Annotated in this window: 50 protein-coding genes, 1 tRNA gene and 3 pseudogenes (1 of these 54 only partly in view); 27 read left to right on the top strand and 27 right to left on the bottom strand. The window is 69.5% G+C overall.

What is annotated here, in order from left to right:
• Positions 1-88: 88 nt before the first annotated feature.
• From AB0D31_RS15140 to AB0D31_RS15100, 9 genes and pseudogenes are all read right to left on the bottom strand, one after another.
• Positions 89-499, bottom strand: a complete 411-nt coding sequence (locus tag AB0D31_RS15140; RefSeq protein ID WP_362722149.1) for a hypothetical protein — start codon at positions 497-499, stop codon at positions 89-91.
• The gene (locus AB0D31_RS15135; protein WP_362722146.1) at positions 496-918 is read right to left on the bottom strand and encodes a GIY-YIG nuclease family protein; all 423 of its coding nucleotides are present in this window, start codon (positions 916-918) and stop codon (positions 496-498) included. Before AB0D31_RS15135 ends, AB0D31_RS15140 begins: the two co-directional genes overlap by 4 nt.
• Before the next feature lie 119 nt (positions 919-1,037).
• Positions 1,038-1,327, bottom strand: a pseudogene (locus AB0D31_RS15130) (NUDIX domain-containing protein); the annotation flags it as partial.
• A gap of 101 nt (positions 1,328-1,428) precedes the next feature.
• Positions 1,429-2,289, bottom strand: a complete 861-nt coding sequence (locus tag AB0D31_RS15125) for an abortive infection family protein (RefSeq protein WP_362722143.1) — start codon at positions 2,287-2,289, stop codon at positions 1,429-1,431.
• A gap of 97 nt (positions 2,290-2,386) precedes the next feature.
• Positions 2,387-3,190 (bottom strand): aminoglycoside phosphotransferase, encoded by an 804-nt coding sequence (locus tag AB0D31_RS15120; protein WP_362722176.1) that lies wholly within the window; start codon positions 3,188-3,190, stop codon positions 2,387-2,389.
• A 120-nt stretch (positions 3,191-3,310) separates the two neighbouring features.
• A complete protein-coding gene (locus tag AB0D31_RS15115) occupies positions 3,311-3,523 on the bottom strand; it encodes a hypothetical protein (protein WP_362722140.1) in 213 nt (70 codons plus the stop codon).
• Positions 3,520-4,623, bottom strand: a complete 1,104-nt coding sequence (locus AB0D31_RS15110) for a radical SAM protein (protein ID WP_362722137.1) — start codon at positions 4,621-4,623, stop codon at positions 3,520-3,522. The genes AB0D31_RS15115 and AB0D31_RS15110 overlap by 4 nt, the downstream gene beginning before the upstream one ends.
• 53 nt (positions 4,624-4,676) lie before the next feature.
• The gene (locus tag AB0D31_RS15105; RefSeq protein ID WP_362722134.1) at positions 4,677-5,129 is read right to left on the bottom strand and encodes an ATP-binding protein; all 453 of its coding nucleotides are present in this window, start codon (positions 5,127-5,129) and stop codon (positions 4,677-4,679) included.
• A gap of 8 nt (positions 5,130-5,137) precedes the next feature.
• On the bottom strand, positions 5,138-5,566 hold the full coding sequence (locus AB0D31_RS15100; protein WP_362722131.1) for a hypothetical protein: 429 nt from the start codon (positions 5,564-5,566) through the stop codon (positions 5,138-5,140).
• 156 nt (positions 5,567-5,722) lie between these two features.
• Here AB0D31_RS15100 and AB0D31_RS15095 point away from each other — a divergent pair, with 156 nt between their 5' ends.
• Genes AB0D31_RS15095 through AB0D31_RS15085 form a run of 3 tightly spaced genes read left to right on the top strand, consistent with a single transcriptional unit; the run spans position 5,723 to position 8,248 of the window.
• Positions 5,723-6,847, top strand: coding sequence for a helix-turn-helix domain-containing protein (locus AB0D31_RS15095; protein ID WP_362722128.1), 1,125 nt, complete (start codon positions 5,723-5,725; stop codon positions 6,845-6,847).
• A complete protein-coding gene (locus tag AB0D31_RS15090; protein WP_362722126.1) occupies positions 6,844-7,512 on the top strand; it encodes a YdcF family protein in 669 nt (222 codons plus the stop codon). Before AB0D31_RS15095 ends, AB0D31_RS15090 begins: the two co-directional genes overlap by 4 nt.
• Before the next feature lie 46 nt (positions 7,513-7,558).
• Entirely contained in the window at positions 7,559-8,248 is a 690-nt protein-coding gene (locus tag AB0D31_RS15085) for a WbqC family protein (RefSeq protein WP_362722174.1), read from the top strand.
• Between the two features lie 111 nt (positions 8,249-8,359).
• Here AB0D31_RS15085 and AB0D31_RS15080 read toward each other — a convergent pair.
• Positions 8,360-8,842, bottom strand: a pseudogene (locus AB0D31_RS15080) (mobilization protein); the annotation flags it as partial.
• Between AB0D31_RS15080 and AB0D31_RS15075 the strand changes: the two are divergent.
• Positions 8,810-9,196 (top strand): annotated as a pseudogene (locus AB0D31_RS15075) (LacI family transcriptional regulator); the annotation flags it as partial. The pseudogenes AB0D31_RS15080 and AB0D31_RS15075 overlap by 33 nt on opposite strands.
• A 276-nt stretch (positions 9,197-9,472) precedes the next feature.
• Complete coding sequence (locus AB0D31_RS15070) at positions 9,473-10,351, top strand: DUF4238 domain-containing protein (RefSeq protein WP_362722123.1); 879 nt, start codon at positions 9,473-9,475, stop codon at positions 10,349-10,351.
• Positions 10,352-10,393: 42 nt separating this feature from the next.
• Here AB0D31_RS15070 and AB0D31_RS15065 read toward each other — a convergent pair whose 3' ends face one another.
• The 4 genes from AB0D31_RS15065 to AB0D31_RS15050 form a co-directional block, all read right to left on the bottom strand.
• Positions 10,394-11,227, bottom strand: coding sequence for a hypothetical protein (locus tag AB0D31_RS15065; RefSeq protein ID WP_362722120.1), 834 nt, complete (start codon positions 11,225-11,227; stop codon positions 10,394-10,396).
• Positions 11,228-11,315: 88 nt separating this feature from the next.
• Positions 11,316-12,005, bottom strand: coding sequence for a DUF488 family protein (locus AB0D31_RS15060; RefSeq protein WP_362722117.1), 690 nt, complete (start codon positions 12,003-12,005; stop codon positions 11,316-11,318).
• 243 nt (positions 12,006-12,248) lie between these two features.
• Positions 12,249-12,322, bottom strand: a tRNA-Pro gene (locus AB0D31_RS15055).
• 120 nt (positions 12,323-12,442) lie between these two features.
• On the bottom strand, positions 12,443-13,372 hold the full coding sequence (locus tag AB0D31_RS15050) for a metallophosphoesterase (RefSeq protein ID WP_362722114.1): 930 nt from the start codon (positions 13,370-13,372) through the stop codon (positions 12,443-12,445).
• A 90-nt stretch (positions 13,373-13,462) separates the two neighbouring features.
• Between AB0D31_RS15050 and AB0D31_RS15045 the strand changes: the two genes are divergently transcribed.
• Entirely contained in the window at positions 13,463-13,927 is a 465-nt protein-coding gene (locus AB0D31_RS15045; protein ID WP_362722111.1) for a GatB/YqeY domain-containing protein, read from the top strand.
• Positions 13,928-14,227: 300 nt separating this feature from the next.
• Here AB0D31_RS15045 and AB0D31_RS15040 read toward each other — a convergent pair whose 3' ends face one another.
• Positions 14,228-16,513, bottom strand: coding sequence for a transglycosylase domain-containing protein (locus AB0D31_RS15040; RefSeq protein ID WP_362722109.1), 2,286 nt, complete (start codon positions 16,511-16,513; stop codon positions 14,228-14,230).
• A gap of 450 nt (positions 16,514-16,963) precedes the next feature.
• Between AB0D31_RS15040 and AB0D31_RS15035 the strand changes: the two genes are divergently transcribed.
• A complete protein-coding gene (locus AB0D31_RS15035) occupies positions 16,964-17,341 on the top strand; it encodes a WhiB family transcriptional regulator (RefSeq protein WP_362722106.1) in 378 nt (125 codons plus the stop codon).
• Between the two features lie 200 nt (positions 17,342-17,541).
• On the opposite strand, the gene AB0D31_RS15030 is transcribed toward AB0D31_RS15035, so the two are convergent.
• Entirely contained in the window at positions 17,542-19,089 is a 1,548-nt protein-coding gene (locus tag AB0D31_RS15030; protein ID WP_362722103.1) for an ArsA family ATPase, read from the bottom strand.
• Entirely contained in the window at positions 19,086-20,048 is a 963-nt protein-coding gene (locus AB0D31_RS15025) for an ArsA-related P-loop ATPase (protein ID WP_362722101.1), read from the bottom strand. The genes AB0D31_RS15030 and AB0D31_RS15025 overlap by 4 nt, the downstream gene beginning before the upstream one ends.
• Positions 20,049-20,332: 284 nt before the next feature.
• Here AB0D31_RS15025 and AB0D31_RS15020 point away from each other — a divergent pair, with 284 nt between their 5' ends.
• From AB0D31_RS15020 to AB0D31_RS15005, 4 genes are all read left to right on the top strand, one after another.
• Positions 20,333-20,494, top strand: a complete 162-nt coding sequence (locus AB0D31_RS15020; RefSeq protein WP_010986011.1) for a DUF4177 domain-containing protein — start codon at positions 20,333-20,335, stop codon at positions 20,492-20,494.
• Positions 20,491-20,961 (top strand): RidA family protein, encoded by a 471-nt coding sequence (locus AB0D31_RS15015; protein WP_362722098.1) that lies wholly within the window; start codon positions 20,491-20,493, stop codon positions 20,959-20,961. Before AB0D31_RS15020 ends, AB0D31_RS15015 begins: the two co-directional genes overlap by 4 nt.
• 159 nt (positions 20,962-21,120) lie before the next feature.
• A complete protein-coding gene (locus AB0D31_RS15010; RefSeq protein ID WP_362722095.1) occupies positions 21,121-22,047 on the top strand; it encodes an NUDIX hydrolase in 927 nt (308 codons plus the stop codon).
• 574 nt (positions 22,048-22,621) lie between these two features.
• On the top strand, positions 22,622-23,452 hold the full coding sequence (locus AB0D31_RS15005; RefSeq protein ID WP_362722092.1) for an MBL fold metallo-hydrolase: 831 nt from the start codon (positions 22,622-22,624) through the stop codon (positions 23,450-23,452).
• Between the two features lie 507 nt (positions 23,453-23,959).
• Here the strand turns inward: AB0D31_RS15005 and AB0D31_RS15000 are convergent.
• The gene (locus tag AB0D31_RS15000) at positions 23,960-24,634 is read right to left on the bottom strand and encodes a Crp/Fnr family transcriptional regulator (protein WP_017947815.1); all 675 of its coding nucleotides are present in this window, start codon (positions 24,632-24,634) and stop codon (positions 23,960-23,962) included.
• Between the two features lie 917 nt (positions 24,635-25,551).
• On the opposite strand from AB0D31_RS15000, the gene nth reads away from it, so the two are divergent.
• From nth to AB0D31_RS14980, 4 genes are all read left to right on the top strand, one after another.
• Complete coding sequence (gene nth, locus AB0D31_RS14995; protein WP_362722170.1) at positions 25,552-26,685, top strand: endonuclease III; 1,134 nt, start codon at positions 25,552-25,554, stop codon at positions 26,683-26,685.
• 391 nt (positions 26,686-27,076) lie between these two features.
• Entirely contained in the window at positions 27,077-27,733 is a 657-nt protein-coding gene (locus AB0D31_RS14990; protein WP_362722167.1) for a CoA pyrophosphatase, read from the top strand.
• Positions 27,734-27,746: 13 nt separating this feature from the next.
• Positions 27,747-28,946, top strand: coding sequence for a MarP family serine protease (locus tag AB0D31_RS14985; RefSeq protein WP_362722090.1), 1,200 nt, complete (start codon positions 27,747-27,749; stop codon positions 28,944-28,946).
• Between the two features lie 27 nt (positions 28,947-28,973).
• On the top strand, positions 28,974-30,326 hold the full coding sequence (locus tag AB0D31_RS14980) for a 6-phospho-beta-glucosidase (RefSeq protein WP_362722087.1): 1,353 nt from the start codon (positions 28,974-28,976) through the stop codon (positions 30,324-30,326).
• A gap of 196 nt (positions 30,327-30,522) precedes the next feature.
• On the opposite strand, the gene AB0D31_RS14975 is transcribed toward AB0D31_RS14980, so the two are convergent.
• The 6 genes from AB0D31_RS14975 to AB0D31_RS14950 all read right to left on the bottom strand — a co-directional run bounded on the left by AB0D31_RS14975 (position 30,523) and on the right by AB0D31_RS14950 (position 38,595).
• The gene (locus AB0D31_RS14975; RefSeq protein ID WP_362722084.1) at positions 30,523-30,720 is read right to left on the bottom strand and encodes a hypothetical protein; all 198 of its coding nucleotides are present in this window, start codon (positions 30,718-30,720) and stop codon (positions 30,523-30,525) included.
• 135 nt (positions 30,721-30,855) lie between these two features.
• On the bottom strand, positions 30,856-31,803 hold the full coding sequence (locus AB0D31_RS14970; protein WP_362722081.1) for an alpha/beta hydrolase: 948 nt from the start codon (positions 31,801-31,803) through the stop codon (positions 30,856-30,858).
• Positions 31,800-32,276 (bottom strand): phage holin family protein, encoded by a 477-nt coding sequence (locus AB0D31_RS14965; protein ID WP_362722078.1) that lies wholly within the window; start codon positions 32,274-32,276, stop codon positions 31,800-31,802. The genes AB0D31_RS14970 and AB0D31_RS14965 overlap by 4 nt, the downstream gene beginning before the upstream one ends.
• Before the next feature lie 152 nt (positions 32,277-32,428).
• Positions 32,429-33,823, bottom strand: coding sequence for a Na+/H+ antiporter NhaA (gene nhaA, locus AB0D31_RS14960; RefSeq protein ID WP_362722075.1), 1,395 nt, complete (start codon positions 33,821-33,823; stop codon positions 32,429-32,431).
• A 302-nt stretch (positions 33,824-34,125) separates the two neighbouring features.
• The gene (gene acs / locus AB0D31_RS14955) at positions 34,126-36,081 is read right to left on the bottom strand and encodes an acetate--CoA ligase (RefSeq protein WP_362722072.1); all 1,956 of its coding nucleotides are present in this window, start codon (positions 36,079-36,081) and stop codon (positions 34,126-34,128) included.
• A 195-nt stretch (positions 36,082-36,276) separates the two neighbouring features.
• Positions 36,277-38,595 (bottom strand): SulP family inorganic anion transporter, encoded by a 2,319-nt coding sequence (locus AB0D31_RS14950; protein ID WP_362722069.1) that lies wholly within the window; start codon positions 38,593-38,595, stop codon positions 36,277-36,279.
• 281 nt (positions 38,596-38,876) lie between these two features.
• Between AB0D31_RS14950 and AB0D31_RS14945 the strand changes: the two genes are divergently transcribed.
• Positions 38,877-40,178, top strand: coding sequence for a hypothetical protein (locus AB0D31_RS14945; RefSeq protein WP_362722066.1), 1,302 nt, complete (start codon positions 38,877-38,879; stop codon positions 40,176-40,178).
• Here AB0D31_RS14945 and AB0D31_RS14940 read toward each other — a convergent pair.
• A complete protein-coding gene (locus tag AB0D31_RS14940) occupies positions 40,156-41,154 on the bottom strand; it encodes an ATP-binding protein (RefSeq protein WP_362722063.1) in 999 nt (332 codons plus the stop codon). The two genes, AB0D31_RS14945 and AB0D31_RS14940, sit on opposite strands and share 23 nt — an antisense overlap.
• Positions 41,155-41,256: 102 nt before the next feature.
• Here AB0D31_RS14940 and AB0D31_RS14935 point away from each other — a divergent pair, with 102 nt between their 5' ends.
• Entirely contained in the window at positions 41,257-42,075 is an 819-nt protein-coding gene (locus AB0D31_RS14935; protein ID WP_362722061.1) for an oxidoreductase, read from the top strand.
• Positions 42,076-42,584: 509 nt separating this feature from the next.
• On the opposite strand, the gene AB0D31_RS14930 is transcribed toward AB0D31_RS14935, so the two are convergent.
• On the bottom strand, positions 42,585-43,421 hold the full coding sequence (locus AB0D31_RS14930; protein WP_362722059.1) for an HAD-IB family hydrolase: 837 nt from the start codon (positions 43,419-43,421) through the stop codon (positions 42,585-42,587).
• A 445-nt stretch (positions 43,422-43,866) separates the two neighbouring features.
• On the opposite strand from AB0D31_RS14930, the gene ssd reads away from it, so the two are divergent.
• From ssd to AB0D31_RS14895, 7 genes are all read left to right on the top strand, one after another.
• Positions 43,867-44,982 (top strand): septum site-determining protein Ssd, encoded by a 1,116-nt coding sequence (ssd, locus tag AB0D31_RS14925; protein ID WP_362722056.1) that lies wholly within the window; start codon positions 43,867-43,869, stop codon positions 44,980-44,982.
• Entirely contained in the window at positions 44,979-46,220 is a 1,242-nt protein-coding gene (locus AB0D31_RS14920; protein ID WP_362722053.1) for a TadA family conjugal transfer-associated ATPase, read from the top strand. Before ssd ends, AB0D31_RS14920 begins: the two co-directional genes overlap by 4 nt.
• Positions 46,221-46,231: 11 nt before the next feature.
• Positions 46,232-47,164 carry a type II secretion system F family protein gene (locus AB0D31_RS14915; protein ID WP_362722051.1) on the top strand — a complete coding sequence of 311 codons (933 nt, stop codon included), beginning with the start codon at positions 46,232-46,234 and terminating at the stop codon, positions 47,162-47,164.
• The gene (locus AB0D31_RS14910) at positions 47,161-47,952 is read left to right on the top strand and encodes a type II secretion system F family protein (RefSeq protein WP_362722048.1); all 792 of its coding nucleotides are present in this window, start codon (positions 47,161-47,163) and stop codon (positions 47,950-47,952) included. Before AB0D31_RS14915 ends, AB0D31_RS14910 begins: the two co-directional genes overlap by 4 nt.
• A 177-nt stretch (positions 47,953-48,129) precedes the next feature.
• Positions 48,130-48,411 carry a DUF4244 domain-containing protein gene (locus tag AB0D31_RS14905; protein ID WP_362722045.1) on the top strand — a complete coding sequence of 94 codons (282 nt, stop codon included), beginning with the start codon at positions 48,130-48,132 and terminating at the stop codon, positions 48,409-48,411.
• Positions 48,398-48,775 carry a TadE family type IV pilus minor pilin gene (locus AB0D31_RS14900; protein WP_362722042.1) on the top strand — a complete coding sequence of 126 codons (378 nt, stop codon included), beginning with the start codon at positions 48,398-48,400 and terminating at the stop codon, positions 48,773-48,775. The genes AB0D31_RS14905 and AB0D31_RS14900 overlap by 14 nt, the downstream gene beginning before the upstream one ends.
• Positions 48,776-49,092: 317 nt before the next feature.
• Positions 49,093-49,419: an Rv3654c family TadE-like protein gene (locus tag AB0D31_RS14895; protein WP_362722039.1), complete on the top strand. Its 327-nt coding sequence runs from the start codon at positions 49,093-49,095 to the stop codon at positions 49,417-49,419.
• On the opposite strand, the gene AB0D31_RS14890 is transcribed toward AB0D31_RS14895, so the two are convergent.
• Positions 49,361-51,838, bottom strand: coding sequence for a DEAD/DEAH box helicase (locus AB0D31_RS14890; RefSeq protein ID WP_362722036.1), 2,478 nt, complete (start codon positions 51,836-51,838; stop codon positions 49,361-49,363). The two genes, AB0D31_RS14895 and AB0D31_RS14890, sit on opposite strands and share 59 nt — an antisense overlap.
• Positions 51,839-51,917: 79 nt before the next feature.
• Between AB0D31_RS14890 and AB0D31_RS14885 the strand changes: the two genes are divergently transcribed.
• The 3 genes from AB0D31_RS14885 to AB0D31_RS14875 all read left to right on the top strand — a co-directional run.
• Positions 51,918-52,271 carry an STAS domain-containing protein gene (locus AB0D31_RS14885; RefSeq protein WP_053728100.1) on the top strand — a complete coding sequence of 118 codons (354 nt, stop codon included), beginning with the start codon at positions 51,918-51,920 and terminating at the stop codon, positions 52,269-52,271.
• Positions 52,272-52,375: 104 nt separating this feature from the next.
• Complete coding sequence (locus tag AB0D31_RS14880) at positions 52,376-52,822, top strand: ATP-binding protein (protein WP_362722032.1); 447 nt, start codon at positions 52,376-52,378, stop codon at positions 52,820-52,822.
• 273 nt (positions 52,823-53,095) lie between these two features.
• Positions 53,096-54,017 carry the 5' end (the start) of a sodium-translocating pyrophosphatase gene (locus AB0D31_RS14875; protein ID WP_362722029.1) on the top strand. It continues 1,472 nt past the right edge of the window, so the window shows 922 of its 2,394 coding nt (coding positions 1-922); it begins with the start codon at positions 53,096-53,098; the stop codon falls past the right edge of the window.

Below are 54,017 nucleotides of genomic sequence, written 5' to 3'. Positions count from 1 at the left end.
TCAGCCCGCCCCCTTGCGCATACCTCATGCACTTGGCGTACCGCAGGGATCATGGTCCGTCAGCCCCTACGACACCACGCTTTGAAGGTCAGTAGTTTGCACTGGGAACGATGCTTGCTGCGACGTCAGCAGACCGATCGCCAATGCCGTGCTTGGCCAGAATGTCACGCCACTCCTCTTCAGCTCCCATCATGTCGTACATCGTGTCAATGACATTCCAGCCGAGGTTGATGGGCGCTTCTATCTTGTGCTCCTCCCAAAGGAAAGCAACGTAATTGGAAGCCTCGTGCGACAGAATTTCGAGCCCGGTCATAATCATGGAGTACGGGTCGAGCTCAAGAAAGCGCCTCAGATTATCTTCTGCCGTTTTGTGTACGGGGCAGAAAGATTCCCCATCCTCGCATTGGGGATCACTAAATTCGCCGAACACGCCGAGGTCAAAGACGTTCTCGTATGCGGCGAGTTTTCGAAAGCCTGGCTGAACTACCCATTTGATCAAGCAGAGGTCGGAAAACTGTACGAACTTAACTGATGCGAGATCTGGACGCAGCCACCGGCCATGCGCTTCTCTAGGTCGGGTAGGACTTCAACCTCAATCGAATCTCGGGCTTCGTTCACGCGGTATCTTTCGGCCACGCCTTGAACAGCGCGGATTGCATCGCGTACCGAAATTCGGAAGAATTCCTTCTGCGGGTTAACCCGATGGTCTCGCAGGAGGGAGTGCAGCTCGTTTTCCGCTGCGCGCGCATCAGAAACGATTTGGTCGTAGATCGCTTCATAATCTGCAGGAACTCCGGTCGGGCGGGATATCTCGCGCACCCTCTCTGTGAGCTTTCGTGCAGTACGGCCAATCTTCACGATTCCGGGAATGAATGGATTTGTGAGAACGTAAATTACGCCGCGCTCTATCTGGCTCATTTGCCCCCCTGGTGGAGTGTTGGCCGGTTGCGGCCTCGGAGTCGAGTTAAAGGGCCCGTTTCTGGTAATTCTTGGGGCGAAATCGAACGCCTTAGAGCAGGAGCGGCTCGAGGGCGTCATTATCTCCAGCCGTTCAGGGAGACCTCCGGGCCTCCGTCGAGGTAGCGGCGGAGGGCACTCACGGTGGTTTCCACGAACTCCTCGGGGATGGTGTCGGCGTCGACCCAGCGGACTTGGGCGTGCTTGCGCGGCTCGCGGTTCTCGGGTTCTCCGGTCCATTCGTGGGCTCGAAGACGACGGTGAGGAAGCCGTTGGGGGCTTCAACTCCCCACGCTCCGTGAATGATGTGCGCGACCTTGAGGGACTCCGGCTTCACCGTCAGGCCGGTCTCCTCGTAGAGCTCGCGTACCACGATAACCCACACCCTATACGGGGCTGCCTGCGAATTGCACTGCGGAGCAAGTTTGCAAGGTTCTGCAGGCGAGACGGTATCTGTGGGGATGGAGCGATTTAGACCTTGGCCTTGCGCCACGGTGCGGCGGGGTCCGACAGGGTGTCGAGGATCAGCTCGCACCAGGTGACAGCAGCGTTGACCGTGAGTCGGGCGTGGCGCACTCCAAGCCCGGACGGTGCGCTCGCCTGGCCGTGACCGCTGCCGAAACCCTGGTTGCGTAGTTCGGCGACTCCGACGGCGATGTTCACCGAGCCCGAAAGGATCTTCTTCACGGCCTTGCTGCCGTCTGGTCCGTCAGGCGCCGAGCCGGCATCAAGCCTCAGCGCCTTCTGGACAGTGCTGATCAGAGCGGGAAGTGCAGCGTTCTTGTCGACCTCGATGCCGAGTTCGTTGAGAGCCGTCTTCGCGGTCGCCTCGATGAGCTGCTTGGCTGCGCCAATGGCACCGTGGGGATCTGTGGTGAGGTCTCTACGGATACGCTCCAGCTCGATCGTGATGCCTGATGCGTCGCTAAGACCGCTCAGATCACGGACCAGCACCGGCGGGTTGGACCAAGAGATCCTGCCCTCCTGATCGAGAGCGAAGCCGTCCCGTTCCAGGCGCACCCTGATGTCGTCCAACCACTTCGGTGTGCCCTGATCGCCCGGGTCGCGGTACGCGCGAATGAAGTCCTCGAAGACCAGGAGCGCACGCCGCACCTGGCTTGAGTCTGACCAGTCGACACCTTCCGCGTAGAGCATGAACTCGGTTCGACGCTGGCCCGAGTCCTGGTACTTCAGCTCGTCTGGAGGGATGGGGGCGAACCCGTGGTCCTCCCACAGCTCGGCCACGATCCGGATGGTCAGGTCCGTGGCCAGAGCGCGAAAGGCGTTGCGGGTCGCGGGGCTCACCAGATCCCGCCGTGCGGTGACGGTCATAGTCTGAAGATAGGAGCAGGCGCTGGCGCCCGTCTCGGCCTTTTCGCAGTGGGACGTCTATCACTGACGAACGTCGCCCCCTCTACTGTTGCCGGGCCTATGTCTCTCTGAGGAGTACGAGCCTGAACGCAGCGGCCCGCTTGGCCATCCGCTGCTTCCAGGGCGTTGGATCCTCCTGGGCGATCTCCCGCCACAGCGCCGCAGATGCGGAACCGAATGCCGCCAGTGCCTCCGGCTCGGTGTTCCGCCACGACGGGAAGCGGCCTGCGAACATGATCGCGTCCTGAGCTGGGTGGCCGGCGTCCATGAGCCTCAGCGCCAGGGCGCCTGGATCGATCCACGCCGCACCGTGCGTTGGCCACGCCCAGTCGATGAGGCGAGCACGCCCGTCGGCGATCAGGACGTTGTGTGGTGCGAAGTCGGTGTGCAGCAGAGTGTTGCCGCTGAAGTGCTGGAGCGTTCCGGGCGGAGCGTAATCCGCCCAGCGGTCCACCGCGTCCTTGATCTCGATGTCGGCCGGAGCAGTGATCCGTTGCAGGTCGGTGAGCGCGGCTTCTACGAGCACCAAGTCGGCCGAGCCGGGGCTGTAGTCGGCGTGGCGACCGCTGAGGACCTCGTATCCGAGGAGACTCCATCCACCGACTTCCAGGTGCCAGTACAGGCGGGGACAGGACGTGGGCAGGTGGGGGGCGATCTCCGCCTCGCGCCGCTGTGCTGCGACCTGTGGATGATCACTCGCGATGCCCTTCACGAAAACGCTTCCGCTCTCGGTCTCCAGGACGGAGGCGACACCGGAGTTCATGCCGCCGGTCATGGTCACCGCCCGATGCACGGCGCCGGTCTTGTCGGTGACAGCTCGGCGGACGTCGGCGGGGAGCTGATCGAAGGGAATACGAGACATGGACACGCGCGGTTCCTCATGGGGCTCGGAGACAAGGGAGTGCCGCCCCGGCCAGGGTATGACCGGGGCGGCACTCATGGGGTGCGTACGCGAGCGGTGCGGCGCCCGCCTGCGGTGTATCTAGTACGGCTGGTCGTCGCCGGCCGAGCAGCTGCACTCGGCGCCTTCGGCCGCCTCATCCAGGTCGGCGACGATCTGGACCTCGTCGTCGCGGATGGCTGCGGCTGGCAGGGGCACGGGCAGGGTGCCGACGGCTCCGTCGGTTGGGCGCCGGCCGATGGTGAGCACCACCGGTTCGCGCGGCGGGGTGAGGGTTGTGGTGGGTGGGGTCATGATCCGTAGCCTCCGTGTTGGCAGTAGAGCTCTCGTAGGTCCCCCGCCTCCTGGTAGAGCTTGGCCAGCGGCCGGCAGGTACGGCAGGTGCCGACCTTCGTGCAGCCGGAGCATCCACCGGTGCGGAGCTGTAGGGACTCGGAGATGGCGCCGAGCCGGGTGAGGGCGGCGACGCCATCGGTCACGAGGTTCACGCTCGGGTCGCGGCCGACCTTGCAGACGGACGCGATGCCGTGCGGGTTGACGTGGAAGAACGTCCGGCCGGCGTTGCAGCCGGTGAAGATGCTCCGGGCCTTGATGTGCCCCTCGGCCTGTGTCGCCAGCGGGTTCGCCTCGCCGTCGATCGTCGGCGACATGTTCGTGAAGACCTGGTGCGGGAAGCCGTAGCGCTCGCACAGGGCGACCATCGCGTCGAGTTCGTGAGCGTTGTCGTCCGACACGATCACGTTGAGCCGGACCGGCAGCCGGTCCTGACCGGCGGCGTCCAGGCCCTGGATGAACCGGCTGAACGCGCCGCGGTTGCGAGTGACCTTGTCGTACGTACCTGCAGTCGCGCCGTACACGCTGAGCGTGAGCCGGTAGGGCCGACGGCGGGCGAACAGCTCGCGGATCGGCTGCTTGCGCAGGGAGGAGCCGTTCGAGGAGACCTGCACCATCATCCCGAGCTGGTGGGCGTACTCGTAGGCGGCGCCGAACTCGCGGTCGATCAGTGCCTCGCCGCCAGTGATCTGCAGCCAGAGCACGCCCGCGTCGCGCATCGTCCGCAGGAGCTGCTGTTTGCCCGTCCAGTCCAGGCCCTCGAAGCGCTTCTCGCCGAGGTAGCAGAACTCGCAGTCGTAGTCGCAGCCAAGGTTGATCTCCCAGGACGCCTTCGCGTACCCGTACGGCGATCGCTCGCGGACGAGGACGAAATCGCCGATCGGCCCGTCAGGCAGTTCGATGCCCCACGCCTGCCCCGCGGCATCTGCAAGCCAGGCCGGCAGGGGGTCTCCTTCGTGGCTCGCGGCGCGCAGCTCCTCGTAGCGGATCCCAGGAATGCGCACACCGACCGCACGGCCTGGCTGAAGAAGGAGGTGCTGGGCGAGGAACGGGCTGGCCACGAGACGCGTGCTTGATGCGGCAGGCGCAGCCCGATCCGGTGTGCCGGTTGCGGTCATCGGACCTCCACAGGGCAGTCGTCGCGGTCTGAGCCGGGAGGGTTGATCGGGTGTGCGGCGTCGCCTGCGGTCTTGAAGCAGGACCAGATGACCTTTCCGAGCGGGGTACGGTCCTTCACTCCCCATTCGTCGGAGAGCGCGGCCACCAACGTCAGGCCCCTCCCGGAGATGTCTGTGACGGCCGGCTCGCGTACGACAGGCTGCTGGCGACGGCTGTCGTGCACTTCCAGGCGTACGCAGTTGTCGTCGATGTCGAGCCGGACGAGGAAGCCGTGCCCGCGGGCGGTGCCGTGGACGACGGCGTTCGTGGCGAGTTCGGAGACGCACAGGCGGATGTCCTCGGTGCGGCTCGTCAGGGCCCAGCCGTCCAGCGCCCGGGTGGCGAAATCCCTTGCCTTGCGTACGGACTGGTGTCGAGCGTCGAAGAACTGCTGAAGCGACTCGGGCATGGGGTGCCTCATGACTCCTTGCTCAGGAGGAGAAGTGGTGCGGGGAAGCGGCGGTGGGCGGTCTGGTGACGAGGCACGTGGACGTGCCCGATGCGGGGACGGCGGGCCAGCAGCAGGCGGGCGCCAGTGGCCTCGATACGGCGCGTGCGTTCGGCGGCGAGGTGCTTCGGCCCCAGGTGGGACAAGGCGGGGGCGATGACGCCGTAGACGTCGGGAAGGGCCAGCGCGTCCAGCAGACCGGTGAACGCGGTGGAGGTCGGTTCGGTCTTCGCGTGCCTGTCCTTGAAGACGCCGGAGAGCTGAAGTTCATGGATCCGGCAGTACTCCGTCAGTGACGCCTGCAATGCCGTCTGACGGGCTACGGAGACCCCGACCAGCCGCAGGAAGCCGTAGACGACGGGCCCGTTGACCGGGCGGTGCTCGGTAAGGAGTTCCATGCTGGTGACCGTCCAAAGGGACTCGGCGAAAGAGTGACCTGTTGAGCGTCGCCGTGTCCTAACGTGTAGGGAATCACCGGCTGTTCCACTTGCGTTCCACTTCCGCCCCACGGGCTGGAGGCTTCTGCTTCCATGGCTGGTGGAAGGGAGCGACGCGTGGCGACCGTGCACCACTGGACCGGCCTGGAGGCCAGAGCTTTACGGCTCGCCCTCCGCCTGAGTGTGCGGGCTTTCGCCGAGCGCCTCGGTCTCGCCGTCGCGACCATCTCGAAGTGGGAAAAGCTCCGGTCCGCGACCGAGCCCCGCCCTGACACCCAGGCCATTCTCGACACCGCGCTCGGCCGCGCCGATGCTTCCGTGCACCTGCGCTTCGAAACGCTCCTGTCGGAGATGGCCGGCCCCGGGCAGGTGGCAGCCGGACGCCGGGTGACGGCTGCCGGGCCCAGAGCCTGGGAGTACGAGTCGTGGACCGACGACCTGGACCGTGCCGTCGTCGCCTTGTCCCAGCAGAACTTCACCTTCGCCGACAGCCTGCTGAGCCGATGGCTCAACCGTTTCACGGCCGCCGAACTCGAGGACAAGGGCCTGTACCTCTACGCCCGATCCACCGCGCTACTCGGGGACCTCAGGCGTGACCAGGGCGCCGTGCTCGGACCGCTGTCCGCCCGTCACTCCTACGCGGGCGCACGCTCGATCTTCACCCAACTCGACATCCCCCGCCGCGTCGCCCAGCTCGATCTTTCCCTCGCGGTCGTCGCGGAGATGTCCGGTGACCTGGAGGCGTCAGCTCGTACGTACGAGACGCTCGCCGTCGACGACCGGCTCTCTCGCCGTGACCGGGCCAGAGCCCGCCTGTGGGTGGGCACCGCGCTCAGCAAGGACGGCAACCACGACTACGCGACCCGCGTGATGCAGGCCGCGACCCGTGAATTCGAAGACCTCACCGAACCCGACGACTGGTCGGTGGCCCATCAGAAGCTCGCCCTGGCCCGCCGGGGCGTCGGCGACCTCACCCAAGCCCTGCACTTCATCGACATCGCCCGAAGCAGCGGGAGTACCGACTCACCGATGCAACGCGTACGACTGGATACCGCTCACGGCCACATCCTGCTCTCCGACGCGGCGACCCGCGATGATGGGCTACGCGTTCTCGGCCAGGCCGCTCGGACGGCCGCGCAGTACGGCCTCGTGCACCAACTGCGCAGTATCGAGAGCGTCAAGGCCAGCAGTGAGGGGCCGCCCCGGGCCTCGCCGACGGTGATCAGGGAGACGAACGCGTGAGTGACAACCAGCAGGCCATCACCGAAGACCAGTGGCACCAGGCCAAGTTGATCTGGGATTACCACCAGGTGCACCACCAGGCCCGCCCCGTGGACGTGGCGATCGGCCTGGGCAGCCACGACCTGGGGGTGGCCGCGCGCGCCGCCGAGCTGTACCACGCGGGTCTCTTCCCCACGCTGGTCTTCACCGGCGGCAACAGCCCGACCACCGCCAAGGTCTTCCCACGCGGCGAAGCGGTCCACTTCCGCGAGCACGCCATCGACCTCGACGTCCCCGCCTCCGCGATCCTGCTGGAGCCCCACGCCGCGAACACCGGGCAGAACATCACCCTCGCCCGCGAGGTCCTGGCCGACGCCGGCATCACCCCGAAGAAGGTGCTGCTGGTCTCCAAGCCCTACATGGAACGGCGGTCGTACGCCACCGCCCGCAAGTTGTGGCCCGAGGCCGAGATGGTGTGCGCCTCGGAAACGCTGGAGTTCGACGACTACCTCAAGTCCATCGGCGACGAGAAGCTCGTGGTGGACATGCTCGTCGGCGACCTCCAGCGGGTGATCGAGTATCCGAAGCTCGGGTTCGCCATCGAGCAGGAGGTCCCGGAGGACGTGCATGCCGCGTACGAATCCCTCATCCATGCCGACTTCACCAGCCGCCTCATCGCTTCCTGAACTCTCTTCCCCAGGCGGCCTGTGCGCCATCCACCAGCCCAACTTCATGCCCCGGCTGACCACGCTGGCCAAGCTGTTCGCGGCGGACCACTGGATCGTCCTGGACGACGTGCAGTTCGTCCGCCGCGATTACCAGCATCGCGCCCGCATCGCCACACTCGACGGCCTTGGCCCAAACCGGTGGCTGACCATCCCCACTCACCGCCCCTCCGGGCGCGCCACCCTCATCAGGGACACCCTGATCGCCGACCCTGCCGCGGCCCGACGCAGAGCCTCATCGATCCTGCGCCAGCAGTACGGGACCAGCCCTCACTGGCCCGCCCTTGGTCGCGCCCTTCAGCCGGTCTGGAACGCGTTCGACACAGGAAGGGTCGCGACAGTCGCCACCGCCTCCACCCGCGCGCTGCTCGAACTACTCGGCTGGCGGGGGCAGATCTCCACCAGCAGCACCTTGACGGCACGCACGGGCCGGTCCGAGCGGCTGGCCGACCTGGCCGACGCTACCGGTGCACGCGCGTACCTTTGCGGCACCGGCGGTATGACCTACCTGGACCACGCCCCCTTCACCGAGCTGGGCGTGGCCGTCGTCCCGTTTTTGTCACCGGCCACTGGGATGTGGGCCTCGGGGCGACAGGTCAGTGTTCTGCGGGCGCTGGCCTCCCGCGGCCCCGACGCCGTGGGAGCCCGGTTCCGGGCTCTCGCATTCGCCCACGATGCGCTGGGGTGCGCGGCCTGAGACCGCTTCGGGTACGGAAGCGGGTGTGATCAACGACGTCGTGCCTGGAGACGGTGGCTGGGAGGCCGGCGCAACCGTTGTCGGTTGGACCGGCGTGTTCTGCCACCGTGCCGCACTCCGCATCCATGCCACACGTGCACGGTCACTTGTAACCGGCCTGGCGCTGAGCCGCTCGACGCGCCAGGTCAGAACGCGTGCGGGGCTTCGGGCATCGTCGAGTGCCTGCTCGTCGGTGGCCTGCTGGAGCAGCTGCTCCGGATCGTGTCCCGCCTTTTCGGCGGTCGCGAGCACGGCTGTGAGTGCGTCGAAGGACGGGTCGTCGATTACCTGTGTCGCATGGGCCGGCATGGTCTGTCGGATGAGGAGGGTGTGCCGCTCCACGACTTGTTGGGGTGGCCGGCGTTGGGCGAGCGCGGTCAGCGGCGCGGCGGCCGTCTGCTCGTAAGCGGCTTGCAGGTGGATCAGGGTCTGGTGGGCTGCCACCACCTGCTGGTTGTGGTGACGTCGCTGGTGCCAGCGGGCGGAGGCGATGACGACAAGGATTGCGGCGTCGAGGAACATCGCCAGCAGCGCGCCGTCCCTCGGGGCGGGTTGCTCGGCGAACCCCGGCCCGGCATCCCGACGCGAGGTCGAGGTGCCGCCGCTCGGGCGGACGCCTGCTGGCTCCCGATCGCCAAGGGCCTTACGCCCCACGGGCTCCGGCACACCCACCGCACGATGATGGAGGACCTCGGCACCGAGAAGGTCCTCATGGACGAACGCATGGGCCACATCGACGGCTCGGTCTCCGCGCGCTACGCCCACGTCGCGCCCGGCATGCGCCGGCGCCTCATGCTCGGCTTGACCGAGCAGTGGGAGGCGGCACTCGATGCTCGGCTGGCCATGTCGCCTGCCTCGCCGGTCCGGGTCCTCAACCAACTGTTGCGGGACCGTTTGACCACCACGTAGTGGCGCGGGCGGTGCAACGGTGGCACGGGAGCGTGTCAAAGGCTGCTGCGGTAACCACTAGATGTGACCGCAGCAGCTACTGACGCTCATCTCCGGTATCGTGCTCGCCTCTCTTCGACGGCGCGTGACGTGTGTCCACGTGGTGCCGGTGGGGCTCGTCCATTGGTCCCCCGCTTTCCCAACGCTCACCGCAGCAGGTTATATGGCGTTGTCGTACGTCGGACGTGGCTCCTACAATCGTGCTGACTAGCGCTGGCGGACTGAGGGGGGAGCGGCGTGGCGGATCCTAAGCTTCATCATTATGTTCCGCAATTCTACTTACGTCGATTTACTGACTCGGCGGAACGCCTATGGGCTTGGGACAAGACTAGCGATAGGGTGTTCCGTACTCAGCCGAAGGCAGTAGCTGCGGAGTCGAACTTCTACCAGCTGCCTCAGTTGATTGAGCACGGCCATAATCCGTTGGAAATGGAAAAACAATTTGCGGACCTGGAGGGCCAAGTATCCGCCATTACAGGTCAATGGCTCGACTGGGTTCGAAGTGGACATCCGGGCGATTCGCTACCCATGCCTGCAGTAAATCGAGAAATAATCAGCCAGTTCCTGGCTCTCCAGTCCCTACGGACGGCCGACGCTCGCGCGATATTGGTAGCCTTCTCGGCGTTGCAGCACGGGTACCAGGCCGAGTCTGAAGAGGACGTTAGATCCCTCCATGCTGCGGTGCTTTGGGATGACGCGCTAATCTCCTCTTATGCCGATCGCGTGAGTCGATGCACCTGGCTTTTCGCCCTGAATTTGACGCCTTCTCCATTTGTCACATCGGACAATCCATTGGCCTTCAGGACGTCTGACAATCGGGCTTGGGTAAAACCGGGCAACCTCGGCAAGGATGCGTATGTAGTATACCCGCTCGCCCCTGATGTGATCATGTATTGCTATCCCGATGAAGGCGTGTGGCGCAATTCGAATATCTCTCGATTTGACTGCCGAATTTCGCCGGTGCTGATGACTGAGGGCATGGTGCAGAGTGAAAATTCTGCACAAGTCTTCATGGCCTCTCGATTTGTAATATCCAGTCAGAATTCCTTTTCTTCTGAACGGGAGTTTTTGAAAATGATTGAGGAAGATCCTGACGTGCCGCCTACCGTAGAATGAGTTTTGCGGATTCTGCTGGAAATCTCTTTCCCGCAGAGTGGGTCACTCGCCGAACAGGCTGTCCTGCACGTACTCGACGACCTTCCGCTCCGGGTAGAAGACGGCCAGCAGCATGAACGTCTTGGGATGGGCCGCGATGTTACCGACGAAGAAGTGGACGGCCCGGCTCGGGGCGCACATCCGCGTGTACCAGCGCTCGCGGAGCGCATCACGGACCCCGTGCTCACCGTACTTGCGCAGGAACTTGCGGTACGACTGTCCTGCCTCCCAATCCTTCAGCCCCATGTCGTGGGTCGGGCAGTCGTCTTCGGCGCAGCGAAAGCTGTAGCGGAGGTCGAGCGGCACCCACTCCAGCGGGTTCAGCTCCTGCTCGAACAGGTCGAGTTGGTCGGCCAGCGCGGCTTTGGAGACGGACCAGGGCTCGGCGTCCTCCAGCCGGAAGCGGGTGATCTCGGCGGGGCGGAAGACGCCGAGGGACGTTCCTCGCTTCTCCTGATCCCGCTTGATGGCGCAGAGCGACGGGGCGACCAGCGGCTCCACGTGGCGATACCGCTTCTGCCAGCCGCCGTCGGGCGGTACCTCACCCACTATCTCCAACGTGTCGAGATACGGCCGGAGGCTCTCTGGGCGGGAGTCTCGCTCAAGGCGGTGCGGCTCGACGTCGACTTCGATGATCGAGTACTTGGAGAACTGGGCCTCCTCGCTTAGGAGCCGAAAAGGCACGGGGAAGAGCCGTACGTGCTGTGACTCGCCTTGGTCGAGGCGTATGCCGGCCACGCAGCTGGTCTCGCGGTACTTACTGGACAGCTCCGGATACGTCTTGACCGTGATCATGATCCGTGCGCGTTGCCGTCTCCCGAATGCCGCCGACGCCATGGCATGCCCCCCTCCATCGATCTCCCCGATCTGATTGGACGAGAGGCTTGCACCGCTGGCAAGGGTGCGTGCGAAACCCGTGACGAAGTCAGGCCAAGGGATTCACCGGCACCTGGATCCGGCTGCGGACCGTCTCCAAGACAACCTGCCGGTGACAACGGCTTTCGTCCTTCTCGAAGCACAGCACCGCTACCCGCGACGCTCGTGCATGCTCTGCGAGTCGGCCAAGGTCGGTCTGAGCTTCCTCGGATCGCAGGAGGCCACGGAAGCGCGCCCGGCCCACTTCGACGCGGCCGTCCCAGAAGGGCTCGCGATTGTCCTTCGGATTGCCCAGACCACGCAGGTGCGTGTACTCGATGTCGACTTCGGCCAGAGCACCCCCGAGGCGCGTCTTGCTGAAGCCCTTTTTACGGCTGATCGGCGTGAGCCGTACGTCTGCCACGACACTGATGCGGCTGTCGACGAGCGAGGCGACGAACGACTCGATGTCCCGTCCTTCGTACCCGGCTGACCAGAGACCGGGCGTGACGGTCGGGATCCGCGCCGTCCGGAACAGATCATCGAGGGAGACCGTAAGAGCCTCGGCTACCGCGCCGACGGTGAAGAAACCTGGCTGGATAGCTCCCTCGCTCTCCAGACGGCTAACAGTCCCTACGGCGATGCCCGCTTCCTTAGCCAGCCGTTCCCGCGTCCACCCCCGGTCCGTCCGTAGCGCACGTACCCGCTGGGCGAGCGCACGGGCGTGGTCGTGGGGAGGCGCTGAGCGATGACCTGCCATGTGCGGTGTTCCTAACGCCCGGTGAGGCGGCCCGCCGCGGTGTTCCTGGTCAGCTACGAGCCCTGGATTCGCGAACGCGCAGATCCGAGGGCGCGTAGGCGCCGCTCTTCCTGCGGCACTGGAGACAGTTCCTGGGAGAAGCCGACCAAGATCTTCTCCCAGATTTCTCCCAAACGATCTCCAGGAACCCGTCAGGGGCCTGATCCACTCAATGGATCAGGCCCCTGACCTGGTACTTCACTGTCGGGGTGGCGGGATTTGAACCCACGACCTCTTCGTCCCGAACGAAGCGCGCTGCCAAGCTGCGCTACACCCCGATCGTCTCCGCTTGTCGCGGCGACGTCGTTTACTTTAGCCCACTGGCGGCGTGAGACGAAATCCGGTTAACGGGGCCCCCGAGCCTCGCCCTCCGGCGTCCTAAGCCCGCTGCGGCGTCCTCACCCCTGCCGTCCCACCAGCGTCAGCAGCGTCGCCTCCGGGGGGCAGGCGAAGCGGATGGGGGTGTAGCGGTTCGTGCCGCAGCCCGCCGAGACGTGGAGGTAGGCGCGGTTGCCCGCCGCCTCGTGCGTCGACAGGCCCTTCACCCGGTCCGTGTCCAGGTCGCAGTTGGTGACCAGGGCGCCGTAGAAGGGGATGCACAGCTGGCCGCCGTGGGTGTGGCCCGCCAGGATCAGGGGGTAGCCGTCCGTGGTGAAAGCGTCCAGGGAGCGCAGGTAGGGGGCGTGGACCACGCCGATCGACAGGTCCGCGTCCGCCTCGGGGCCGCCCGCCACCCGCTCGTACCGGTCGCGCTTGATGTGCGGGTCGTCCAGGCCGGTGAAGGCCAGCTCCATGCCGTCGAGCTTCAGACGGCCCCGGGTGTTGGACAGGTTCACCCAGCCCGCCGCGTCGAACGCGTCCCGCAGCTCCTCCCACGGGTTGTGCACGACGCCGACGGCCGGCGCATTGCCGTTCAGGCCGTGCCTGCCCTGCGCCTTCTCGAACAGGTACCGGGCGGGGTTGCGCAGCTTCGGGCCGTAGTAGTCGTTGGAGCCGAAGACGTAGACGCCGGGGAACTCCATCAGCGGGCCCAGCGCGTCGAGCGCCTCGGGGACGCCCTCCGGGTCGGAGAGGTTGTCCCCGGTGTTCACCACGAAGTCGGGGCGCAGCCCCGCCAGCGACTGCAGCCACGCCCGCTTCTTGCGCTGGCCGGAGACCATGTGGATGTCCGACACCTGGAGTACGCGCAGGGGGCGCGCCCCGGGCGGCAGCACTGGCACCGTCACCCGGCGCAGCCGGAACGACCTCACCTCGAACCCGGCCGCATAGGCGAGACCCGCGGCCCCGACCGCCGTGACACCCAAGGGAATTCCGTATCGCGCGCGCATGCGTCCATCGTCGCAGACCTGACCGTGGTGGCAGCGATCGCGGCGTTAATCGGCGGGCGAGGGGCGCTTCCCACCTGACACACTGGGTCCATGACCACGCTCAAGGCCCGACTCAAGGACGACCTCACCACCGCCATGAAGGCGCGCGACGAACTGCGCTCGTCCACGCTCCGGCTGACCCTCACCGCCGTCGCCAAGGAAGAGGTCGCCGGTACGTCCGCGCGCGAGCTCTCCGACGACGAGGTCCTCAAGGTGATCGCCAAGGAGGCGAAGAAGCGCCGCGAGGCGGCCGAGGCCTTCGACAAGGGCGGCCGCGCCGAGTCCGCCGCACGCGAGCTGGCCGAGGGCGAGCTCCTCGACGCGTACCTGCCCAAGCAGCTCTCCGACGACGAGCTCGCGACGATCGTCGCCGGTGCCGTCGAGGAGGCGAAGGCCGCCGGCGCCGAGGGGCCGCGCGCGATGGGCGCCGTCATGAAGATCGTCAACCCGAAGGTGGCGGGTCTCGCCGACGGGGGTCGCGTCGCCGCCGCGGTGAAGAAGCAGCTCGCCGGCTGAGTCCCGCGTACGGCGGACCTGACGCACTTGGCGGACACCTTGTGCGGAGTGCGGAGTGCGGAGTGCGCTGTGCACGGCGCACACCGCGTGCGGCGCGCGGCGCGCGGAATGCGGTCAGCGGTCAACGGTCAGCAGTAACGATTCCGCGCCGCTCCTGTACGTCCCGCCCGTCCCATGCGGCGTCCCGTACGTCACGTCCCGCCCGTACAACCGAAGGCGCCCCGGGAAAGTGATCCCGGAGCGCCCTTTGCTGTGGCTCGCGGTTGGCGGGCGGCTGTCTCGTCACCGGCCCGCCGGTTGCTACTGCGGCCAGTTTCCCGTGTCGCCGCCGATCATTCCCGGCGGTAGGGAGATGCCGCCGTTCGACGGGCGGCCGCCGTGGGCGGGGGGCTTGTTGTCGCCGCCCGGCTTCGGCTTGTGCTTGCCCTTGTTCTTGCTCTTGCCCGGGTTGCCGTTGCCGGCGTTGCCCCCGTTGTCATTGCCGTTGTTGGCGGGCGCGCCCGCCGCCGCGTCGTCCTGCTTCTGGCCGCTGCCGGGGATGTTGACCGTGGTGAACGGCGCCGAACTCTGCCCCAGCAGCGCGCCGGTCATGGCATCACGCCAGATGGGACCGGGGACCTGACCGCCGTACACCTGCTCCTGGAACTGCCCGCCGATCGTGATGTTGTTCATCTCGACGCGCTGGGACGGGCTGCCGACCCAGACGGCGGCCGACAGGTTCGAGGTGTAGCCGACGAACCAGGCGTTCTTGCGGGCGTCGGTGGTACCCGTCTTACCCGCGTTGTCCCGGTCCTTGAGGCCGGCCTCCTGACCGGTACCGGAGTCGATCACACCGCGCAGCAGCGAGCTGATGGTGTTCGCGGTGTTCTCCGACATCGCCCTGCTGCAGGACGACTTGGGCACCGGCAGCGACTTGCCGTCGGCCCGCTTGATGGACTCCAGGGCGATCGGCGTGCAGTACGTGCCGTGGTTGGCGAAGGCCGCGTACGCCGTCGCCATCGTCAGGGGTGAGATGCCCCGGGCGCCGAGCGCGATGGCGGGCGACTCGGGAAGCTTGGCGCCGCTGCCCTCCACCACACCCAGCTTGTCGGCCATCTTCATGACCGGGCACAGGCCGATGTCCTGCACCATCTGGATGAAGTACGTGTTGACCGACTTGGCCATCGCCTCATTGAGCGCGTACGGACCGACCTCGTCCTCGCTCTCGTTCGGCACCCGCTCCTTGTTGAGGTTGACGTACGGCTTGCCGCTGCACGTCTGCACCGACGGGTACTCCATCTCGTTCGGCGAGGAGTACACCTGCGTCGGCGGGCGGCCCTGCTCCATGGCGGCGGCCGCCACGAACGGCTTGAACGTCGAACCGGTCGGGAAGCCGAAGTTGGAGCCCGCCATCTGCCGGTTCACCGAGAAGTTGATCTGCGTCTCGTTGTCCCCGAAGCCGTACGGCTTCGACTGACCCATCGCCATGATCTTGCCGCTGCCCGGCTGGACCATGGTCACCGCGGTGGCGACCGAGTCCTTCTGGTAGACGTGCTCCTTGATCGACGCCTGCGCGGCCTTCTGGCTCTGCGGGTCGAGCGTCGTCTGGACCGTGAGACCGCCCTGGTTCCAGAGCTTGGCCCGCTCCTCCTTCGTCTTGCCGAAGACCGGGTCGGAGAGGAACACCTCGCGGACGTAGTCGCAGAAGAAACCCGCGCCGTCGACCGCCGTGATGCAGCCGTTCTTCGGCTTGCTCACGTGCAGCGTGATCGGGGCTTCCTTGGCCTTGTCGGCCTCGCCCTGCGAGATGTCCTTCATGTCGACCATGCGCTGGAGCACCGTGTTGCGGCGCTTCTTCGCTTCCGTCGTGTCGTTCACGGGGTCGTACCGCGTCGGCGACTGCACGATGCCGGCGAGCATCGCCGACTCGTCCAGGGTGAGGTCCTTGGCCGGCTTGGAGAAGTACCGCTGCGCCGCGGCCTCGATGCCGTACGACTGCTGGCCGAAGAACGTGATGTTCAGGTAGTTCTCCAGGATCTTCTTCTTGCCGAGCTCCTCCTCGACCTGGATCGCGTACTTCAGCTCCTTGACCTTGCGGCCGATCGTCTGCTGGGTGGCCTCGGCGACCTTGTCGGGGTCATCACCGGCCTCCTCGACGAAGACGTTCTTCACGTACTGCTGGGTGAGGGTGGACGCGCCCTGCGCGACACCGCCGCTCGTCGCGTTCTTGTTCATCGCGCGCAGGACGCCCTTGAGGTCGATCGCGCCGTGCTCGTAGAAGCGCGAGTCCTCGATGGCGACGATCGCCTTCTGCATGTATGGGGAGATGTCGGCGAGCGGCACCACGGTGCGGTCGCGCGAGTAGACCTGGGCGATCGTGCCGCCCTTGCTGTCCAGGATCGTGGTGCGCTGGCTCAGCGGCGGGGTCTTCAGATTGGCCGGGATCTCGTCGAACCCCTCGACCGTCCCCTTGGCCGCGAGCCCCAGCGCGCCGGCCGCGGGAAGGGCGATTCCCGCGAGCACCGCGCCCGCCAACACACTCACGCCCAGGAACTTGGCCGCCTGCTGAGACCCGGTCAGGCCTCCGCCCGATCGCTTCATTGCCATGGGGGGCAGCCTACGTTCTCAATCGCCGGACACAGGTGAAGGCTCTGGCCTAAGCTGCTCTCGACTGTCACAGCAGCCCGGTTGCGCCTCGTGGTCCCGACCGTGCGTGGAAGTACGCGCAAGCACGTGGAAGTGTTCCGCCGTCCCCCGAATCCGGCGGGAGTCAGGTCAGTTGATGTCCGTCATCGATGTCCGGTTGCGCCTCATGCGTCACTCGCCGTCCGGTGTGGCTCAGGTGATACGTCCTGTTATTTCGGATTCATCACGCATGTCTCTCGCTCACTCCGTTGGGTGATCTGCCGCGTACGCATAGTCCGTTCGGACCATTCAAGATTGGGCCCGACGGGGGTGTTGCGCTGCGCCTACCTTCCGTAACGTCCTCAACTGGCAGCGGTGAATATGCCGCTACCGCCGTGGGGGAGCCTCGATTCGGGAGAGGACGGCGCCGGCATGGGCTGGGTAACCGACTGGAGTGCGCAGGCAGCCTGCCGCACTACCGATCCGGACGAACTGTTTGTACAGGGTGCAGCGCAGAACAGGGCGAAGGCGGTGTGCACCGGTTGCCCGGTGCGGACCGAGTGCCTGGCCGACGCGCTCGACAATCGCGTCGAGTTCGGCGTGTGGGGCGGAATGACGGAACGGGAGCGGCGCGCCCTTCTGCGCAGGCGCCCCACCGTCACGTCGTGGCACCGCCTTCTGGAGACCGCGCGTACCGAGTACGAGCGCAGCACGGGGCTACTGCCCGGGTGCGCGGAGGAGGAGGCGGCGGCGTACGACGAGTACCAGCACGCCTTCGGAGACGACGAGGCGTACGCGGCGGCGGGCTGAGGGGCGGACGCGTCTCGCCGCGTCGGGTGGCCCCGCGCCGGCTGTGCCGGGTGACCCGGGGAGGTGTCGGGTGCGCCCGGGTCGTGCTGGGCAAGCCCGGGAGGACGTGCTGGGTAGCCCCGGGAGGGCTGGCTGGCCAGCCCGCGTGGCGGCGGGTGGCCCCGGGAAACCGGGCCACGGATCAGGGGGCAGGCGACAGCTCAGGTCGCGGATCCGTCGGCCGCGAGCCGGTCGCCGATGGCCCGCAACCCCGCGAGATCGTGCACATCGCCGGGCAGAGCGGCCACCTCGGTCACCGCGACCTCGGGATGGAGCGCGGTGAAACGGTCGCGCGTCCGCCGCTCACGCGCGATCACCTGCATCCGCTCGGCATGCAGTCGCAACAGGGCGGCGGTGAGCCCGTCCACGGAGTCCACGTGGTCAACGCCCTTGGAGGAGCCGGTAGTTACGCTGTCGACGCCTTCTGGGTGTCCGTGAGTGTTGTACGCCAAGCGGTCCTGGGGGTGGTCGCGGTCCTGAGAGTGATCGTGATCCCGGGAATGGTCCCGGCCCTGGGAATGGTCCGGTGACTCGCCGGCGTCGGGAGAGGAATCGCCGGGGCCACGATCCCCAGCCTTCCCGGCCCCCTGATCCACAATGCGACGTTCGTCAAGATTTTCTGCACTGCGAATTTCTACGGAGTGGTCGGCGGCCACAACCGCACCCACGGCGACATCGGCATCCGCACCCGAAGCCGCGGCCACATCGGCATCTACACCGATACTCGTATCCGCATCCGCATCCGCATCCGCATCCGCATCCGCATCCGCATCCGCATCCGCGAGGTGCTCCGCCGCGGCGAGAGCGCGCTCGGCCGAGAGTCGGGCTGCCGCACTTCCGTGTACACGGTTGAGGACCAGCCCCGCGAGGGGCATGTCCTCGGCGGCCAGGCGCTCCACGAAGTACGCCGCTTCGCGCAGCGCGTCCCGCTCGGGCGCGGCGACGACGAGGAACGCGGTGCCCGGTGCCTGGAGGAGGCGGTAGGTGGCGTCGGCCCGGGTCCTGAACCCGCCGAACATCGTGTCCATGGCGGCCACGAAGGTCTGTACGTCGTTCAGGAAAGGCCCGCCGAGCAGCTTGCCGAGCGTGCCCGTCATCATCGACATGCCGACGTTGAGGAACTTCATCCCGGCCCGGCCGCCCATCTTCGCGGGCGCCATGAGCAGCTTGATGAACTTGCCGTCGAGGAACGACCCGAGCCGCTTCGGCGCGTCCAGGAAGTCGAGCGCCGAGCGCGATGGCGGGGTGTCGACCACGATCAGGTCCCACTCGTCCTGCGCCCGCAGCTGACCCAGCTTCTCCATCGCCATGTACTCCTGCGTGCCCGCGAAGCCGGCCGACAGGGACTGGTAGAACGGGTTCGTCAGGATCGCCTTCGCCCGGGCGGGATCCGCGTGCGCCTCGACGATCTCATCGAAGGTCCGCTTCATGTCGAGCATCATGGCGTGCAGCTCACCCTCGCCCTGGACCTCCTTGACCCGGCGCGGCGTGTTGTCGAGCGAGTCGATACCCATGGACTGGGCGAGTCTGCGGGCCGGGTCGATGGTGAGCACCACGACTTTGCGGCCCCGCTCGGCGGCCCGAACTCCCAAGGCGGCGGCGGTAGTTGTCTTCCCCACCCCGCCCGAACCGCAGCACACGATGATGCGGGTGCCCGGATCGTCCAGCAGGGGATCGATCGCCAGCGGCTCGACCGTGTCCACAGTCACTCACCCACCCCGAGCTCGCGCAGTTCCGTGGCCAGCCGGTAGAGCCCGGCCAGATCCATACCCCCGCCGATCAACGGCAGTTCATACGTCGGCAGCCCCAACTCGCCGAGCACACCCCGCTGTTCACGCTCCAGCTCCACCCGCTCCGCGTGCTCGGCGGCCTGGTCGAGGAGCGGCGACACCAGCTTCGCCGAACCGGTCACCCCGGCCCGTGCCAGCGCCTTGGCGACCTCCTTGCGCCGGTCTCCGGTGACCCCGCGCACGGCGGCCTCGTCCAGGATGTGCGGCCGCACCATGTTCACGATGACGTTGCCCGTCGGCAGCTCGGCGGCCCGCAGCTCGCCGATCCCGTCGACGGTCTCCTGCACCGGCATCTCCTCAAGCAGCGCCACCAAGTGCACCGCGGTCTCGGGCGACTTGAGCACCCGCATGACCGCCTGCGCCTGATTGTGTATCGGCCCGATCTTCGCGAGCCCGGCCACCTCGTCGTTCACGTTCAGGAAGCGCGTGATGCGGCCGGTGGGTGGCGCGTCCATGACGACATAGTCATAGGCGTACCCGCCCTGCTTGTTCTTACGACGCACCGCCTCGCACGCCTTGCCGGTCAGGAGCACGTCACGCACCCCGGGCGCGATGGTGGTGGCGAAGTCGATGGCGCCGAGCTTCTTCAGAGCCCGGCCCGCGCCGCCCAGTTTGTAGAACATCTGCAGGTAGTCGAGGAGCGCCCGTTCCGCGTCGATGGCCAGGGCGTACACCTCCCCGCCACCCGGCGCTACGGCGATCTTGCGCTCCTCGTACGGAAAGGCCTCCGTCTCGAAGAGCTGCGCGATGCCTTGTCTGCCCTCGACCTCGACGAGGAGCGTGCGCCTGCCCTCCGTCGCGAGGGCGAGCGCGAGTGCTGCGGCGACCGTGGTCTTGCCGGTACCGCCCTTGCCGCTGACGACCTGGAGCCTGCTCACACCATCGAGCCTAACCAGTCCGCCCGCGGTGTACGCATGTGGTCCGCGTAATGCGACCCATGCACGGCAACCCCGCGTGCCGCCGCACGGCGACCCGGCGTGGTTCACGTGCGCAACCCCGCGTGGCCCGCGTGCGGCAATCCGGTGCGGCCCGCAGTATGGCGAGCGGCCGCCGTACGTCGGTCCCGCGGGGCCGCGGGAGGGGAGCGGAGGCGGGGCCGCGGGAACCGTCCTCGTACGGCGCGCGCACGAGGGGCCGTCTGCCAGCGGCTACAGTCGGGCCCATGACCAAGTGGGAATACGCGACCGTGCCCCTTCTCGTGCACGCGACCAAGCAGATTCTGGACACCTGGGGCGAGGACGGCTGGGAGCTGGTCCAGGTCGTCCCCGGGCCGAACAACCCCGAGCAGCTCGTGGCCTACCTGAAGCGGGAGAGGCAGGCATGAGCGCCGTCGAAGCCAAGCTGGCCGAACTCGGCCTGACCCTTCCGTCGGTCGTCCCGCCGCTCGCCGCGTACCAGCCCGCCGTGCGCTCCGGTGTGTACGTGTACACCGCCGGCCAGCTCCCCATGGTGGAGGGCAAGCTGCCCGTCATCGGGAAGGTCGGCGGCGAGGTCACCGCGGAGGAGGCCAAGGAACTGGCCGCCACCTGCGCCCTCAACGCGCTCGCCGCGGTCAAGTCCGTCGTGGGCGACCTGGACCGCATCGCGCGCGTCGTGAAGGTCGTCGGCTTCGTGGCCTCCGCCCCCGACTTCACCGGCCAGCCCGGTGTCATCAACGGCGCCAGCGAACTCCTCGGCGCCGTCCTCGGCGACAAGGGCATCCACGCCCGCAGCGCGGTGGGCGTAGCGGTCCTGCCTCTGGACGCCCCGGTCGAGGTCGAGATCCAGGTGGAACTCGTCGAAGGCTCATGACGAGCTCATAACGGGCCGGTCGACGGCTCGTGATGGGCTTGTCGGCTCGCCGAAGGCCGGCCTCCCGGGGCCGGTCTTCGACGGTTTTACGGGGGGACCTGAGGTGTCATCCACACGCACCCCCTCGAACATCCGCACGCCACCCCGTAGCATCCGCCCATGCCCAATGGTCAGTGGTATCCGCCGGAGTGGCCGGACCGCATCCGTGCCCTAGCCGCAGGTGAGCTCATCGCGGTCGAGCCGCGGCGGGCCGCGACCGTGATGCTGCTCCAGGACGGCGCGACCGGCACGGACACCGGGCCCGACTCCGGCCTCCAGTCCGGCTCCGGCGGCCGCCCCGGCCCCTCCGTGCACATGCTGCGCAGACGTACCTCCATGGCCTTCGCCGGCGGCGCCTACGCCTACCCCGGCGGCGGCGTGGACCCACGCGACGCCGAGGACGCGCAGCTGGGCTGGGCCGGCCCGTCCCGCGACACCTGGGCCGCACGGCTCGGCACGGACCCCGCGTCCGCCCAGGCCATCGTCTGTGCCGCGGTCCGCGAGACCTACGAGGAGGCGGGCGTTCTCCTCGCCGGTCCCGACGCCACCACCGTCGTCGGCGACACCACCGGCGACGACTGGGAGGCCGACCGCCAGGCGCTGGTCACCCGTGGCCTCAGCTTCGCCGAGTTCCTGGACCGGCGCGGGCTGGTGCTCCGCTCAGACCTCTTGGGCGCCTGGGCACGCTGGATCACCCCCGAGTTCGAGCCCCGCCGGTACGACACCTGGTTCTTCGTCGCCCTGCTGCCCGAAGGCCAGGTCACCCGGAACGCCTCCACCGAGGCCGACCGGACCGTCTGGATCCGTCCCGCCGAGGCCGCCGCCGGCTACGACAAGGGCGAGCTCCTGATGATGCCGCCGACCATCTCCACCCTGCGTGACCTCCTTCCGTACGCCACCGCCGCCGAGGCCCTCGTGGCCGCGGCCGGACGCGATCTCCAACCCGTGCTCGCCCAGGCCCGCCTGACCGGCACCGGTGAACTCGTCCTGAGCTGGCCGGGCCACGACGAGTTCACCAAACACATCCCGGCGGGAGGCCGTCCCTGATGGCCCCCGCCGCCACCCCGGCCGGTTCTCCGGCCGGTTCTCCGGCCACCCTGGGCGCCCCTGCGCCTGGCCGCTGTGTGGGGTCCGGTCTCGGGGGGTCGGGTCGTGCGGAGGCCGGCCTCGCGGGGTTCGGCTTCGCACGGGTCGGTCGCGCGGAGGTCGGCCTCGCGGGGTCTGGCTTCGCACGGTTCGGGCGCGCGGAGGTCGGCCTCGCGGGGTCTGGCTGCGCACGGGTCGGTCGCGCGGAGGTCGGCCTCGCGGGGTCTGGCTTCGCACGGTTCGGGCGCGCGGAGGTCGGCCTCGCGGGGTCTGGCTTCGCACGGTTCGGGCGTGCGGAGTTCGGCTTCGCACGGGTCGGTCGCGCGTGGTCCGGTCTCGCACGGATCGGCCTCGTGCTTGAGCGTCCCTCCGGGGTCGGCTCCGCATGGGCCGCCTTTCCGAGGCGTGGCTTCGCTCGGGACGTCCACATGCTGGGCCGGAACCTGAGACGCGCTCGCCGTTCGCTGCCCGCCTCGGCCAGGCTTGCCCAGGTAGCCACTGATCCGCTGACCCCGCCGCCCCTCGGAGGTGCCGTATGAGTGACGCCGCCGCCCTTCCCGGGCAGCCGCGCGGCGGGGTCCTTTCGGGCCCTGCCACCGACCGGGCGATCAACGTCCTCGCGCCCAACGCCTCCGCGATGACCCTGGACGGCACCAACACCTGGATCGTCGCCGAGCCCGACTCCGACCTGGCCGTCGTCATCGACCCCGGGCCCCTCGACGACGGCCACCTCGGCCATGTCATCGCGACGGCCGAGAAGGCCGGCAAGCGCGTGGCGCTCACCCTTCTCACCCACGGCCACCCCGACCACGCCGAGGGCGCGGCCCGCTTCGCGGAGCTGACCCGTACCCCCGTGCGCGCCCTGGACCCGGCCCTGCGCCTGGGGGACGAGGGCCTCGCAGCAGGCGATGTCATCACCACGGGCGGCCTGGAGTTGAGGGTGGTGCCCACCCCGGGCCACACGGCGGACTCACTCTGTTTCCATCTGCCCGCCGACCGGGCCGTCCTGACGGGCGACACGGTCCTGGGGCGCGGTACGACCGTCGTCGCCCATCCCGACGGACGTCTGGGTGACTATCTGGACTCCCTTCGCAGGTTGCGTTCGTTGACTGTCGATGACGGTGTGCACACGGTGTTGCCGGGGCACGGTCCGGTGCTCGACGACGCGCAGGGCGCCGTCGAGTTCTATCTGGCCCACCGAGCCCACCGGCTGGCCCAGGTGGAGACTGCGGTGGAGAACGGTCACCTCACGGCGGCCGATGTGGTGGCCCTGGTCTACGCGGACGTCGACCGCTCGCTGTGGCCTGCCGCCGAGCTTTCGGTGCTCGCGCAGCTCGAGTACCTGCGCGAGCACGGCCTTATCTGAGCCGTGGGCTTGGCCGGTGGCTGTGGTGCCGCCGGTCCGGCCGGGCCCTGGCCTGGGTTCCGTGCGGCGGGAAGGGGCGCCCGGTAGAGGAGAGTTGGGCGGCGAGGCTCTCAACTCTCGTACGGGCGCGGCGCCTTGGCGCCATGGACCGTGAGGTGTGGGTGGTGCGGCGGCGGTTCACGGTCCGAGATCTTTCGGTGTACATCGTGAGAACGGACCGGCCCGCGAGCGGGTTCCCGGGCGGCACGAGAATTTTTTCCGCCTTTTCCGGGGGCCGCCGTGCGTACCGCGCGGGTCCGGAGGGTGGGCGGGTTTTGCCGCCGGCCGGGTGTCTGGCGGTCGCGCGGATACGCAGTTACGCGGTCGCGTGTGTTCGCCTGCGTGCCTGCCGGTCACGCGGTCGCCTGCGTGTGCGGCCACCGGTCCCCGCTCCGGCTACGCGTGAGGGGCCGGTCCCGAAAACGGGACCGGCCCCTCAGCGTACGAACGGCAGCTGACGCGGACGGGTCAGCGGGAGCGCTTCGCCAGGCGCTCCACGTCCAGCAGGATGACCGCGCGGGCCTCCAGGCGCAGCCAGCCGCGCTGGGCGAAGTCGGCGAGCGCCTTGTTGACCGTCTCGCGGGAGGCGCCGACCAGCTGAGCCAGCTCTTCCTGCGTCAGGTCGTGCACGACATGGATGCCCTCTTCGGACTGGACGCCGAACCGGCGCGACAGGTCGAGGAGCGCGCGGGCAACACGGCCCGGTACGTCGGAGAAGACCAGGTCGGACATCTGGTCGTTGGTCTTGCGCAGGCGGCGGGCAACGGCGCGCAGCAGGGCCGTGGCCACCTCGGGGCGGGCGTTCAGCCAGGGCTGAAGGTCGCCGTGGCCCAGGCCGAGCAGTTTGACCTCGGTCAGCGCGGTTGCGGTCGCGGTGCGCGGGCCCGGGTCGAAGAGCGAGAGCTCACCGATGAGCTCGCCCGGACCGAGGACCGCGAGCATGTTCTCGCGGCCATCGGGCGAGGTGCGGTGCAGCTTTACCTTGCCCTCGGTGACCACGTACAGGCGGTCACCCGGGTCGCCCTCGTGGAAGAGGGCGTCGCCGCGGGCGAGCGTCACCTCACTCATCGAGGCGCGCAGCTCCGCGGCCTGCTCGTCATCGAGCGCCGCGAAGAGCGGGGCGCGCCGCAGAACGTCGTCCACGAATCTCTCCTTGTGACCGGTTTCAGGGGATCCAGCTCCCCATTTTGCCGGACGGTATAAACAGTGCGATCAATCACAGGATGACGTACTGGAGTGCCGGACCGTGAGTCAGGGGGCCGATTGGGGCGCTGATTCGCTGTGCTCGGGGCGGATGTCGGTGTCGGGCTTTAGGCTGGCCGAGTGTCCAATTCGCCGGTGAGAGCGCAGGCCAGGGGGGCTGAAGGAGTGTCCGCAGAGAACGATTCAGCTGTGGGCGAACAGCCCGCGTCCAGGGCGAAAGGGGCCGCGAAAGGTGCCGTGCAGAGAGCCACGCCGGGTGCCGGGGCCGCCCCCTCGGCAGGGCGGGCGGACGCGGTGCTGGTGCAGGACCGTGCAGGGGCCAGTGGCGGTGACGGTGATGGTGGCGACGTCGGTACCGGTGGCGCCGTATATGCCGATGCCCGGGCCAGGGCTTGGGGCGGCGGCGCCGACCGGAGTGGGTGCACGGCGACGCTCAGGGTGACGCCTACGGCGAAGCTCCCGGCGACTTGGCCGCGAACCCCGCGAGGTCCCCTGTGATGGAGCCCGCGAAGTCCCCTGCGGCGAATCCAGCGAGGTCCCCTATGGCGAAGCCCGTGACGACCGGGCGAGGACCCGCCCCCGACGATGAACCCACGGCCGGCGAAGGAAGCAAGGACAACACTGTGCCCAAGTCTCAGAGCACGTCCGAGGGCGAAGGCGCCCCCGAGGCCAACACAGCCGCGCGGGGCAGCACCAAGGCCGTCGGCCCCACGGAGGCGTCCAAGCGCCGAGCCGGCTCCAAGGGGTCGGCCTCCCCGACCGAGGCGCCCGCATCCAAGACGCCGACTGCCGGCAAGCGCGCGGCTGCCTCAGGGAAGGCCCCCGCCTCCAAGAGCTCAGCCGGCACCACCAAGGGGATGGACGCCTCCAAGAGCGCGGCAACCTCTAAGACCTCGGCCGTCTCCAAAACCCCGGCCGCCACCAAGAAGGCGCCCGCTTCCAAGGCTCCGGGTGTCTCCAAGAGCCCAGTCGGCACCACTAAGGCCTCGGCTGCCTCCAAGAGCTCAGCCGGCACCACCAATGGGACGGACGCCTCCAAGAAACCAGCCGGTGCCACCAAGGCCTCGGCTGCCTCCAAGAACCCAGTCGGCGCGACCAAAGCCCCGGCCTCCAAGCGGGCGGTCGGCGCCGCCACTAAATCCCCATCGAAGCGTTCGGCCGGCGCCACCAAGGGCTCGGCTGCAGACAAGGCCAAGCCGGGGGCCGGGCAGCCCGTCGGGGGTAAGGGCGAGTCTCATGCCGCGATGGTGCGGCGGGCCCGGCGGATCAATCGCGAACTCGCCGAGGTCTATCCGTACGCCCATCCCGAGCTGGACTTCCGCAACCCGTACGAGCTGCTCCTCGCGACCGTCCTGTCCGCGCAGACCACCGACCTCCGCGTCAACCAGACCACGCCGGGCCTGTTCGCCGCGTACCCGACTCCGGAGGATCTCGCGGCGGCCAATCCCGAGGAGGTCGAGGCACTCATCCGGCCGACCGGGTTCTTCCGGGCCAAGGCCAAGTCGATCATGGGGATCGCCGTCGCCCTCAGGGACGAGTTCGGCGGTGAGGTGCCGGGGCGACTGGAGGATCTGGTCAAGCTGCCCGGAGTGGGGCGCAAGACGGCAAATGTCGTCCTCGGTAACGCTTTTGGTGTTCCGGGGATCACTGTCGACACCCACTTCGGCAGGCTGGTGCGCCGTTTCAAGTGGACCGAGCAGGAAGACCCGGTGAAGGTCGAGGCGGAGATCTGCGCGATCTTCCCCAAGAGCGACTGGACGATGCTCTCGCACCGCGTCGTGTTCCACGGCCGCCGCATCTGCCACTCCCGCAAGCCCGCCTGCGGGGCCTGCCCGATCGCGCCGCTGTGCCCGTCCTACGGGGAGGGCGAGACCGATCCCGAGAAGGCGCGCAAGCTCCTGAAGTACGAGAAGGGCGGCTTCCCCGGGCAGCGGCTCAGCCCGCCGCCGGACTATCCGGGTCTGCCGGCGCCGCCGCTGGGAGGCGCGTGACGTCACTCGGAAGACGGACGCTGGCCCAGGCCGGAACGAATGCGACCGGCACAGGCGTTGTGGACGATGAACGACGGGGGTGCAGATGGCGCACATGAGCGAGACGTACGACGGTGATCTGAGCGACATGGGCGGGCTGGGCCGCATCGGCGGCACAGTCAGCGGCGCGGACACCGCCCACGGCGGCGCGGACACCGCCCACGGCGGCGCCGAGGGCCGTCAAGGCGGCCATGCGGCCGTCGACGGCCGCGACGACGGTCCCGGCGACCGGGTCGGAAGCTCGGGGCATTTCCGCGCCGAGAGCCGCGCCGACAGCCGCGCCGAGAGCCGCGCCGACAGCCGTGTCGAAAGCCGCCCCGACAGCCGTGCCCAGCACACCCCCACCCCCACCGTGACCAGCCAAGGCCTTCCCGATTGGCTGGAGCCCGTCGCGCGGGCGGCCGAAGGTGTGCGGCCCGAGCAGATGAGCCGGTTTCTGCCGCCGGAGAGCGGGGACGGGCGGCAGTCCGCCGTGCTCGTGCTCTTCGGTGACGGCCCGCGCGGGCCCGAGCTGCTCCTCATGGAGCGGGCGAGCCAGCTGCGTTCGCACGGCGGCCAGCCGTCGTTCCCGGGCGGCGCCCTCGACCCCGAGGACGGTGACCCGGCCACCACCGGCCCGCTGCGGGCCGCACTGCGCGAGGCCGAAGAGGAGACCGGGCTCGACCCGGCCGGCGTCCAGCTGTTCGGCGTGCTGCCCAGGCTCTACATCCCGGTGAGCGGCTTCGTCGTGACACCCGTGCTCGGCTGGTGGCGTGAGCGCACCCCGGTGCGGGCCGTCGACAGCGGTGAGACGGCCCGGGTCTTCACGGTGCCCGTGGCGGATCTCACGGACCCCGCCAATCGCGCCACCGCAGTGCACCCACGAGGACACGCAGGCCCGGCATTCCTGGTCGAATCGGCGCTGGTGTGGGGGTTCACGGCAGGTGTGATCGACCGGATCGTGCACTTCGCGGGGTGGGAGCGCCCGTGGGACCGAGCCAAGCGGGTGCCGCTCGACTGGCACGCGTGACAGGCTGGGCCCCGTGAACGTGCTGGACATCCTGTTGCTGCTCGCCGCCGTATGGTTCGCGATCGTCGGCTACCGCCAGGGCTTCGTCGTCGGCATCCTGTCGGTGATCGGGTTCCTCGGCGGTGGTCTCATCGCCGTGTACCTGCTCCCGCTCATCTGGGATCAGCTGACCGACGAGTCCCAGGTCTCGACGACGGCCGCCGTCGTCGCGGTCGTCGTGGTGATCGTCTGCGCCTCCGTCGGTCAGGCTTTCACCACCCACCTCGGCAACAAACTGCGCCGGTACATCACTTGGTCGCCCGCGCGCGCCCTGGACGCGACCGGCGGCGCCCTCGTCAACGTCGTGGCCATGCTGCTCGTGGCATGGCTGATCGGTTCCGCGCTCGCCGGGACCGCCCTGCCCACGCTGGGCAAGGAGGTCCGCAACTCCAAGATCCTGCTCGGCGTGTCCCAGGTGATGCCCCAGCAGGCGTCCACCTGGTTCAGCGACTTCTCGTCGGTCCTCGCGCAGAACGGCTTCCCGCAGGTCTTCACGCCGTTCTCGAACGAGTCGATCACCGAGGTGCAGGCGCCCGACCCGAAGCTCGCGGGCAGCCCGGTCGCGGCCGCCGCCAAGAAGTCGATCGTCAAGGTCGTCGGCATGGCGCCGAGTTGCGGCAAGCGACTGGAAGGCACCGGCTTCGTCTTCGCCGACCGGCACGTCATGACCAACGCGCACGTGGTGGGCGGCGTCGACGAACCGACCATCCAGGTCGGCGGCACAGGACGTACGTACGACGCGAAGGTCGTGCTCTACGACTGGCGTCGCGACATCGCGGTCCTCGACGTGCCCGATCTGAAGGCGCCCGCGCTCCAGTTCACCTCCACCGATGCGCACACCGGCAACAGCGCGATCGTGGCAGGTTTCCCCGAGGACCACCCCTACGACGTCCGCGCCGCCCGGATCCGGGGCCGCATCAGCGCCAAGGGGCCGGACATCTACCGCCGTGGCACGGTGCGCCGTGACGTGTACTCGCTGTTCACCACGGTGCGCCCGGGCAACTCCGGCGGCCCGCTGCTGACCCCCGACGGGAAGGTTTACGGCGTGGTCTTCGCCAAGTCGCTCGATGACCCGGACACTGGATACGCGCTGACGGCCGACGAGGTCCAGGCCGACATCCAGCAGGGCCGCACGGCCAACCAGCAGGTGGACAGCGAACAGTGCGCCCTGTGACCCTGATCCCCTGACGAGAAGGCTGCGATGCGACTGACGATCCTCGGCGGCGGCGGCTTCCGGGTTCCGCTGGTGTACGGCGCTCTGCTGCGCGACCACGCGCCCGGGCGTGTCACCGAGGTGGTCCTCCACGACCTGGACGCGGCCCGGCTGCACGCCATCGGCCGGGTGCTCGCCGACCGGGCGTACGGGATCGAGGACGCCCCCCGTGTCCGTACCACCACCGATCTCGACGAGGCGCTGCGCGGCGCGGACTTCGTGTTCTCCGCGATCCGCGTCGGCGGTCTCGAAGGCAGGGCCGCCGACGAACGGATCGCGCTCGCCGAAGGGGTCCTCGGGCAGGAGACGGTCGGCGCGGGCGGTATCGCCTACGGGCTGCGCACCGTGCCGGTCGCCGTCGAGATCGCCCGCCGGGTCAAGACGCTCGCCCCCGACGCCTGGGTCATCAACTTCACCAATCCGGCGGGCCTGGTCACCGAGGCGATGGCCGAGCACCTCGGCGACCGCGTCATCGGCATCTGCGACTCGCCGGTGGGCCTGGCCCGCCGGGTCGCCCTCGCGGTCGGCGCCGACCCCGACGCGGTCCGCCTGGACTACGCGGGCCTCAACCACCTGGGCTGGCTGCATGGTTTGTATGAGGGCGAGAAGAACGTCCTGCCGCGGCTGTTCGAGCGGGGCGACGAGCTGCTGACCTCGTTCGAAGAGGGCAAGCTGTTCGGCGCGGACTGGCTGCGTTCGCTCGGTTCGGTGCCCAACGAGTATCTGCACTACTACTACTTCAACCGGGAGGCGGTGGCCGCCTACCGGCAGGCCGAGCGCACGCGCGGCGCCTTCCTCAAGGACCAGCAGGCACGTTTTTATGCCACGGCGGAGACGGTGCCCGACGCCTTGGTGTGGGCGGCCTGGGACCGCACCCGGGCCGAGCGCGAGGCCACGTACATGGCGGCCAACAGGGATGTGTCGGGGGCCGGTGAACGCCATGCCGACGACATGGAGTCCGGCGGGTACGAGAAGGTGGCGCTCTCCCTGATGCGGGCGATCGCGCGCGACGAGGCGGCCACGCTCGTCCTGAACGTACGCAACGGCGACGCGCTGCGCGCCCTCGACGAGCGGGCCGTCATCGAGATCCCGTGTCTGGTCGACGCGGAAGGCCCGCACCCGCTGCCCGTCTCCCAGCTGACAGGCCACGAGGCAGGCCTGGTCAACTCGGTGAAGGCGGTCGAGCGCAGTGTGCTGGAGGCCGCCGGGAGCGGGTCGGCGCGGGCGGCGGTGAAGGCGTTCGCGCTGCATCCGCTGGTCGACTCCGTCCAGGTGGCCCGAAGGCTCCTGGACGGCTACCGGAGCGTCCACCCCGGACTCGGCTACCTTCGGGTCGACTAGGCCATCACTTTCGGCCCAGGCCGCGTCGGCGCAAGCCCGTGCCGGTCGAGTCCGCGTCGGCGCAAGCCCGTGCCGGTCGAGTCCGCGTCGGCGCAAGCCCATGCCGGTCGAGTCCGCGTCGGCCCAAGCCTGTGCCGGTCCAGGCCGCTTCGGCCTGGCTGCCCCTGCGGCTCTGCCCCCGCCGCTCCGCCTCCGCCTAGGTCCGCGCATGTCGTAGCCGGGCCGAGACCCAGCGGGCCCGGCGGCGCAGAATGCGCGGAATGCCCACCTCCCGGGAGTCGCGGGAGGGGAGTTGCAGCCCCCGCCCCTGCGGGCCGCCCCTCTCGTACGAGACCGGCCCTGCGGCCGTTCGGCGGTTGCGTGCTGCGTCACCGTAGTCGTGCGTCCAGCCCATACCCCGACGTCTGCCCGGGCCCCATGGTCGGTAACCGCCTCGCGGGCGGCCAATTGGCCTATGCGCCAGGCAATTGGCTGTTCGTAGGACAAACGTTCCCTGGGTGGCCGGAAACTGACGGGCCATCACCGAAGGTCAGCGGTCCGGTTCCGGGTCCTTGAGCCAGTTGACGAGTTCGGTGGAGAACGCCACCGGGTCCTCCTCGTGCGGGAAGTGGCCCAACCCGTCGAAGAGCCGCCAGCGGTAGGGCGCTTCGACGTACTCGCCCGAGCCCGCCGCGCTGCGGGTGCGCATCACCGGGTCGAGCGAGCCGTGCAGATGCAGCGTCGGCACCCGGACCGGACGCTTCATCCGCCGGTTGAACTGGATGCCATCGGGCCGGGCCATCGAGCGCACCATCCACCGGTACGGCTCGATCGAGCAGTGTGCCGTGGACGGGATGCACATGGCGCGCCGGTACGTCTCCACGGCGTCGTCCTCGGGCTGGCGCGGCCCCGACCAGTCCCGTACGAGACGGCCGACCAACGCGCCGTCGTCCGCGACCAGTTGACGCTCCGGCAGCCAGGGCCGCTGGAAGCCCCAGACGTAGGAGCCGGCCGAAGTCTGCTTGTAGTCGGCGAGCATCGCCGAACGCCAGCGGCGCGGGTGCGGCATCGAGGACACCACGAGCCTGCGCACCACCTTGGGGCGCATCACCGCCGCCGTCCACGCCAGATAGCCGCCCAGATCGTGCCCGACGAGCGCCGCGTCGGGCTCGCCCAGGGACCGTACGACGCCCGTGATGTCGAGGGCGAGGTTGGCCGGGTCGTAGCCGCGCGGGGTGCGGTCGCTGCCGCCCACGCCGCGCAGGTCCATCGCGACCGCGCGGTAGCCGGCGTCGGCCAGCGCGGTCAGTTGATGGCGCCAGGTCCACCAGAACTGCGGGAAGCCGTGGAGCAGCAACACCAGGGGGCCGTCGCCCAGTTCGGCGATGTGGAAGCGCGCCCCGTTGGCAGCCACGTCCCTATGGGTCCAGGGACCATCGATGCGGACAGGGCTGCCGGTGCCGCCGGGGCTGCCGGTGCCGGGCTCGGGTGCGGTCATGCAGACGAGCGTGCCACAGTGGCGCCGGTGTCCGTGACCGTCACCTCGACGGTGGCCGGGCGTGGGTGCGGCTTGACGCCCTGGAGCGTGGCGGCCGTCGCCTTGGCCGACGCGATGGACTTCTCCGGCGGCTTGACCTTCTTGAACTTGGTGACGGCGAGCAGCCCGAGCACGGCCGCGAGCAGCAGGAACGCGCCGCCGACGATGAGGAACGACCAGGCGAGCCCGAGGCCCAGATTGTGGATGCCGTACGCCGCCGCGAAGCTCAGCACCGGCAGCGAGAACAGCGCGAGCACACCGGCGGTACTGATGGCGATGCCACCGATCGCCCCGCGCTTGACGTCCTGCCGCAGCTCCGCCTTGGCCAGCGCGATCTCGTCGTGCACCAGCGCGGACATCTCGGCGGTCGCGGAGGCGACCAGCTGGCCGAGGCTGCGCTCGGCGCTGCCGGCGTTGTGGCTGGGGTCGCTCATCGCTGACTCCCTCATCTCTTCTCGGTTACCGACGGTCTAACGGGTCCAACGCGTTCAACGGGCCCACCATGTTCAACAGGCCCACCATGTTCAACGGGTCGAACAGGTCCGGGTTCGGGTCCCGGTCCGGGTCCAACAGGTCCGTTGTCAGATCATGCCGGACGGTCGGCGTCGTCGCGCTCCGCCCCCGCCAGTTGTGCCAGTCTGCGGTGCTCGGCCGCCTTGTTCTCGTAGATCGCGGCCATCCGCAGGTGGTACTCCGGTTTGTCCGCCTCGTACACGTCGGGGATGCCGTCCTGGTCGTCGTCGCGCTCCTCGTCGTCGACGAGCTGCTTGTACTTGCGGACGCGCAGTTTGAGCAGGATGGAGGAGAGTACGGCGGCGGTCAGCGAGCCCACCAGGACGGCGGCCTTGATCTCGTCGGCCAGCTGGTCCTGGCCGTCGAAGGCGAGCTCGCCGATGAGCAGCGAGACCGTGAAGCCGATGCCGGCGAGCGAGGCGACGGCGAAGACGTCGGGCCAGGCGAGGTCGTCGTTGAGTTCGGCCTTGGTGAAGCGGGCGGCGAGCCAGGTGCCGCCGAAGATGCCGACCGCCTTGCCGACGATGAGGCCGAGGACGACGCCGAGCGTCTCGGGCCGGGTGAAGACATCGGCGAGGGTGGAGCCGCTGATGACGACGCCGGCCGAGAAGAGCGCGAAGAGCGGCACCGCGAGCCCGGCGGACAGGGGCCGCACCAGGTGTTCGATGTGCTCGCCCGGGGAGTGGTCCTCGCCCTCGGTGCGGTGGCAGCGGAGCATCAGGCCCATCGCGACGCCGGCGATGGTGGCGTGGACGCCGCTGTTGTACATCAGCCCCCAGATGACGAGGGCGAGCGGGATGTAGATGTACCAGCCCCGTACGCCCTTCCTGAGCAGCCACCAGAAGAGGGCGAGCCCGACGACGGCGCCGCCGAGGGCCGCGAAGTTGATGCTGCTGGTGAAGAAGACGGCGATGATCAGGATCGCGAAGAGGTCGTCGACGACGGCGAGCGTCAGCAGGAAGGCGCGGAGCGCCGACGGCAGCGAGGTGCCGATGACCGCGAGCACGGCGAGGGCGAACGCGATGTCTGTAGCGGTCGGTACGGCCCAGCCGTCAAGAGAGCCGTCGCCGAAGATGTTGACCAGCACGTAGACGAGCGCGGGGACGGCCATACCGCACAGGGCCGCGATCACGGGCAGCGCGGCGGCCTTGGGGTCGCGCAGTTCGCCGGCGACGAGTTCACGTTTGAGTTCGATACCGGCGACAAAGAAGAAGATCGCGAGCAGCCCGTCGGCCGCCCAGTGCTGAATGGAGAGGTCGAGCCCGAGGGCGCTGATGCCCAGATGGAAACCGCGGACGGACTCGTAGCTCGAACCCAGGGTGTTCGCCCAGATCAGGGCGGCGATCGCGGCCACGAGAAGCAGCACGCCGCCGACGGTCTCGGCGCGCAGGGCCTCGGCGATGTAGGTGCGCTCGGGGAGCGAGAGCCGGCCAAGGAACTTCTGCTTGCTGGGGGTGGGCGTGGCCACGAGGGCGACCTCCGGTCGGTTCGGCGGGCATGACTGAGCACGTTGCCGACCAGACTTCCCGGCGCACCTGACTTTCTTGTCGCGTCGTTGACGCTTTCCTTACTTTACCTAACTTTACGGAGCGGTGCATGCGGCGGGGTGGATCCGGTGATCATCACTTTAAGGGCATACCGGGCGCCGGGCGCGGGATGGGCCTACGACGGGGCCCGGCCGTACGGGTGCGTGTGCCGGGCGCGGGGTGCGCGAAGGGCCCGGCACACGCACTCGTGCGGCCGGGCCCTTCGGAACAGTTGCCGCCGCGCTCAGTCCTCGCTGGCGGCGCTCGGCAACTTCGTCTGGATGAGCGCCATGACCGAGGAGTCGGTCAGCGTCGTGACATCGCCCAGCTCGCGGTTTTCGGCGACGTCGCGCAGCAGGCGGCGCATGATCTTGCCCGAGCGGGTCTTGGGCAGCTCCGCCACCGGCAGGACGCGCTTGGGCTTGGCGATGGGGCCGAGCGCCGAGCCGACGTGCGCCCGCAACTCCTCGACCAGGGTCTCGGTCTCGGTGGCGGTGCCGCGCAGGATCACGAAGGCCACGATGGCCTGACCGGTCGTCTCGTCGGCGGCGCCCACCACGGCGGCCTCGGCGACCGAGGGATGCGAGACGAGGGCGGACTCGACCTCGGTCGTGGAGATGTTGTGGCCCGAGACGAGCATGACGTCGTCGACGCGTCCGAGGAGCCAGATGTCGCCGTCGTCGTCCTTCTTGGCGCCGTCACCCGCGAAGTACTTGCCCTCGAAGCGCGACCAATAGGTGTCGATGAAGCGCTGGTCGTCACCCCAGATGGTGCGCAGCATGGAGGGCCACGGCTCCGTCAGGACGAGGTAGCCGCCCCCGCCGTTCGGTACCTCGTGGGCCTCGTCGTCGACGACGGTCGCGGCGATGCCGGGCAGCGCGCGCTGGGCGGAGCCGGGCTTGGTCGCGGTGACGCCGGGCAGCGGCGAGATCATCATCGCGCCGGTCTCGGTCTGCCACCAGGTGTCCACGATGGGGCACTTGCCGGCGCCGATGTGCTTGCGGTACCACATCCACGCCTCGGGGTTGATCGGCTCACCGACCGACCCCAGGACCCGCAGACTGCTCAGGTCGAACTTGGCGGGGATGTCGTCGCCCCACTTCATGAACGTACGGATCGCGGTCGGCGCGGTGTAGAGGATGGTGACGCCGTACTTCTGCACGATCTCCCAGAACCGCCCCTGGTGCGGGGTGTCGGGGGTGCCCTCGTACATGACCTGGGTCGCGCCGTTGGCGAGCGGCCCGTAGACGATGTACGAGTGTCCGGTGACCCAGCCGATGTCGGCGGTACACCAGTAGACGTCGCTCTCCGGCTTCAGGTCGAACACCGCGTGGTGGGTGTACGCGGCCTGGGTGAGGTAGCCGCCGGAGGTGTGCAGGATGCCCTTGGGCTTTCCCGTCGTGCCGGACGTGTACAGGATGAACAGCGGGTGCTCGGCGTCGAACGCGGCAGGGGTGTGCTCCGCCGACTGGCGGGCGACGATGTCGTCCCACCACACGTCGCGGCCCTCGGTGAACGCGGTGTCCTGGCCGGTGCGGCGGACCACGAGCACATGCTCGACCTGGGGACAGCGGGCGACGGCGTCGTCGATGGCGGGCTTCAGGGCGGACGGCTTGCCGCGTCGGTAGCCGCCGTCGGCGGTGATGACGAGCTTGGCGTCGGCGTCCTGGATGCGGGAGGCGACCGCGTCGGCCGAGAAGCCGCCGAAGACCACGGAGTGGGCCGCGCCGATCCGGGCGCAGGCGAGCATGGCGACGGCCGCCTCGGGGATCATCGGCAGATACACCGCGACCCGGTCGCCGGCCTGAACGCCAAGCTCCGTCAGGGCGTTGGCGGCCCTTGACACCTCGTCCTTGAGCTCGGCATAGGTGAGGGAGCGGCTGTCGCCGGGCTCGCCCTCGAAGTGGATGGCGACCCGGTCGCCGTTCCCGGCCTCGACATGGCGGTCGACGCAGTTGTACGCCACGTTGAGCTTGCCGTCGGCGAACCACTTCGCGAACGGCGGGTTCGACCAGTCGAGGGTTTCGGTCGGCTCGGTGGCCCAGGTCAGGCGCCGGGCCTGCTCGGCCCAGAAGCCCAGCCTGTCCGCATCGGCCCGCTGGTACGCCTCCGCCGTCACGTTGGCATGCGCGGCCAGCTCGGAGGGCGGCGTGAAGCGCCGTTCCTCTTTCAGCAGATTGGCCAAGCTCTCGTTGCTCACGACATCTCCCTTTCCCAGGGCGTCCTCAGTGCGTATGGGTCCCGGGCCATAGCTCATCAGGCCAAGAGCCGGGTGACAAGGGTCTCCAAGAAATTGGTTTAGACCTGTAAAGATTTGCTGGTCATCGGCGTGGCGCACGAACGGCCTCCCCCTTGGTGGGGAAGGCCGTCAGGTGCCGTGGTGTGCGAGCCGGGTTCAGGCGGGCGTGTCCTCCAGCAGGTTGACGCCGACGCCTTCGAAGACCTCCTCGTGGTCGTCGGCCGAGAGCAGATAGGCCTGCGCTTCGCCGACGTGGAAGTACATGCCGTGCAGTGCGAGGGTGCCCGCGGCGAGTGCGCGCGCCACCGACTCGTGCCGGCGCAGGTGCTCCAACTGCTGCACGACATTGGTCACACAGAGCTGTTCCACCGCGTCCGCGGGCAGCCGTCCCGCGATCCGGGTCCAGGCGTGGCTCCGGCTCGCCATCCGTTCCAGGCTCGGCCCGCCGTGCCGCAGCCACCGGCGCAACGGCGTCATCGGCGCGCTCGGATTGCCGTTGAGCAGCGCCGTCATCGCGCCGCAGCCGGAGTGGCCGCAGACTGTGATCGACTGAACCTGGAGGATGTCGACGGCGTACTCGATGGCCGCGGCCACCGACTCGTCGCCGCCTTCCTCGCCCGGAGGCGGCACCAGATTGCCGATGTTGCGCACGGTGAACAGGTCACCCGGGCCGCTTGAGGTGATCATGCTGGTGACCAGGCGTGAGTCGGCGCAGGTGATGAAGAGCTGCTGGGGGCGCTGCCCCTCACGGGCGAGCCGGGCCAGCTCTTCGCGCACCAGCGGCGCCGTGTTGCGCTGGAACGAGCTGAGCCCGCTGGCCAGTTGGTGGCCGTGGGTGCGCTGCGGTGGCTGGTCGTGGCAGTGGTGGTTGCGCCACGGGGTCCACGGGCGGCAGCAGGCCTGCGCCGCGCCGGCCGGCTCGGCGATCCTCCCGCCGGCGCGCGTGGTGACCCGTACGGTGCCGCCGCGCGCGTGGTGTGCGTCCTGCCAGCCCTGCAGTGCCTCGAAGGCGGCGTGATCCATGAACGATCCGTCCAACTCCACGATGGTTTCTGCTCCTTGGGGGACTTGGCCGAGCGTCCGGGTCAGCCGGGGCACGGCGAGGAACGTCAACTGCCCGCGGGCGCACACCAGATAGGTGCCGTCCGCCTCCTGCTGGGCCGTGATGCGGGTGCGTGACAGCCGGTGCAGCGCGACCGCGACGGCGACGGCGATTCCCAGGACCACTCCTTGCAGCACGCCCAGGACGAGCACTCCGCCGATGGACGCCACATAAACCAGGAACTCGCGGTGTTTGTGGACGTTGCGGATGTGCGCGAAGTTGACCATCTGGATGCCGACCATCATGACGAGGGCGGCGAGCGCGGCCAGCGGAATCCACTCCAGTGCGGAGACGAGCAGCCCGGCTGCGAGCAGCACCCACACGCCGTGCAGCACCGTGGAGGCCCGACCGGTCGCGCCCGCGCGGACGTTGGCGCTGCCGCGCACCGCGCCGCCGGAGACGGGCATGCCGCCGAGCATCCCGGAGACCGCATTGGCGATGCCCTGGCCGCGCAGTTCGCGGTCGAGGTCGGCGCGCGGCACAGTGCTGCCGGGGCGCTCGGCCCCCAGCCGGTCGACGGCGACCGCGGAGAGCAGCGATTCAAGGCTCGCGACCAGCGTCACGGTCAACACCGCGGTGACGATCCCGAGCGCCGGGCCGTGCGGCATTTCGGGCAGGACGTGAGCGTCCCAGGAGGGCAGGTCGACGCGGGCGATCCCCGGGGCGGCGAACGCGGCCACGCCGGTGGCGATCACCACGCAGGCGAGCGCGGCGGGGATGCGCCGCAGCGCCCTTCCGATGCGGCCGGGGATGCGGGGCCACAGCAGGAGGACGGCGAGGGTCAGCGCGCCGATGAGCGGCGCCGCGGGCCCGACCTGGGCGAACTGGCCGGGCAGGGCGAGTGCGTTGGCCACGGCGGAGCTCTGCGGGGAGCCGCCGAGGACGATGTGGAGCTGGGCCAGTGCGATGGCGGCCCCGATGCCGGCGAGGGTGCCGTGCACGATGGCGGGGCTGACCGCGAGCGCTGAGCGCGCGGCCTTCAGCGCACCCAGCGCGATCTGGAGCAGGCCCGCGCAGACCGTGATGGCGCAGCTGGTACGCCAACCGTAGGTCTGGATCAACTCGGCGGACACGACGGTCAGTCCGGCGGAGGGGCCGCTGACCAGCAGGGGCGAGCCGCCGAGCAGTCCGGCGACGATGCCGCCGATGCCGGCGGCGATGAGGCTGGCCTCCAGCGGGGCATCGATGGCGACGGCGAGGCCGAGTGACATCGGGACGGCGAGCAGGAAGACGGTGATCGACGCCGACAGGTCGGCGCCGCGGATCCGGGGGAAGCGGCGGCGGGGCCCGCCGCCGGGCGGCGGCTCGTGCGGCCCGCGGCGGCCGGGCGGGTGAGCTGGGGTGGTGGCGCGAGTGGGTACGCAAGCAGGCATGGTTCCCGTCTCCTCCGGGGCAGCGCGGTCGCGGAACGTGGGTCGCGGCCGTGGGTCACGGCAGTGCAGCGGCGGGATTCTCAACTCTCGGTAAACGAATCGTAATGCAAAGTAAAGCCGCTTACTTCTCATTTACGGCAAATAGGGCAACGATTCACTCCGGAGGGTGAATAGGCAGCTTTTCGTTCGGCTTGTCGTGCCGGTATGCCCCACTCTGCGTGCGACTTTTGCGGCGCCGTGACGGCATTCAACGCACAGAACCGCAAGGAAGAGGTGGGCGGATGATCGCCGCCACGCACGCCAAGAGGATCGCTGTCGGCGTCATCGCCGCCGCGCTGGCCGTCGGAGCCGCGGGCTGCTCCTCGAACCCCGGCCCGGCCAAGCCGGCACCCGTCGGCCACCAGGGCGCCGCCGCCCCCAACAACGCCCCCCATCTCATCGGGGACGGCTCGACCGCGTACACCGGGCTCCAGCCGCACCTGCTCAAGGCCCAGAAGCTGCAACCGGGTCAGCGGCCGCCCCAGTTCGTGGTGTTCTCCTGGGACGGCGCGGGCGAGGACAGCCAGAAGCTCTTCTCGCACTTCCGGGAGGTCGCCAAGGAGTCCAACGCGACCATGACGTACTTCCTGAGCGGCGTGTACATGCTGCCGGAGGCGAAGGCCAACCTCTACACCGCGCCCAAGCACTCCCCGGGCCACTCGGACATCGGCTTCAACGACCTCAAGGGCATCAAGGACACCGTCACCCAGGTCCGCGCGGCGTGGAAGGAGGGCAACGAGATCGGCACCCACTTCAACGGCCACTACTGCGGGCCCGACGGCGGCGTCGGCACCTGGTCGGTGCCGGAGTGGAAGAGCGAGATCGCCCAGGCCAAGTCGTTCGTCAAGAACTGGAAGACCAACTCGGGCCTGAAGGCGGAGGCGCCGCTTCCCTTCGACTACGACAAGGAGCTCGTGGGCGCCCGCACTCCCTGTCTCGAAGGCCAGAAGAACTTCGTCAAGACCGCGGGCGAACTGGGCTGGCGCTACGACACCAGCGGCGTCAACGACCAGATCTGGCCGAAGAAGTACCCCAATGGCATCTGGGACCTGTCGATGCAGCTGGTGCCGGTCCCGGGCCGGGAGTTCCAGACCCTGTCCATGGACTACAACTTCTACATGAACCAGTCCAACGCGATGACCGGTGACGCCGATCAGCACGAATACTGGGGCAACCAGATGCGCGACGGCCTTCTCCAGGCCTTCGACCGCTCCTACGACGGCAACCGCGCCCCGCTCATCGTCGGCAACCACTTCGAGTCGTGGAACGGCGGCGCCTACATGAAGGCCGTCGAGGAGACCATCAGGACGGTGTGCGTCAAGCGCGACGTCCACTGCGTCTCGTTCCGCCAGCTCGCCGACTGGCTGGACGCCCAGGACCCGGCCGTGCTCGCCAAGTTCCACTCGCTGAAGGTGGGCGAGGCCCCGAAGGGCGGCTGGGCAGCGCTTGAGGCCACCGCCCAGCCGGCGGCCCCGGCGAAGCCCGTCGCCCCGCTGCGGCCCGCGGCGCCCCAGCCCGCCGTCAAGCAGGCTGCGGCTCGCTGACCTCGGCGATCAGCCGCTCGCTCAGCACAAAACCGGGGTCCACCTGCGCCGCCAGGTCGGCCCCGGTCTTCGCGTTGCCCCAGCTCTCCGCGTTCTTCAGGTGGAAGTGCACCATCTGCTGCGTGTAGCGCTCCCAGTCCCGGTTTCCGTACGAGTCGTCCGCCGCGTCCTGCAGCGTCTGCAGAGCGACCCGGTTGTCGGCCTCCAGGAGCTCGAATCGGGCCGGGCGGCCCTTCTCCATGGCGCGCACCCAGTCGGAGTGCCCGACCGTGACCAGCAGGTCGTCGCCCACCTCGGCCCGCAGGAAGTCCACGTCGTCCTGGCCCTGCACCTTGTTGCCGACGACCTTGAGCGCGACCCCGTAGTCCCGGGCGTACTCCTTGTACTGGCGATACACGGAGACGCCCTTGCGGGTCGGCTCGGCCACCAGGAATGTCATGTCGAACCGCGTGAACATGCCGGAGGCGAACGAGTCGGAGCCGGCCGTCATGTCGACGACTACGTACTCGTCCACGCCGTCCACCAAGTGGTTCAGGCACAGCTCGACCGCGCCGACCTTCGAGTGGTAGCAGGCCACCCCGAGGTCGGACTCGGTGAACGGGCCTGTCGCCATCAGACGGATGTCCCCGTCGTCGAGCCCGACCCTGCGCGCGCACGCCTCGTACACCGGGTTTGCCTCGCGCACGCGCAGCAGCCGGGAGCCGTGACCGGGCGGGGTCGTCTTGATCATGGTCTCGGTGGAGGTGATCCGCGGGTTGGTGCCGCGCAGGTACTCCTTGATGAGGGGGAGGTGGGCGCCCATCGCGGGCAGCGCGGCGGCCTCCTCGTCGTCGAGCCCGAGCGCGGCCCCGAGGTGCTGGTTGATGTCGGCGTCGACCGCGACGACGGCGGCCTCGTTGGCGGTGAGGTGGCGGATGAAGAGCGAGGACAGCGTGGTCTTGCCGCTGCCGCCCTTCCCCACGAAAGCGATCTTCATGTTCACCAACGGTAATCGCATTGTGACGCGAAGTATGCGAGCCGGGTGAAGAAGACCACTCGAAGGTGGGGTGCGGCTTGCCAACGCGTAGCCTCCTTACCTATGAGTACGAACGCCGCTGACCCCCTTGTCGCCCTCGGTGGACTGCCGGGTGTCCCGGACGCCGTGGACCGTGTGCGCAAGGCCGTGGACCGGGTGTACGGGCACCGTGTGATGCGGCGCCGCAGCAACGAGATCACCTCGGAGGCGGCGCTGCGCGGGGCTCGCGGCAGCGCGGCCCTGTCCGGTGCCGACTGGGCGCTGGAGGAGGTGCGGCGCCGCACGGACTTCGGCTCCGAGTCCGAGGCCCGTACCGTCGGGGCCGCGCTGCGGCTGACCGCGGAGGCGGGCCAACTCCTGTCCATCTGGCGGCAGTCGCCCCTGCGGGTGCTCGCCCGGCTGCACCTGGTGGCGGCCGCGGACGCGGGCGCCGCGGTGGGCCGGCCGCGGCAGGGCGGCGAGAGTGTCGACGAGCCGCTGATCGAACTTCCGCTGCCGGACGCCGAGGAGGTCGCCGGCCGCCTCGAAGGGCTCTCCCGGCTGATCATCGCGGGCGGCTCGGCGCCCGCCCTGGTGACCGCAGCGATCGTGCACGGCGAACTGCTCGCGCTGCGGCCCTTCGCCTCCTGCAACGGCCTTGTCGCGCGCACCGCCGAGCGGATCGTGCTGATCGGCAGCGGCCTGGACCCGAAGGCGATCTGCCCGGCCGAGGTGGGCCATGCGGAGCTGGGTCGCGCGGCGTACGCGGCGGCCCTCGACGGCTATGTGTCCGGCACCCCGCAGGGGATGGCCGCCTGGATCACCCACTGCGGCAAGGCGGTCGAGCTGGGGGTGCGCGAGTCGACGGCCGTGTGCGAGGCGCTGCAGCGCGGCGCCGCGTAGGCGCGCGGGCGCTGGCGGCGCTCGGCGGCACTCGAGGGTGCTCGGAGTGTGTGGAGCCTGGACGCCGTTTCGCGGTGCGGGAACAGAGCTGCGGGCGGGAACAGGGTTGCGGCGGTATCGGAGACCGATACCGCCGCTGGCATGTTCACCGTGTTACCAAGCGTCCTCGAAGGTTGCCCATCAGGCCGGGATTCTCTGCCCGTTCACCTGGTGCGGCTGGCCCGTAATCGACGGGTCGACGTCGCGTGGGTGCTCGATGTCCATGCGCGGTCCGTGGGGCCTTGATGCGTAGAAGGTGATCCTCTCGGATGTCCCAGGTCTCGCGGGCCGTTGAGTCCTTTCTACTCCCGTACGAGGAGAAGCGAAACCCCTCACCCCAGTTCTTTACTTTTAGGTTCAAATAGGGGTGAAACGGGCGGTTGTTTTCAGAAGCCGTCTATAGATGCGTCGTTAGGACGCCGCTATAGCGTGCTTCACGTCCTCGGGCCGGCGTCGGGCGGGGTCGACGCTCAGGCCGGGACGGAGCCGCGCTTGCGGGCGGCGTACCAGACGATGCCGGCGGTGGCCGCGGCCGCGCCGACCGCCGCGGCGGCGAGGAGTGCGGAACGGGGTGGCATGGAGAGTGTGGGCAGCCGTTGTTTGAGGCTGACCGGCCGGTTGAAGACGAGAATCGGCCATTCCCTCGCCGTGGCTTCCCGGCGGAGGGTGCGGTCGGGATTGACGGCGTAGGGGTGGCCGACCGACTCCAGCATCGGGACGTCGGTCGCGGAGTCGCTGTAGGCGTAGCAGCGCGCCAAGTCGTACCCCTCGGACGCGGCAAGGTCCTTGACGGCCTCGGCCTTCGTCGGCCCATAGGCGTAGTACTCCACGTCGCCCGTGAAGCAGCCGTCGTCGCCGACCACCATCCGGGTGGCCACCACCCGGTCCGCGCCGAGCAGTTCACCGATCGGCTCGACGACCTCGGCGCCCGAGGTCGACACGATGACCACGTCACGGCCGGCCGCGTGGTGCTCCTCGATGAGGGAGGCGGCCTCGTCGTAGATGATCGGGTCGATCAGGTCGTGCAGGGTCTCGGCGACGATCTCCTTGACCTGCTGGACGTTCCAGCCCTTGCAGAGGGCGGACAGATACTCGCGCATCCCCTCCATCTGATCGTGGTCGGCCCCACCGGCGAGGAATACGAACTGCGCGTACGCAGTGCGCAGCACGGCGCGGCGGTTGATCAGTCCTCCTTGATAGAAGGACTTGCTGAAGGTCAGCGTCGACGACTTGGCAATGACTGTCTTGTCCAAGTCGAAGAAGGCGGCGGTACGCGGCAGCGAGTGGTTTTCCACGAGCCCGAGCATAGGCGCCCACCATTCGGCGTAAGCTGAGACGCGTGGGTTTGCCTGAGAAGGCTCTCGGGTACACCATGGAAGTCACGGATCGTTCGCGACCGTGCTAACCCGGTCCGGCTCCTCCCCCCCCGAGTCAGACCGTGGGGACGACCCCCGCTCTCCCCCCCGGCGGGGGTCGTCGCATGTCCAGATGCGTTTCTGAGCCTGGATCCTCGCCGCACCCCATCCGATGGCCCTTCCTCGCGCGCCGGTCGCATGCGTATGACTCGTGACTGTGTGTAGTGGTTGCGCTGCGCTCCGGAAGTCACCGGTATAGGTGAACGGGATATTCACAACGCGCATAGTTGTCCACAGATTTCGACCAAGATCCACATTATTTCGGGTCGCCCTCCACCGTGATTCCAGTTCGCGAAGTGCGCGGACGCAGGAATCGCAGGGAGAGGGGGCGGAAATCATGGACGGAGCCATGGCTTCCGATCGGCCGCAGGGCGCGGAGGGGCGGCGCGGCGGACCGCTGATCGTGACCGAGGACGAGGATCTGCTCGATGATCTGCTGCGGCTGTGCGCCGCGGCCGGCACCGAGCCCGAGGTGTGTCACGGGGTGCCCGAACGCAGGGGCGGATGGGAGAGCGCACCCCTGATTCTCGTGGGCGACGACGCCGCGCCCCGGCTGCGCGGGGCGGCCCGCAGGCGCGGGGTGCTCCTGGTGGGCCGGGACCAGGACGACCCCGGGGTCTGGCAGACGGCGGTCGAGCTCGGCGCGGACCATGTGCTGCGGCTGCCCGACGCCGAGCCCTGGCTCGTCGACCGGATCGCCGACGCGGCGGAAGGTGTGGGGCGCCCCGCCCTGACCGTCGGGGTGATGGGCGGACGTGGCGGCGCGGGCGCGTCGACGCTGGCGTGCGCCCTAGCGGTGACCGCCGCCCGTACCGGGCAGCGGACCATGCTGATCGACGGCGATCCGCTCGGTGGAGGCCTCGATGTGCTCCTGGGCGGCGAGCAGGCCGATGGCCGAAGGTGGCCGGATTTCGCCGCTTCGCGCGGGCGGGTCGCCGGACGGGCCCTGGAGGAATCGCTGCCGCGGCTGCACCGGTTGAGGGTGCTCAGCTGGGACCGGGGCGACTCGGTGGTCATTCCGGCGGAGGCGATGCGCGCCGTCCTCGCGGCGGCCCGTCGGCGAGGCGGGGTGGTCGTCGTGGACCTGCCGCGCCGGATCGACGATTCGGTCGTCGAGGCGCTCGCGCAACTGGACCTCGGGCTGCTGGTGGTCCCGGCCGAACTGCGCGCGGTCGCGGCGGCCAACCGGGTCGCCTCCTCGGTCGGCATGGTGCTGCGCGATCTGCGCGCGGTGGTACGCGGCCCCTACGCGTCGGGGCTCGACGAGCAGTGGGTGGCCCATGCGCTCGGGCTGCCATTGGCCGGAGAACTACCGCTGGAGCCCGGCCTGTTGGACGCGCAGGGAAGCGGCGCTCCACCGGGGAGTGCGGCGCGCGGCCCGCTGGCCAGATTCTGCGCCGCCTTCTGGGACCAGGCACTGACCGGTGGCCTCACCGGGGGAGCGCTCTCATGAACGACAAGCGCGACGAAGGCATCCCCTCCGTCGGTGTGCCAGGTCCGGCCGACGGCGGGGTGTGGTCACGGGGCACACCCTCGTGGTCCGCGGGGCCGCCGCTGCTCGACGCCGTCCGGCAGCGGCTGGCGCAGAGCGGAGCCGAGCCCACCCCGGCCAGGGTCGCGGCGGCGCTGCGCGCCCAGGGTCGGCTGCTCGGTGACGCGGAAGTACTGGGCGGAGCCGAGGAGTTGCGATCCGAGCTGGTGGGCACGGGCCCGCTGGAGCCGTTGCTTGCCGATCCCGACGTGACGGACGTTTTGGTCTCGGCGCCGGACCGCGTGTGGGTGGACCGGGGCGGCGGGCTCGAACTGACCGGCATCCGTTTCGCCGACGCGGCGGCCGTACGCCGGCTGGCTCAGCGCCTCGCCGCGGTGGCGGGCCGCCGGCTCGACGACGCAAGGCCCTGGGTGGACGCCCGCCTGCCCGACGGCACGCGGATGCACGCCGTCCTGGAACCGGTCGCCGTCGGCTCAACCTGTCTGTCGCTGCGCGTGGTACGCCCCAGGGCGTTCTCCCTTGCCGAGCTCACGGCGGCGGGCACCGTTCCGCCCGACGGCGAGAAACTGCTGCGCGCACTCATCCAAGCCCGGGTCTCGTTCCTGGTGAGCGGCGGCACCGGCACCGGCAAGACCACGCTCCTGTCGACCTTGCTCGGGCTGGTCGGTGCGGGAGAGCGGATCGTCCTCGCCGAAGACTCCGCGGAGTTGCGGCCCGATCACCCTCATGTCGTACGTCTCGAATCGCGCCCCGCCAACCAGGAGGGCGCCGGCCTCGTGACCCTGCGGGACCTGGTGCGCCAGGCCCTGCGGATGCGCCCCGACCGACTGGTGGTCGGCGAGGTGCGAGGGGCCGAAGTAACCGACCTGCTCGGTGCCTTGAACACAGGCCATGAAGGTGGTTGTGGGACGGTTCATGCCAATTCTGCCCAGGATGTGCCGGCTCGCCTTGAGGCGCTCGGCACGGCGGCCGGGCTCGACCGGGACGCGCTGCACAGTCAGTTGGCGGCCGCGCTGTCAGTGGTGCTCCATCTGGCACGTGACCGGGCGGGCCAGCGCCGGATCGCCGAAGTGCGCGTCCTTGAGCGGGACGCGGCCGGCCTGGTGATGACCGTGCCCGCGCTGCGATGGGGAGCGAAGGGATTCATGCGCGACTCGGGCTGGGAACCGCTCCGGGCCCTGATCGGGGGTGCGTTGTGACGGATCCTCGTATGGGGCTGCCCGCGTGGGCGGCGATGTGCGCGGGGGTGGCCGCCTGGCTGTGGGCCGGGCACGACCAGGGCATGCGGCGGGCCCGGCTGATGTTCGCGGGGGCCGGGACGGAAGCCGAAGCGGAAACGGGGGCGGGCACGGGCACGGGGGCCGGCGCTTGGGGGTGCGGGCTCCACGCGACCGGTGTCGGCGGTGCTTTCAGGGTCTCCCCTCTGGGGCGCTGGCTTGAGACGGCGCGACACCGGGAGCGCTGGCGGCTGGAGTGGCTGTGCCTGCCCCTCGGTCTCGCGCTCGCCATCCTGGGCGGCTCGGTGCTGCCGCTCGTCGGCGGCGCGGTGGCCGTGCCCCTGGTGGGGAGGCGGCTGCGGGCCGGGCAACGCGAACGGTCCAGGGCGCGGCGCGCCGACGAAGTGATCGCCTGGTGCGCCGCGGTGGCTGCAGAGCTGCGCGCGGGCCGCCAGCCTGGACCGGCCCTGGTGGCCGCCGCACGGGAGACGGCGGCTTTGGGCGCGGCCGCAGCCCCGGTGGTGGCGGCGGCCACGTTCGGCGGTGATGTGCCCGCGGCGCTGCGGTCTGCGGCCAGGGAGCCGGGTGCCGAAGGGCTTGCCGGGATCGCCGCGTGCTGGCAGGTCGCGGTGGACGGCGGGGCCGGACTGGCCTCCGGGCTTGAGCGTCTGGAGAACGCGCTGCGGGCGGAGCGTGAGCAACAGGACGCGTTGCGATCGGAGTTGGCGGGGCCCCGCACCACGGTGCTGCTCCTCGCGCTGTTGCCGGCGCTCGGCCTGGTGCTCGGCACCGCGATGGGCGCGAGCCCGCTGCGGGTGCTGCTGCACAGCCCCGCGGGGTTCGGATGCCTGCTGGTGGCCTCGGTCCTGGAGACGGCCGGCGTGTGCTGGGCGGCCCGCATCGTACGGGTGGGGGAGGGCCGATGAGTCTGCTCGGACCGGAGGTCGTCCACAGGCTGGGGGCGATGGTGGGGGTGGTGGCCCTCACCCTGTGGACGGTGGCGGCGGCGGCCCGGCGCCGGGAGGAACGCGGGACGCGCCGCCGGGTGGCCGCGCTGCTGGCCCTGGAGGCGCTGACGCCGACCGCGCCGAGACGCTGGAACCCGGCGTGGACGGCGAAGGCGAAGCAGTGGGGAGCGCCGCTGGGGGCGTGGGCGGCCTGCTATGTGCTGCTCGGCGGAGTCGTGGGCGCCTTGGGTGGCCTGGCGGCGGCGTATGGGGCCCGGGTGTGGACGCGTCGGCGACGTACGCGACGGGACGACGCCGACGAGCTCGGGACGGCGCGTGAACTCCCGCTCGCCGCGGACCTGCTGGCCGCTTGCCTCGCCGCCGGAGCCGGGCCGCGCGAGGCGGCGGGCGCGGTCGGAGCCTGCCTGGAGGGGCCGGTCGGCGCCCGCCTGCGTCAGGCAGCCGCCGAGCTGCGCATGGGCTGTGAACCCGGCGACGCGTGGGGGCGCTTGGGTGCGATACCCGGCGCGGCCGAACTGGCCCGCTGTCTGGAAAGGGCGGCTTCCTCGGGGGCACCCGCGGCGGCCTCCGTCGCCCGGGTCGCCGGACGCTGCCGGGCCGAACGGACCCGGGACGCCTCGGCGCGGGCCAGGCGCGCGGGAGTCCTCATCACCGGCCCGCTGGGCCTGTGCTTCCTGCCGGCCTTCCTCGCGGCGGGCGTCGCGCCGGTCGTGATCGGCCTTGCGGGGGGCTTGCTGAGGCGGTGAGGGAGCACCGCCGTCACACGCGCCATCACGTACGCCGTACGCCACGTACGCACGTACGCCACGTATGCCATGTATGCCACGTACCCAGTCAGGCATGTGGGCCTGGCGGTTCAGCTAATTCAGGCGGTTCAGCTGGTTCAGCTGAGAACACGCCTATCGATCAAGGGAGTTGGAACCATGAACGCAGTCAGCAATGGACAGGCGAGCTTGAGCTCTACGAGGAACGGGGCCGCCGGGCGCGGGGCCGGAGGCAGCCGGGCGACGGGCCGGCTGCGGCACTGGGGTTCGGCGCTGCGGCGCCGGGTGCGGCGCGACGACGGGATGTCGACCAGCGAATACGCCGTGGGCACCCTCGCTGCCTGCGCTTTCGCGGCGATCCTGTACAAGGTCGTCACCAGCGAGGGAGTCGTGACGGCGCTCAATCAGCTGATCACCAAGGCGCTCGATGTGCAGTTCTGAGCGCGGCCGGTGGAGGCGGGGGGACCGGGGGTTCGTGACGGCCGAGACGGCCGTGGCGATCCCAGCCCTCGTCGGGTTCGCGCTGGCCCTGTTGTGGGCCCTGATGGCGGCCTCGTCCGAGATCCGGTGCGTGGACGCGGCCAGGGCCGGGGCGCGCGCGGCGGCCCGGTCCGAGCCGGAGGCCTTGGCGGTGGCGGCGGCCCGGTCGGCCGCGCCGAAGGGCGCCAGGGTCACGGTGCGGCGTAACGGGGAGCTGTGGCGGGTCCGCGTGGAGGCCGACACGCCGGGCCCGCACCACTTGGCCGTGACGCTGAGCGCGGAAGCGGTGGCGCTGGCCGAGGACACGGTGGGGGAGGTCTCGTGAGCGGGTGGGCACGCCAGGCCGCGACGCGGTTGCGGCTGTGCGCGCGGTGGCCTGTGCGCCGCTTCGGGAAGCTGTCTGCGCGGCGCTTCGAAGGGTGGTTTGTGCGGCGCCTCGGGAGGTTGCCTGTGCGTTGCGTCGGGAAGTGGCTTGCGCCGTGCCCCGGGAAGCGGCCCGTTCGGCGCTTCGGAAAGCCGTCTGCGCGGCGTCCCGGGAAGTGGCTCGTTCGGCGCCTCGGTAAGAGCCTCGGTGAGGAGTGGGCGCCCCGGCTCACGCGGCGGGCCGGGGCGGATGGTGATCGGGGCTCGGCCACCGTGTGGGTGGCTCTGACGGCCGCCACGATGTGCTCGGTGTTCGCGGCCGTGCTCTGCCTGGGTCAGGCGGTGGCCGCGCGGCACCGGGCCGGCGGAGCCGCGGATCTGGCGGCGCTCGCGGCGGCCGACCGGGCGCTGTGGGGGGCACCGGACGCCTGCGCCAAGGCGGTCGAGGTGGCCCGGGCCCAGGGCGCCGAGATGGTGCGCTGCACGGTCGTGGGCGAGATCACCGACGTACGGGTGAGGGCGAGGTTCGGCCCGTACGCGCCCAGCGTCAGGGCGCGGGCGGGGCCGGCTCCGCCTCGTGCGGAGCCCCCCGCAGCAGCTCCGTGAGGAGGCGGACCGCGCCTCGTTTATGGAGGGGGTCGTTGCCGTTGCCGCACTTGGGGGACTGGATGCACGACGGGCAGCCGGCCTCGCACTCGCAGGACGCGATCGCCTCGCGGGTCGCGGTCAGCCAGCGCGCGGCGGTGTGGAAGGCGCGCTCGGCGAATCCGGCGCCGCCCGGGTTGCCGTCGTACACGAAGACCGTCGGCAGCAGGGTGTCCGGGTGCAGCGGGATGGAGACGCCGCCGATGTCCCAGCGGTCGCAGGTGGCGAAGAGCGGCAGCATGCCGATGGAGGCGTGCTCGGCGGCGTGCAGGGCGCCGCCGAGGATCTCCGGGTTGATCCGGGCGGCATCGAGCTGGTCCTCGGTGACCGTCCACCACACGGCCCGGGTGCGCAGGGTGCGCGGCGGCAGGTCGAGCTTGGTCTCGCCGAGCACCTCGCCGGTGATGAGTCTGCGGCGCAGAAAGGAGACGACCTGGTTGGTGACCTCGACGGAGCCGTAGCAGAGGCGGCCGGATCCCCAGGGGATCTCGGTGTCGGTGGTGAGGACGGAGATGGAGGTGGTGTCCCTGGCAACGGTCGAATAAGGCGGGCTGGCCTCCTCGACGAGGGCGGCGGAGTCCTCCAGGTCCAGATGCTTCACCAGGTACGTACGGCCCTGGTGGAGGTGGACGGCGCCGTCGTGGACGGCGGTGTGGGCGGCGGCCTCGTCGACCGTACCGAGGAGCCGTCCCGTCGCGGCCTCGACGATCTGGACCGGCCGGCCGCCACCGCCCCGGATGTCGGTGAGGTCGGCGGCCCGTTCGCGACGGGTCCAGTACCACCCGGTGCTGCGGCGCCGCAGCAGTCCCGCCCGCTCCAGCTGGGGCATGAGTTCGGGGCTCGCCGGTCCGAAGAGCTTCAGGTCGGCTTCGGTGAGCGGGAGCTCGGCGGCCGCCGCGCACAGGTGCGGGGCCAGGACGTACGGGTTGTCCGGGTCGAGCACGGTGGACTCGACGGGCTGCTGGAACAACGCCTCGGGGTGGTGGACGAGGTAGGTGTCCAGCGGGTCGTCGCGGGCGATCAGGACGGCCAGGGCGCCCTGGCCCGAGCGCCCCGCCCGGCCGGCCTGCTGCCACAGGGAGGCCCGGGTGCCCGGGTAGCCCGCGATCAGGACGGCGTCGAGGCCCGAGACGTCGATGCCGAGTTCCAGGGCGGTGGTGGCGGCGAGGCCGAGCAGCTCGCCCGAGTGCAGGGCCTGCTCGAGGGCGCGGCGCTCCTCGGGCAGGTAGCCGCCCCGGTACGCGGCGACACGCCGGGCGAGGGTGCGGTCGACCTCGTACAGGCGTTCCTGGGCGATCACCGAGACGAGTTCGGCGCCGCGCCGGGAACGGACGAAGGCGACCGTGCGGACCCCCTGCACGGCCAGATCGGTGAGGAGGTCGGCGGTCTCGGCGATGGCGGTGCGGCGCACCGGGGCGCCCTTCTCGCCGGGCAGCTCGGTGAGTGGCGGCTCCCACAGGGCGAAGACCAGCTCGCCGCGCGGGGAGGCGTCGTCGGCGACCTCCACGACGGGCAGGCCGGTCAGGCGGCCCGCGGCGACGGCGGGGTCGGCTGACGTGGCCGAGGCGAGCAGGAAGACCGGATCGGAGCCGTAGCGGGCGCACAGGCGGCGCAGGCGGCGCAGAACCTGGGCGACGTGGGAGCCGAAGACACCGCGGTAGGTGTGGCACTCGTCGATGACGACATAGCGCAGGGCGCGCAGGAAGGAGGCCCACCTGGGGTGGGAGGGCAGGATGCCCAGGTGCAGCATGTCCGGATTGGTGAGGACGTAGTTCGCGTACTGGCGCACCCACTCGCGTTCCTCGACCGGGGTGTCGCCGTCGTATACGGCGGGCCGGATCGCGTGGCCCAAGGGGGCCGCGAGGGCCTTCACCGAGCGGCGCTGGTCGGCCGCGAGGGCCTTGGTGGGGGCGAGGTAGAGAGTGGTGGCGCCGCGCCCGTTCGGGGCCTCGGAGCCGTCCAGGAGGGCGCTGAGGACGGGTGCCAGGTAGGCGAGCGACTTGCCGGAAGCGGTGCCGGTGGCGATCACTACCGACTCGCCGTCCAGGGCGTGCCCCGCGGCGGCCGCCTGGTGGGCCCAGGGGTGCTCGATGCCGGCGTCCTGGATGGCATTGATCACTTCCGGACGGATCAGGTGCGGCCATACTGCATGACGTCCCTCTCGCGGGGGCAAGTGCTCCGTATGAGTGATGCGCGCAGCCCGGCCTGCCCCGGTGCTGAGCCGGTCGAGGACCGTGCCGGGGTCGGGTCGTTCACCCGTGCCGTCGGCGGGTGTTCTGGGTCGGTGATTCCTTGCCATCGGCACCGAGTGTGTCACTGGCGTAGCGGACAATGGTCCCAAGGCGTCGTGCATGGCTGCCGGTAAGTGATTGAATGCCATCGCGGCTGGCGATCCGTTCTCTGGCTCCGCCGGGGAGACTCAGGGAGCGGCCGCTCGATAGCAAGGTGCTGGAGGATCCGTGGACCTGTCCCTGTCGACTCGCAATGTGTCCGGGCCTGGTGGCGACCGTACGGTCGTCGAGGTCGGTGGCGAGATTGATGTGTATACCGCGCCCAAGCTGCGCGAGCAGTTGGTCGAGTTGGTGAACGACGGCAGCTACCACCTGGTTGTCGACATGGAGGGCGTGGACTTCCTCGACTCCACGGGCCTGGGTGTCCTGGTGGGTGGGCTCAAGCGCGTGCGCGCGCACGAGGGCTCGCTGCGCCTGGTCTGCAACCAGGAGCGCATTTTGAAGATCTTCCGGATCACGGGGCTCACCAAGGTGTTCCCGATCCACGGCTCGGTCGACGAGGCCGTCAACGCGACCGACTGACGGCGGCCGTCCACGGACGGCTCCGGAAGACGGACAGGGGCGCCGGGCGGCACAGTGGCCCGGGGCCCCTGAGATGTACGCCCGTACGTTCGAGGGGGATCACCATGGCCACCGTTGAACTCCGTTTCAGCGCTCAGCCCGAACATGTCAGGACGGCCCGTCTGGTGGCGGCCGCCGTGGCGCGCCGGGCCGGGGTCGACGAGGCAGTGCTCGACGAGGTGAGACTCGCCGTCGGCGAGGCGTGCAGCCGTGCCGTCGGGCTGCACCGTTCGCACGGCATCGAATCCCCCGTCCACGTCGTCCTGACCGAGGAGGAGAAGCTGTTCTCCATCGAGGTCGGTGACGGGGTGCCAGGGTCGGGCGTTGGCGCGTCGGCGGTGCCGGGCGTGCGCGGCTCGGCGCCCGCCGACGAGCTGGACGACGGCGCGGAGGACGAAATGGGCCTCGCCGTCATCAGTGGTCTTGTGGACGACGTGGAGGTCACGTCCGGAGACTCCGGGGGTGTCATTCGGATGAGCTGGCCCACCACGCCGTCCGAGGTGCTTCCCTGATCCACTTTTGTTGGATATGGAGACTGGCCCTGCTGAGCAGGGCCTTTTTTCATTTTCTTGATCCACCATTCGGCCCAGTTTCCGGCCGATTCCTAGATCGACGATCAAGCGTCAATGCTTTTGCCCCATTACCGCTTTCGGGGGCACTTTCGTGACCGGATCTCTCTCTGATGAGCCGATGAAGGTCAATTCCATTTGCGGGGCCCTGTTTTGATCGTGTTCCGCTACCTACAATCCGTCCACATCTTGAGCTCTGAGCGTCAAGGAGGACGAATGGCGGGGCTCTTCAACCCAACGGAACTCGACCACCCCACATCTCTGGCCGCCGCGGTACTGACCGACGGCAACCGGACGATCGTGATCGTCATCGCGGCTGTCGCGCTGGCGGCCCTGATCGTCGCCCAATTGCTGGTGCGCCAGGTCCTCGCGGCAGGCGAGGGCACCGAATCGATGAAGAAGATCGCGGCGGCCGTACAGGAAGGCGCGAATGCCTATCTGACCCGGCAGTTGCGCACCCTCGGCGTCTTCGCCGTCGTGGTGTTCTTCCTGCTGTTCCTGCTGCCGTCCGACAACTGGTCGCAGCGCGTAGGCCGTTCCGTGTTCTTCCTGATCGGCGCCGTCTTCTCGGCGACGACGGGATACATCGGGATGCGTCTCGCCGTGCGCGCCAATGTGCGCGTCGCGGCGGCCGCCCGAGAGGCGACTCCCGCCGAAGGCGAACCCGAAAGGGATCTCACCTCGGTTTCCCACAAGGCCATGAAGATCGCTTTCCGCACGGGTGGCGTCGTCGGCATGTTCACGGTGGGCCTCGGCCTGCTCGGTGCCTCCGTCGTCGTGCTCGTGTACGCGGCCGACGCGCCCAAGGTCCTGGAGGGCTTCGGACTCGGCGCCGCGCTGATCGCGATGTTCATGCGTGTCGGCGGCGGCATCTTCACCAAGGCCGCAGACGTCGGCGCCGACCTGGTCGGCAAGGTCGAACAGGGCATCCCCGAGGACGACCCGCGCAACGCCGCCACCATCGCGGACAACGTGGGCGACAACGTCGGCGACTGCGCCGGCATGGCGGCCGACCTGTTCGAGTCCTACGCCGTGACCCTCGTCGCGGCGCTGATCCTCGGCAAGGCGGCGTTCGGCGACTCGGGCCTCGCCTTCCCGCTGATCGTCCCGGCGATCGGCGTGGTCACCGCGATGATCG

This window comes from Streptomyces sp. NPDC048361, from assembly GCF_040651795.1.
Taxonomy (GTDB): domain Bacteria; phylum Actinomycetota; class Actinomycetes; order Streptomycetales; family Streptomycetaceae; genus Streptomyces.
The sequence above is the reverse complement of the archived record's forward strand: the minus strand, read 5'-3'. Positions and strand labels throughout refer to the sequence as shown.

What these genes read in the sequence shown, in the direction of transcription:
- AB0D31_RS14965 (WP_362722078.1), bottom strand. Translation starts at nt 32,276, where the DNA reads ATGAGCGACCCCAGCCACAACGCCGGCAGCGCCGAGCGCAGCCTCGGC.
- AB0D31_RS14980 (WP_362722087.1), top strand. Translation starts at nt 28,974, where the DNA reads ATGCGACTGACGATCCTCGGCGGCGGCGGCTTCCGGGTTCCGCTGGTG.
- ssd (WP_362722056.1), top strand. Translation starts at nt 43,867, where the DNA reads ATGGACGGAGCCATGGCTTCCGATCGGCCGCAGGGCGCGGAGGGGCGG.
- AB0D31_RS14915 (WP_362722051.1), top strand. Translation starts at nt 46,232, where the DNA reads ATGGGGCTGCCCGCGTGGGCGGCGATGTGCGCGGGGGTGGCCGCCTGG.
- AB0D31_RS14920 (WP_362722053.1), top strand. Translation starts at nt 44,979, where the DNA reads ATGAACGACAAGCGCGACGAAGGCATCCCCTCCGTCGGTGTGCCAGGT.
- AB0D31_RS15050 (WP_362722114.1), bottom strand. Translation starts at nt 13,372, where the DNA reads ATGCGCGCGCGATACGGAATTCCCTTGGGTGTCACGGCGGTCGGGGCC.
- AB0D31_RS14890 (WP_362722036.1), bottom strand. Translation starts at nt 51,838, where the DNA reads ATGGCATTCAATCACTTACCGGCAGCCATGCACGACGCCTTGGGACCA.
- AB0D31_RS15060 (WP_362722117.1), bottom strand. Translation starts at nt 12,005, where the DNA reads ATGGCAGGTCATCGCTCAGCGCCTCCCCACGACCACGCCCGTGCGCTC.
- AB0D31_RS15135 (WP_362722146.1), bottom strand. Translation starts at nt 918, where the DNA reads ATGAGCCAGATAGAGCGCGGCGTAATTTACGTTCTCACAAATCCATTC.
- AB0D31_RS15040 (WP_362722109.1), bottom strand. Translation starts at nt 16,513, where the DNA reads ATGGCAATGAAGCGATCGGGCGGAGGCCTGACCGGGTCTCAGCAGGCG.
- AB0D31_RS14945 (WP_362722066.1), top strand. Translation starts at nt 38,877, where the DNA reads ATGATCGCCGCCACGCACGCCAAGAGGATCGCTGTCGGCGTCATCGCC.
- AB0D31_RS15100 (WP_362722131.1), bottom strand. Translation starts at nt 5,566, where the DNA reads ATGGAACTCCTTACCGAGCACCGCCCGGTCAACGGGCCCGTCGTCTAC.
- AB0D31_RS15065 (WP_362722120.1), bottom strand. Translation starts at nt 11,227, where the DNA reads ATGGCGTCGGCGGCATTCGGGAGACGGCAACGCGCACGGATCATGATC.
- AB0D31_RS14910 (WP_362722048.1), top strand. Translation starts at nt 47,161, where the DNA reads ATGAGTCTGCTCGGACCGGAGGTCGTCCACAGGCTGGGGGCGATGGTG.
- AB0D31_RS14975 (WP_362722084.1), bottom strand. Translation starts at nt 30,720, where the DNA reads ATGGGCTGGACGCACGACTACGGTGACGCAGCACGCAACCGCCGAACG.
- AB0D31_RS14880 (WP_362722032.1), top strand. Translation starts at nt 52,376, where the DNA reads ATGGCCACCGTTGAACTCCGTTTCAGCGCTCAGCCCGAACATGTCAGG.
- AB0D31_RS15010 (WP_362722095.1), top strand. Translation starts at nt 21,121, where the DNA reads ATGCCCAATGGTCAGTGGTATCCGCCGGAGTGGCCGGACCGCATCCGT.
- AB0D31_RS14940 (WP_362722063.1), bottom strand. Translation starts at nt 41,154, where the DNA reads ATGAAGATCGCTTTCGTGGGGAAGGGCGGCAGCGGCAAGACCACGCTG.
- AB0D31_RS15120 (WP_362722176.1), bottom strand. Translation starts at nt 3,190, where the DNA reads ATGTCTCGTATTCCCTTCGATCAGCTCCCCGCCGACGTCCGCCGAGCT.
- AB0D31_RS14935 (WP_362722061.1), top strand. Translation starts at nt 41,257, where the DNA reads ATGAGTACGAACGCCGCTGACCCCCTTGTCGCCCTCGGTGGACTGCCG.
- AB0D31_RS15085 (WP_362722174.1), top strand. Translation starts at nt 7,559, where the DNA reads ATGCCCCGGCTGACCACGCTGGCCAAGCTGTTCGCGGCGGACCACTGG.
- AB0D31_RS14930 (WP_362722059.1), bottom strand. Translation starts at nt 43,421, where the DNA reads ATGCTCGGGCTCGTGGAAAACCACTCGCTGCCGCGTACCGCCGCCTTC.
- nth (WP_362722170.1), top strand. Translation starts at nt 25,552, where the DNA reads ATGGACGCCTCCAAGAGCGCGGCAACCTCTAAGACCTCGGCCGTCTCC.
- AB0D31_RS15115 (WP_362722140.1), bottom strand. Translation starts at nt 3,523, where the DNA reads ATGACCCCACCCACCACAACCCTCACCCCGCCGCGCGAACCGGTGGTG.
- AB0D31_RS14900 (WP_362722042.1), top strand. Translation starts at nt 48,398, where the DNA reads ATGTGCAGTTCTGAGCGCGGCCGGTGGAGGCGGGGGGACCGGGGGTTC.
- AB0D31_RS14970 (WP_362722081.1), bottom strand. Translation starts at nt 31,803, where the DNA reads ATGACCGCACCCGAGCCCGGCACCGGCAGCCCCGGCGGCACCGGCAGC.
- AB0D31_RS15020 (WP_010986011.1), top strand. Translation starts at nt 20,333, where the DNA reads ATGACCAAGTGGGAATACGCGACCGTGCCCCTTCTCGTGCACGCGACC.
- AB0D31_RS15105 (WP_362722134.1), bottom strand. Translation starts at nt 5,129, where the DNA reads ATGCCCGAGTCGCTTCAGCAGTTCTTCGACGCTCGACACCAGTCCGTA.
- AB0D31_RS15035 (WP_362722106.1), top strand. Translation starts at nt 16,964, where the DNA reads ATGGGCTGGGTAACCGACTGGAGTGCGCAGGCAGCCTGCCGCACTACC.
- AB0D31_RS15045 (WP_362722111.1), top strand. Translation starts at nt 13,463, where the DNA reads ATGACCACGCTCAAGGCCCGACTCAAGGACGACCTCACCACCGCCATG.
- AB0D31_RS15005 (WP_362722092.1), top strand. Translation starts at nt 22,622, where the DNA reads ATGAGTGACGCCGCCGCCCTTCCCGGGCAGCCGCGCGGCGGGGTCCTT.
- AB0D31_RS15015 (WP_362722098.1), top strand. Translation starts at nt 20,491, where the DNA reads ATGAGCGCCGTCGAAGCCAAGCTGGCCGAACTCGGCCTGACCCTTCCG.
- AB0D31_RS14905 (WP_362722045.1), top strand. Translation starts at nt 48,130, where the DNA reads ATGAACGCAGTCAGCAATGGACAGGCGAGCTTGAGCTCTACGAGGAAC.
- AB0D31_RS15125 (WP_362722143.1), bottom strand. Translation starts at nt 2,289, where the DNA reads ATGACCGTCACCGCACGGCGGGATCTGGTGAGCCCCGCGACCCGCAAC.
- AB0D31_RS14950 (WP_362722069.1), bottom strand. Translation starts at nt 38,595, where the DNA reads ATGCCTGCTTGCGTACCCACTCGCGCCACCACCCCAGCTCACCCGCCC.